This window comes from Arthrobacter sp. NPDC058130 (assembly GCF_042884475.1).
Classification (GTDB): domain Bacteria; phylum Actinomycetota; class Actinomycetes; order Actinomycetales; family Micrococcaceae; genus Arthrobacter.
Genome location: NZ_JBHVTV010000011.1, coordinates 1 through 57,038, shown reverse-complemented (window position 1 = coordinate 57,038; position 57,038 = coordinate 1). Strand labels below are relative to the sequence as shown.

At 64.0% G+C, this 57,038-nt stretch carries 49 protein-coding genes and 3 pseudogenes; 24 read left to right on the top strand and 28 right to left on the bottom strand.

All coding sequences use genetic code 11. The annotated features are described in order from the left end of the window. The first annotated feature begins 14 nt into the window (after positions 1–14). Positions 15–653 carry a 4-hydroxythreonine-4-phosphate dehydrogenase PdxA gene (locus ACFVTM_RS17195; RefSeq protein WP_390204918.1) on the top strand — a complete coding sequence of 213 codons (639 nt, stop codon included), beginning with the start codon at positions 15–17 and terminating at the stop codon, positions 651–653. A gap of 249 nt (positions 654–902) precedes the next feature. Here the strand turns inward: ACFVTM_RS17195 and ACFVTM_RS17190 are convergent, their stop codons facing one another. From ACFVTM_RS17190 to ACFVTM_RS17160, 7 genes are all read right to left on the bottom strand, one after another. Continuing rightward, a complete protein-coding gene (locus ACFVTM_RS17190; protein ID WP_390204917.1) occupies positions 903–1,352 on the bottom strand; it encodes a Panacea domain-containing protein in 450 nt (149 codons plus the stop codon). A 342-nt stretch (positions 1,353–1,694) separates the two neighbouring features. Then, positions 1,695–3,392: an alpha-amylase family glycosyl hydrolase gene (locus tag ACFVTM_RS17185; RefSeq protein WP_390204916.1), complete on the bottom strand. Its 1,698-nt coding sequence runs from the start codon at positions 3,390–3,392 to the stop codon at positions 1,695–1,697. Next, positions 3,389–4,339 carry a carbohydrate ABC transporter permease gene (locus ACFVTM_RS17180; protein WP_390204915.1) on the bottom strand — a complete coding sequence of 317 codons (951 nt, stop codon included), beginning with the start codon at positions 4,337–4,339 and terminating at the stop codon, positions 3,389–3,391. The genes ACFVTM_RS17185 and ACFVTM_RS17180 overlap by 4 nt, the downstream gene beginning before the upstream one ends. Further along, positions 4,336–5,418, bottom strand: coding sequence for a carbohydrate ABC transporter permease (locus tag ACFVTM_RS17175; RefSeq protein WP_390204914.1), 1,083 nt, complete (start codon positions 5,416–5,418; stop codon positions 4,336–4,338). Before ACFVTM_RS17175 ends, ACFVTM_RS17180 begins: the two co-directional genes overlap by 4 nt. 82 nt (positions 5,419–5,500) lie before the next feature. Beyond that, positions 5,501–6,823, bottom strand: a complete 1,323-nt coding sequence (locus tag ACFVTM_RS17170) for an ABC transporter substrate-binding protein (RefSeq protein WP_390204913.1) — start codon at positions 6,821–6,823, stop codon at positions 5,501–5,503. Between the two features lie 136 nt (positions 6,824–6,959). Continuing rightward, positions 6,960–8,009, bottom strand: a complete 1,050-nt coding sequence (locus ACFVTM_RS17165; RefSeq protein WP_390204912.1) for a substrate-binding domain-containing protein — start codon at positions 8,007–8,009, stop codon at positions 6,960–6,962. Between the two features lie 261 nt (positions 8,010–8,270). Continuing rightward, positions 8,271–8,984, bottom strand: coding sequence for a response regulator (locus tag ACFVTM_RS17160; protein WP_390204910.1), 714 nt, complete (start codon positions 8,982–8,984; stop codon positions 8,271–8,273). A gap of 757 nt (positions 8,985–9,741) precedes the next feature. Here ACFVTM_RS17160 and ACFVTM_RS17155 point away from each other — a divergent pair. Further along, on the top strand, positions 9,742–12,861 hold the full coding sequence (locus ACFVTM_RS17155; protein ID WP_390205088.1) for a DUF3427 domain-containing protein: 3,120 nt from the start codon (positions 9,742–9,744) through the stop codon (positions 12,859–12,861). Positions 12,862–13,031: 170 nt separating this feature from the next. Here the strand turns inward: ACFVTM_RS17155 and ACFVTM_RS17150 are convergent, their stop codons facing one another. Then, a complete protein-coding gene (locus ACFVTM_RS17150) occupies positions 13,032–13,550 on the bottom strand; it encodes a hypothetical protein (protein WP_390204908.1) in 519 nt (172 codons plus the stop codon). 1,205 nt (positions 13,551–14,755) lie between these two features. Between ACFVTM_RS17150 and ACFVTM_RS17145 the strand changes: the two genes are divergently transcribed. The 5 genes from ACFVTM_RS17145 (at position 14,756) to ACFVTM_RS17125 (ending at position 24,358) form a co-directional block, all read left to right on the top strand. Further along, positions 14,756–16,033 carry a hypothetical protein gene (locus tag ACFVTM_RS17145; protein ID WP_390204907.1) on the top strand — a complete coding sequence of 426 codons (1,278 nt, stop codon included), beginning with the start codon at positions 14,756–14,758 and terminating at the stop codon, positions 16,031–16,033. After that, positions 16,033–17,325, top strand: coding sequence for a hypothetical protein (locus tag ACFVTM_RS17140; RefSeq protein ID WP_390204905.1), 1,293 nt, complete (start codon positions 16,033–16,035; stop codon positions 17,323–17,325). Before ACFVTM_RS17145 ends, ACFVTM_RS17140 begins: the two co-directional genes overlap by 1 nt. A 1,085-nt stretch (positions 17,326–18,410) precedes the next feature. Then, entirely contained in the window at positions 18,411–21,437 is a 3,027-nt protein-coding gene (locus ACFVTM_RS17135) for a class I SAM-dependent DNA methyltransferase (RefSeq protein WP_390204903.1), read from the top strand. A 354-nt stretch (positions 21,438–21,791) separates the two neighbouring features. Continuing rightward, positions 21,792–23,852, top strand: a complete 2,061-nt coding sequence (locus ACFVTM_RS17130) for a hypothetical protein (RefSeq protein WP_390204901.1) — start codon at positions 21,792–21,794, stop codon at positions 23,850–23,852. Positions 23,853–23,956: 104 nt separating this feature from the next. Continuing rightward, positions 23,957–24,358, top strand: a complete 402-nt coding sequence (locus ACFVTM_RS17125; protein ID WP_390204899.1) for a hypothetical protein — start codon at positions 23,957–23,959, stop codon at positions 24,356–24,358. A gap of 214 nt (positions 24,359–24,572) precedes the next feature. Here the strand turns inward: ACFVTM_RS17125 and ACFVTM_RS17120 are convergent, their stop codons facing one another. From ACFVTM_RS17120 to ACFVTM_RS17110, 3 genes and pseudogenes are all read right to left on the bottom strand, one after another. Next, the gene (locus tag ACFVTM_RS17120) at positions 24,573–24,662 is read right to left on the bottom strand and encodes a helix-turn-helix domain-containing protein (RefSeq protein ID WP_390204897.1); all 90 of its coding nucleotides are present in this window, start codon (positions 24,660–24,662) and stop codon (positions 24,573–24,575) included. Positions 24,663–24,798: 136 nt separating this feature from the next. Beyond that, positions 24,799–25,007, bottom strand: a pseudogene (locus tag ACFVTM_RS17115) (recombinase family protein); the annotation flags it as partial. 91 nt (positions 25,008–25,098) lie between these two features. Next, positions 25,099–25,152: pseudogene (locus tag ACFVTM_RS17110) on the bottom strand (hypothetical protein); the annotation flags it as partial. A 131-nt stretch (positions 25,153–25,283) separates the two neighbouring features. Between ACFVTM_RS17110 and ACFVTM_RS17105 the strand changes: the two are divergent. Continuing rightward, entirely contained in the window at positions 25,284–25,493 is a 210-nt protein-coding gene (locus ACFVTM_RS17105) for a hypothetical protein (protein WP_390204895.1), read from the top strand. A gap of 387 nt (positions 25,494–25,880) precedes the next feature. On the opposite strand, the gene ACFVTM_RS17100 is transcribed toward ACFVTM_RS17105, so the two are convergent. The 3 genes and pseudogenes from ACFVTM_RS17100 to ACFVTM_RS17090 form a co-directional block, all read right to left on the bottom strand. Continuing rightward, positions 25,881–26,546, bottom strand: a complete 666-nt coding sequence (locus tag ACFVTM_RS17100; protein WP_390204894.1) for a helicase associated domain-containing protein — start codon at positions 26,544–26,546, stop codon at positions 25,881–25,883. A gap of 310 nt (positions 26,547–26,856) precedes the next feature. After that, positions 26,857–27,846 (bottom strand): MFS transporter, encoded by a 990-nt coding sequence (locus ACFVTM_RS17095; RefSeq protein WP_390204892.1) that lies wholly within the window; start codon positions 27,844–27,846, stop codon positions 26,857–26,859. A 32-nt stretch (positions 27,847–27,878) separates the two neighbouring features. Further along, a pseudogene (locus ACFVTM_RS17090) lies at positions 27,879–28,836 on the bottom strand (aldo/keto reductase). Here ACFVTM_RS17090 and ACFVTM_RS17085 point away from each other — a divergent pair. After that, the gene (locus tag ACFVTM_RS17085) at positions 28,823–29,050 is read left to right on the top strand and encodes a hypothetical protein (protein WP_390204890.1); all 228 of its coding nucleotides are present in this window, start codon (positions 28,823–28,825) and stop codon (positions 29,048–29,050) included. The pseudogene ACFVTM_RS17090 and the gene ACFVTM_RS17085 sit on opposite strands and share 14 nt — an antisense overlap. A gap of 84 nt (positions 29,051–29,134) precedes the next feature. Here the strand turns inward: ACFVTM_RS17085 and ACFVTM_RS17080 are convergent, their stop codons facing one another. Together ACFVTM_RS17080 and ACFVTM_RS17075 are read right to left on the bottom strand one after the other, a co-directional pair. Beyond that, on the bottom strand, positions 29,135–29,629 hold the full coding sequence (locus ACFVTM_RS17080) for a GNAT family N-acetyltransferase (RefSeq protein WP_390204888.1): 495 nt from the start codon (positions 29,627–29,629) through the stop codon (positions 29,135–29,137). Then, on the bottom strand, positions 29,626–30,498 hold the full coding sequence (locus tag ACFVTM_RS17075; RefSeq protein ID WP_390204886.1) for a ribokinase: 873 nt from the start codon (positions 30,496–30,498) through the stop codon (positions 29,626–29,628). The genes ACFVTM_RS17080 and ACFVTM_RS17075 overlap by 4 nt, the downstream gene beginning before the upstream one ends. 140 nt (positions 30,499–30,638) lie before the next feature. On the opposite strand from ACFVTM_RS17075, the gene ACFVTM_RS17070 reads away from it, so the two are divergent. Genes ACFVTM_RS17070 through ACFVTM_RS17060 form a run of 3 tightly spaced genes read left to right on the top strand, consistent with a single transcriptional unit; the run spans position 30,639 to position 33,741 of the window. Continuing rightward, on the top strand, positions 30,639–32,075 hold the full coding sequence (locus tag ACFVTM_RS17070) for an MFS transporter (RefSeq protein WP_390204885.1): 1,437 nt from the start codon (positions 30,639–30,641) through the stop codon (positions 32,073–32,075). Positions 32,076–32,114: 39 nt separating this feature from the next. Then, on the top strand, positions 32,115–33,113 hold the full coding sequence (locus ACFVTM_RS17065; RefSeq protein WP_390204883.1) for a nucleoside hydrolase: 999 nt from the start codon (positions 32,115–32,117) through the stop codon (positions 33,111–33,113). After that, on the top strand, positions 33,103–33,741 hold the full coding sequence (locus tag ACFVTM_RS17060) for a DinB family protein (protein ID WP_390204881.1): 639 nt from the start codon (positions 33,103–33,105) through the stop codon (positions 33,739–33,741). The genes ACFVTM_RS17065 and ACFVTM_RS17060 overlap by 11 nt, the downstream gene beginning before the upstream one ends. Before the next feature lie 113 nt (positions 33,742–33,854). Here ACFVTM_RS17060 and ACFVTM_RS17055 read toward each other — a convergent pair whose 3' ends face one another. Beyond that, on the bottom strand, positions 33,855–34,418 hold the full coding sequence (locus tag ACFVTM_RS17055; RefSeq protein WP_390204880.1) for a dihydrofolate reductase family protein: 564 nt from the start codon (positions 34,416–34,418) through the stop codon (positions 33,855–33,857). Positions 34,419–34,648: 230 nt separating this feature from the next. Between ACFVTM_RS17055 and ACFVTM_RS17050 the strand changes: the two genes are divergently transcribed. Then, the gene (locus ACFVTM_RS17050; protein ID WP_390204878.1) at positions 34,649–34,921 is read left to right on the top strand and encodes a DNA gyrase subunit A; all 273 of its coding nucleotides are present in this window, start codon (positions 34,649–34,651) and stop codon (positions 34,919–34,921) included. A gap of 87 nt (positions 34,922–35,008) precedes the next feature. On the opposite strand, the gene ACFVTM_RS17045 is transcribed toward ACFVTM_RS17050, so the two are convergent. Beyond that, complete coding sequence (locus ACFVTM_RS17045; RefSeq protein WP_390204877.1) at positions 35,009–35,797, bottom strand: GntR family transcriptional regulator; 789 nt, start codon at positions 35,795–35,797, stop codon at positions 35,009–35,011. A 493-nt stretch (positions 35,798–36,290) separates the two neighbouring features. Here ACFVTM_RS17045 and ACFVTM_RS17040 point away from each other — a divergent pair, with 493 nt between their 5' ends. Further along, the gene (locus ACFVTM_RS17040; protein WP_390205086.1) at positions 36,291–38,171 is read left to right on the top strand and encodes a PKD domain-containing protein; all 1,881 of its coding nucleotides are present in this window, start codon (positions 36,291–36,293) and stop codon (positions 38,169–38,171) included. Positions 38,172–38,274: 103 nt separating this feature from the next. Then, a complete protein-coding gene (locus ACFVTM_RS17035; RefSeq protein ID WP_390204876.1) occupies positions 38,275–39,099 on the top strand; it encodes a hypothetical protein in 825 nt (274 codons plus the stop codon). A gap of 22 nt (positions 39,100–39,121) precedes the next feature. Here ACFVTM_RS17035 and ACFVTM_RS17030 read toward each other — a convergent pair whose 3' ends face one another. After that, entirely contained in the window at positions 39,122–40,420 is a 1,299-nt protein-coding gene (locus ACFVTM_RS17030) for a flavin-containing monooxygenase (RefSeq protein WP_390204875.1), read from the bottom strand. 210 nt (positions 40,421–40,630) lie between these two features. Between ACFVTM_RS17030 and ACFVTM_RS17025 the strand changes: the two genes are divergently transcribed. The 3 genes from ACFVTM_RS17025 (at position 40,631) to ACFVTM_RS17015 (ending at position 44,337) form a co-directional block, all read left to right on the top strand. Further along, positions 40,631–41,995 carry a hypothetical protein gene (locus ACFVTM_RS17025; RefSeq protein ID WP_390204873.1) on the top strand — a complete coding sequence of 455 codons (1,365 nt, stop codon included), beginning with the start codon at positions 40,631–40,633 and terminating at the stop codon, positions 41,993–41,995. Positions 41,996–42,278: 283 nt separating this feature from the next. Beyond that, positions 42,279–43,016, top strand: coding sequence for a hypothetical protein (locus ACFVTM_RS17020; protein WP_390204871.1), 738 nt, complete (start codon positions 42,279–42,281; stop codon positions 43,014–43,016). Positions 43,017–43,488: 472 nt separating this feature from the next. Beyond that, complete coding sequence (locus ACFVTM_RS17015; RefSeq protein ID WP_390204869.1) at positions 43,489–44,337, top strand: esterase/lipase family protein; 849 nt, start codon at positions 43,489–43,491, stop codon at positions 44,335–44,337. 57 nt (positions 44,338–44,394) lie between these two features. Here ACFVTM_RS17015 and ACFVTM_RS17010 read toward each other — a convergent pair whose 3' ends face one another. Both ACFVTM_RS17010 and ACFVTM_RS17005 read right to left on the bottom strand, forming a co-directional pair. Next, positions 44,395–44,781, bottom strand: coding sequence for a TfoX/Sxy family protein (locus ACFVTM_RS17010; RefSeq protein ID WP_390204867.1), 387 nt, complete (start codon positions 44,779–44,781; stop codon positions 44,395–44,397). 180 nt (positions 44,782–44,961) lie between these two features. Continuing rightward, positions 44,962–45,351, bottom strand: coding sequence for a hypothetical protein (locus tag ACFVTM_RS17005; protein ID WP_390204865.1), 390 nt, complete (start codon positions 45,349–45,351; stop codon positions 44,962–44,964). A 453-nt stretch (positions 45,352–45,804) separates the two neighbouring features. On the opposite strand from ACFVTM_RS17005, the gene ACFVTM_RS17000 reads away from it, so the two are divergent. Both ACFVTM_RS17000 and ACFVTM_RS16995 read left to right on the top strand, forming a co-directional pair. After that, positions 45,805–46,008, top strand: coding sequence for a cold-shock protein (locus ACFVTM_RS17000; protein WP_056738746.1), 204 nt, complete (start codon positions 45,805–45,807; stop codon positions 46,006–46,008). Positions 46,009–46,162: 154 nt separating this feature from the next. Then, positions 46,163–47,791 (top strand): alkaline phosphatase D family protein, encoded by a 1,629-nt coding sequence (locus ACFVTM_RS16995; RefSeq protein WP_390204864.1) that lies wholly within the window; start codon positions 46,163–46,165, stop codon positions 47,789–47,791. Between the two features lie 58 nt (positions 47,792–47,849). Here the strand turns inward: ACFVTM_RS16995 and ACFVTM_RS16990 are convergent, their stop codons facing one another. Together ACFVTM_RS16990 and ACFVTM_RS16985 are read right to left on the bottom strand one after the other, a co-directional pair. Continuing rightward, positions 47,850–48,032: a PspC domain-containing protein gene (locus ACFVTM_RS16990; protein ID WP_390204863.1), complete on the bottom strand. Its 183-nt coding sequence runs from the start codon at positions 48,030–48,032 to the stop codon at positions 47,850–47,852. An 89-nt stretch (positions 48,033–48,121) separates the two neighbouring features. Beyond that, positions 48,122–49,957, bottom strand: a complete 1,836-nt coding sequence (locus tag ACFVTM_RS16985; protein ID WP_390204862.1) for a BTAD domain-containing putative transcriptional regulator — start codon at positions 49,955–49,957, stop codon at positions 48,122–48,124. A gap of 321 nt (positions 49,958–50,278) precedes the next feature. Between ACFVTM_RS16985 and ACFVTM_RS16980 the strand changes: the two genes are divergently transcribed. After that, the gene (locus ACFVTM_RS16980) at positions 50,279–50,455 is read left to right on the top strand and encodes a hypothetical protein (protein WP_390204860.1); all 177 of its coding nucleotides are present in this window, start codon (positions 50,279–50,281) and stop codon (positions 50,453–50,455) included. A gap of 112 nt (positions 50,456–50,567) precedes the next feature. Here ACFVTM_RS16980 and ACFVTM_RS16975 read toward each other — a convergent pair whose 3' ends face one another. Then, positions 50,568–51,722: an epoxide hydrolase family protein gene (locus ACFVTM_RS16975; protein ID WP_390204858.1), complete on the bottom strand. Its 1,155-nt coding sequence runs from the start codon at positions 51,720–51,722 to the stop codon at positions 50,568–50,570. A gap of 62 nt (positions 51,723–51,784) precedes the next feature. Between ACFVTM_RS16975 and ACFVTM_RS16970 the strand changes: the two genes are divergently transcribed. After that, positions 51,785–52,780, top strand: coding sequence for a helix-turn-helix transcriptional regulator (locus tag ACFVTM_RS16970; RefSeq protein WP_390204856.1), 996 nt, complete (start codon positions 51,785–51,787; stop codon positions 52,778–52,780). Positions 52,781–53,072: 292 nt separating this feature from the next. Next, positions 53,073–53,540: a hypothetical protein gene (locus ACFVTM_RS16965; RefSeq protein ID WP_390204854.1), complete on the top strand. Its 468-nt coding sequence runs from the start codon at positions 53,073–53,075 to the stop codon at positions 53,538–53,540. Between the two features lie 34 nt (positions 53,541–53,574). On the opposite strand, the gene ACFVTM_RS16960 is transcribed toward ACFVTM_RS16965, so the two are convergent. The 4 genes from ACFVTM_RS16960 to ACFVTM_RS16945 form a co-directional block, all read right to left on the bottom strand. Then, positions 53,575–53,880 carry a DUF1905 domain-containing protein gene (locus ACFVTM_RS16960; protein ID WP_390204852.1) on the bottom strand — a complete coding sequence of 102 codons (306 nt, stop codon included), beginning with the start codon at positions 53,878–53,880 and terminating at the stop codon, positions 53,575–53,577. A 65-nt stretch (positions 53,881–53,945) separates the two neighbouring features. Next, positions 53,946–54,335 carry a type II toxin-antitoxin system VapC family toxin gene (locus tag ACFVTM_RS16955; RefSeq protein WP_390204850.1) on the bottom strand — a complete coding sequence of 130 codons (390 nt, stop codon included), beginning with the start codon at positions 54,333–54,335 and terminating at the stop codon, positions 53,946–53,948. Positions 54,336–54,343: 8 nt separating this feature from the next. Further along, positions 54,344–54,610, bottom strand: coding sequence for a type II toxin-antitoxin system Phd/YefM family antitoxin (locus tag ACFVTM_RS16950; protein ID WP_390204849.1), 267 nt, complete (start codon positions 54,608–54,610; stop codon positions 54,344–54,346). Between the two features lie 141 nt (positions 54,611–54,751). Continuing rightward, the gene (locus ACFVTM_RS16945; protein ID WP_390204847.1) at positions 54,752–55,099 is read right to left on the bottom strand and encodes a DUF6176 family protein; all 348 of its coding nucleotides are present in this window, start codon (positions 55,097–55,099) and stop codon (positions 54,752–54,754) included. 185 nt (positions 55,100–55,284) lie between these two features. On the opposite strand from ACFVTM_RS16945, the gene ACFVTM_RS16940 reads away from it, so the two are divergent. Beyond that, positions 55,285–56,559, top strand: a complete 1,275-nt coding sequence (locus tag ACFVTM_RS16940) for a plasmid pRiA4b ORF-3 family protein (protein ID WP_390204845.1) — start codon at positions 55,285–55,287, stop codon at positions 56,557–56,559. Positions 56,560–57,038 lie beyond the last annotated feature (479 nt).

Here is a 57,038-nt window from a genome sequence, read left to right as displayed (position 1 = left end):
GCGGGCACAGCGCCATGCAGCGCGCCGGCGTCGACAATCCCGAGATCGGCGTCTGCGCCATCAACCCGCACGCGGGGGAGAATGGCCTCTTTGGCCACGGCGAGGAAGCCGAAAAGATCACCCCGGCCATCGAAAAAGTGCAGGCCGACGGCATCGATGCCCGCGGCCCGCTCCCGGCGGACACGGCGTTCTTCCTGGCCGGCCGCGGCGACTACGACCTCATCGTGGCGATGTACCACGACCAGGGCCACGGCCCCGTCAAGGTGCTGGGCATCGAGGCTGGCGTCAACATCACCGTGGATCTGCCCGTGATCCGCACCTCCGTGGACCACGGCACGGCCTTCGACATCGCGGGCAAGGGCATAGTGGACGTGCGCAGCATGATCGAGGCCATGCGCCAGGCCGCGGAGATGTCCCCGAGCCCGGTGCTGCACAGGTATGAAACGATCCTTAAGTCCGTTCCTCCTGCTCCAGCGAAGCGGCCCGAATGCTCAGTGCCCGTAAACGTCTTTGAAGTCCTTTGCGACCCACAAGATGTGAAAAGTGTCCTGTATTCGAACGCCTCCCACTGGCAGTTTCCCGTGGTACCGGAAGAACATGAATCTCTCCTCGGTATCAAATTTTACCGGGACAGGAACGTTGATCTGTCCTAGCGGTATGAACTCCGTGCCCAAGGCGTGCCGTCCGCTGCTCTTGATGGTAGCCCAGTCGATTTTTGCGAGCCGGTGAAGCGTCAGCACGAGAGCGATCTGCTGATCCTTGCTCAGGTCATCCGGGCAGTTTCCACTCTGGGTGTACCTGAAACAGAATTTAGGATGTTCTTTGTCGTAGTTGACGGATTCGACCACGGGGACGGTCGCGCTGGTACCGGCAGGGCGAGTGCCCTTAGTTTTCGCCATTTGCTAGGAAGCGCGGGCTGCGAAGTACTTTGCGATATCGGTGACCGGAATAACCTTGCGGTTCTCGTTCTCCCGGAATTTTTCTTTCCAGGGGTTTTCGTCGTGGGTCATGTTCCGAAGCTTCGCCGCAGTAAAACCACCGTAGCTGTTCCAGATGGTCGCTAAGTAATTGTGCTGTTCATCCGTGAAGGTGTCCCAATTGAACTGCGGGTTCTTCGACATTACGGGGCTGCTGCCGGAGTCCTTGTACATCCCGTAGACCGTGGCAACGACAGGCCCGTGCGACCACGCCTCAATCTGTTCCGAAAAGAGGGGCGTGCCATATTTGCCGAGGTGATGGCCCTGCGCGTAATAGAGAAGCTTTTGGAGCTTCATATTGGTCAGATCCGAGGACTCCTCGTCAGAAGCCGCCCAGTTGATGAACCATTCGGCTACGTCCTTAGCCTTCAGCATGAGTCCCCTCCAATCCCGTACGATGCCGACCTTGCATCCCACCGCTACTAGGTTAGCGCGTCGTTGCCTACCGAGATTTCCATCGGTCGGCTCATCTTACTGCCTCCGTATGACAGAGCACTGATTCTGCGGGTTCACCTACTTGCGGTTGCCGCTGATTCGGACCAGTGCACAAGGGCCGTCGTGCGGCGACAGCCGAACACGTCCGGTCAGTTCCATGTGACAGAGGAAAAAGACGACAAACGCCTGGTCGAGATCAGCGGTAAATACAAGCGCCCCCACGTCTCCGAAGGAAACGTGTACAGCACTTCATGTGGAAAATCGCTCAGTGGCGCAGTACCCTCAGCCCCGGAGCACCCAGGCGGCGTTGTTCGGTTGCAGCCAGCCGTCCTCGGCCAGCGGTGCGGCGCTGAGCAGCACCGTTCCGGCGGGAAGCTTCACCGGTTCAGTGCCCATGGCGACGGCGACCAGGAAGTGCTCGTTACGTTCGCAGATGAGGAGGTTTCCGGCCTCGACACGCCAGCTGCAGCCGTCATCCGCGGTGAAGACCTCGTTCTTCCACAACTGCCGGCGAAGCTCCAGCGCCGCTTTGGTCAGAATCAGGGCCGACTGCGGATCCTGCTCCTGCAGCTCGACGGCGTGCGTGCCCCAGCCCCCCGGGACCGGCAGCCACGGATCCGCAGCGGGTTCACCGAGCGAGAATCCGTGGTTCAGCGCCGCGTCCTCGGTCCAGGGCAGCGGGACGCGGGCGCCGTCGCGGCAGACGCCGCCGCGGGCCCACATCGGATCCACCCGGGCCTCCACCGGGACGTCGACCTCGGGCAGGCCGAGCTCCTGGCCCTGATAAAGGTACGCGGCGCCGGGCAGTCCCAGCAGGGCCACGAGCGCGGCCCGGGCCCGGACGCTGCCGAGCTCGCCGCCGCCGAACCGGGTGACGGAGCGGACGATGTCGTGGTTTTCCAGCGCCCACGTCGGCGCGGCGCCGTGGAGCTGCCGGGCGGCTTCGAGCTCGTTCCCGACGGCGGCCCACGCCTCAGCGTCCCAGCCGAGCTTCACGAACGCGAAGGCGAAGGCCTGCTGCATCTCGTCGGCCCGCGTGTAGCGGGCGGCCCGGGCGGGCTCCAGGTTGACCTCACCGACCAGCAGCCGGTGCGGCTCATACTTCTCGGCCAGGGTGCGCCAGCGGCGGTAGACCTCGTGGACGTCCTCCTGATCCGAGACCTGCGGGTTGGATCGCAGCCCGTCCACCACCCCGCCCGTGGAGGGCGAGTCCGGCAGCCCCTCAGCCTTGAAGAGGGCGTGCGCGACGTCGATGCGCAGCCCGTCCACGCCCTTGTCGAACCAGAAGCGGAGCACGCCGTCGAAGTAATCGCCGACGGCGGGGTTGCGCCAGTTCCAGTCCGGCTGCCCGGCCGAGAACAGGTGCAGGTACCAGTCGAGATCCGTTTCGGATCCGGGGTTGGCGCGGCTCCACGCCCGACCGCCGAACACGCTCTGCCAGTTGTTCGGCGGGACATCGTTGGCTGACTCACCGGCTGAACCGCCGGAGGGGGTGCCAGCCGCAGAGCCGGCGCCGCCGTCGTCGGACATGCCCACCGGACCGGGCACAAAGTGGAACATGTCCCGCTCCGGCGAGCCGGGGCCGGCCGCGAGGGCCGCCTGGAACAGCGGGTGCTCTGAGGAGCAGTGGTTGGGGACGACGTCGAGCAGGACCCGCAGGCCCAGTGCGTGCGCCTTGGAAAGCAGCGATTCGAACTCTTCCATAGTGCCGAACAGCGGGTCCACGCCGCAGTAGTCGGTGACGTCGTAGCCCTGGTCCACCTGCGGGGAGGGCTGGAAGGGGGTCATCCAGATGCCGTCCACGCCGAGCGCGGCGATGTACGGCAGCCGGGCGATGAGGCCGGCGAGGTCGCCCACGCCGTCGCCGTCGCCGTCGGCGAAGGAGCGCGGGTAGACCTCGTAGATCACGGCGGACTGCCACCACTCGGGGGCCGGCGCGAGAGCGGTCTCCTCGACAGGGCCCACAGGACACGCGCTCATTTGCTGGCCCCGGCGGTGAGGCCTTCGACGATCCGCCGCTGGAAGATCAGCACCATAATGACCAACGGTACGGTGACGATCACGCCGGCGGCCATCTGTTCGCCGAAGGGCGCCTGGAATTCGGTGGCGCCGGTGAACTTGGAGATCGCGACGGTGGCGGTCTGGACCTTGGGGTCGTTGATCATGGACAGCGCGATGATGAATTCGTTCCAGCTGTGGATGAAGGTCAGGATCGCGGTGGTGAACACGCCCGGCGCGGCCAGCGGCAGCAGCACCTTGCGGAACGCCTGCCACTTGGTGCAGCCGTCGATCATGGCGGCTTCCTCGAGGTCGAACGGCAGGGCCTTCATGAACGTGGTGAGGTTCCAGACCGCCAGCGGGATCGCGAAGGACAGGCTGGGCACGATCATGGCCTGGTAAGTGTTGATCCAGCCCAGGTCCGTGAAGAGCTTCAGCAGCGGCACCACCACGGAGATGCCGGGGAACATCGACGTCGCGATGATGACGCCCAGGATCAGCGACTTGAAGCGGAAGTTCAGCCGCGAGATCGCGTAGGCGGCGAACACGCCCAGTAGCAGGGCGAACGCCGTGGTGGTGCCGGCCACGATGAGGGAGTTGAGCAGGGCCTGGCCGAACATGGTGGAGCCGTCGAACACCTTGACGTAGTTCTCGATCGAGAACGGCGCCGGCAGCAGGGTGTTGTCGAAAATGTCGGCGGTGCGGCGCAGGCTGGAGACGAGCATCCAGTAGAACGGCGCCAGGCAGTAGGCGAAGATCAGCGCCAAGCCCAGGTACACCGAGTAGGAGCGCCAGGTGCGCTGTGCTTTCGGCTTGCCTGTGTTCGGCTTGCCGTGTACGACGGCGGTGCTTGCGTCGGGCGTGCCGGCGCCGGATGCGCCTGGGGCGCCGGAGTCGTTGGCGGCGTTGCGGAGGTCGGAGATGGTCATCGGGTGGCCTCGGCCTTCTTCTGTTCGGCGGTTGCCTGGTCAGCGTTCGCCGGCGTGCGGGTTGCCTTGGTGCGGGACTTCCTGGAGATCAGCTTCAGTTCCTTGGCGCCGGTGACGTCGGCGCCGAGCACCTTCACGAACACGATCGCGACGATCGCTACGTACAGGAAAAGCACCACCGCGAACGCGGAGGCCGAGCCGTAGCGGAGCTGGTTGGATTCATCCCACGCGAGCATGGACAGGGTTTCCACGGATTCCTTGCCGGGCCCGATCAGCACGAACGGGAGGTCGAACATGCGCAGCGCGTCGAGCATGCGGAACAGCACGGCGACCAGCAGGGTGGGCTTGACCAGCGGGAGGGTGATGGAGCCGAGCTGGCGCCACCAGCCGGCGCCGTCGATCTTGGCAGCTTCGTAGACTTCGCCGGGGATGACCTGCATGCCGGCGAGGACCAGCAGGCCGATGAACGGGGCGGTCTTCCAGACCTCGGCGATGATGATGGCCGCGCGTGAGGCGTTGCCCTCGGCGGTCCAGAGGATTTCGCTGCCGAGCAGGGTGTTGGCGATGCCGTCGGACTGGAAGATCCAGCGCCACAGCAGGCCGGAGACGGCGGTGGGCACGGCCCAGGGGACCAGGATGCTGGCGCGCAGGAAGGACCGGCCGCGGAAGGCGCGGTTCATGGCCAGGGCCAGGCAGAGGCCCAGGACGGTTTCGAGGAACACGGTGGTGATGGTGAAGAACGTGGTGTTGCCGAGGGCGTTGAGGAAGCGCCGGCCGGATTCGCCGACGAACATGTCCGCGTAGTTGGCCAGGCCCACGAAGGCGTCCACCTCGGAGACGAAGCCGTTGGCGTCCAGACCGGATTCGGCGCGGAACAGGGACTGGTGCACCGCGGAGAGCAGCGGGTACACGATCACCAGGGCCAGGACCAGGAGGGTGGGGGAGAGCAGGAGTGCGGCCATGCGGCTTTCGCCGGCGGTGCGGGTGCCGCGGCGGCCGCGTTTGCGCGGGCTGGCTGGGCTGGCTGTTTGGGGCGTGCCGGGCTGCGCACCGGCGGGCGGGGCGGTCGTCGTCGTCATTCTGGGAACCTCACTGGGATTGCAACTGCCTGGCCGGCCGGGATGAACCGGCCGGCCCAGCAGCAGCTCGAATAGTTCGGAATTACTTGGCGGACAGTTCGGTGAGCTTGGCCTGCATGTCGTTCAGGGCCGTGTCCGTGTCCTTCTTGCCGGTGATGGCCGCGTAGGCCTCTTCCTGGATGGCCTTGGTGGTGGCGCCGTACTGGACCACCTTGGGGCGGGGCTGGGCGTTGTTCAGCGAGGTCAGCAGGGTGGGGAAGAACGGGCGCTTGGCCACGACGGCGGGGTCCGCGAAGAGGGAGGCGTACACCGGGGCGCGGGAGGACAGGGCCAGGCGCTTCTGCGCCTGCTCCTGACTGGTGAAGAATTTGACGAACTCCAGGGCCGTGGCCTTGTTCGGGGTGAATGGGGAGATGGCGAGGCTGCGGCCTCCGAGGGTGGAGACGCCGCGGCCGTCGGTGCCGGGGATGGAGGTGATGCCGAACTTGCCTGCCACCTTGCTGGAGCCGTCCGTGGCGCTCAGAGAGGCGTGCAGGAAGGGCCAGTTGCGCATGAAGACCAGCTTGCCGTCCTGGAACGCGCGGCGGCCCTGCTCCTCGAGGTAGGTGATGGCGTCGGAGGGGAAGAGCCCGTCCTTGAAGCCGTCCACCAGCAGGTTCAGGCCCTTTTTGGCCTCGGCGGTGTTGACGGTGGGCTTGCCCTCGGCGTCCACCACGGTGCCGCCGGCGGAGGCCACGGCCTCGGAGAAGTTGACCGTGAGGGCCTCGTTCTTGTCGAACTGGCCGGCGTAGCAGGACATGCCCGCCGCTTCCGGGAGCGCCAGAATGGCCTTGCAGGCGGTCTTCATCTCCTCCCAGGTCTTGGGCGGGGCGGCGATGCCGGCGGCCTTGAGCAGGTCCGAGCGGAAGTAGAACAGCGCGCCGTCGGTGTAGTACGGGGCGCCCACCAGGGAGTCCCGGTACGTCGCGGCGTTGACGGTGGCCGGAATCATCTTGTCCGTGGGGATCGCGTCCGCGGGCAGCGGCAGGATCCACTTGTTGGCGGCGAACTCGGAGGTCCAGACGACGTCCAGGTTCAGCACGCTGAAGGTGTCCGACTTGATCTGGGCGTTCTGGATGAGCTGCTGGCGCTGCTGGTCCGCGGAGTCCGGCAGTTCGATGAACGTGACCTTCTCGTCCGGGTGGGCGGCGTTCCATTCCTCGATGCTCTTGTTCGCTGCACCGGAGGCGTCGCGGTTGGAGACGTAGTTGATGGGGCCCTTGCCCTCGAAGGACGCGGCGGCGGCCTTCGGGGCGCTCTTCGCGTCCGTGGCGGTCCCGCCGCAGCCGGTGAGGGCGACGGCGGCGACGGTCAGGGATGCGGTGGTGGCGAGAAGAGTCTGCCAGGTGCGGCGGCGCTGCCTCATGTGTTGCTCCTTGTTATGTGGGTGGTGCGAGTCGGTTTGTGCGTGTTTGGTGCATGCGGAATCGCGGCGGGTCGCTTGGTGGCGCGGGGGAGCGCCGGCTGCCGCCGTGGGTGGTGGTTGTCTTTTGAGGTGTTGGTTAGCTGACCAGGACCGGTTCGCCGGCCTGTTCGCCGGGCGGGGCCGGGTTAGCCGGTGTTGGACTGGGCGGTGTTGAGCTGACCGGCGCGGTGGAGCCGCGCTCGATCAGCCGGTGCGGCATGATCTTTGGCCCCAGGTCGCGGGAGCGGAGCAGCTTCTTCACGGCCATCCGTCCCATCTCCTCGAGCGGCTGGGCCATAGTGCTCAGCGGCGGGTTCACGTGCAGGGACGTGGAGGTGTTGTCGAAGCCCAAGACGGAGACGTGCTCCGGCACCCGGAGCCCGCGCCGCTGCAGTTCATTGACGACGGCGGCACCCATCTCGTCGCTCACGGCGAAGATCGCGGTGAGGCCGGGATCCTGCTGCAGCAGCTCGTCGACGCCGGCGGCGCCGCTTTCGTAGAAGAAGGTCCCGGTGGCGGTGACCGGCGTGCACTTGGCCTCGGTCATCGCGCGCAGGTAGCCGCGCTTGCGGGGCTGGCCGACGTAGATTGACGCCGGGTCGCCGGTCAGGAGGCCGATGCGCCGGTGGCCGAGCCGCAGCAGGTGACGGGTCGCGTCATAGGCTGCCTGCTCGTCGTCGATGGCCACGCTGGGGGAGCCGGACTTGTCGCTGATGGCGACGGAGATGATCGGGACGTTGGGCCCCAGCAGCTGCCTCGTCTCCGGCGTGATCACCGCGGAGATGAGGATGACGCCGGCGGCCCGGTACGTTCGCAGGGTCCGCAGGTAGCCGGCGATGTAGGCGGACTTGGCGCCGGTGCGGCCCAGCATCACGGCGTACCCACGTTCCTGGGCTTCCTCCTCCACGCCCTGCATTACCTGGGAGGCCAAGGCGTCGGACACCATGGGGGCGAGGAGCCCGATCACGGACGTTTGCCGGGTCTTCAGGCCCCGGGCGAGGTAGTCCGTTTCGTAGCTGAGGCTCCTGACCGCAGTCTCGACACGTTCCCGGGTTTCGTCGGAGTAGCCGACGAGCCCGTTGACAACCCGGGAGACGGTGGCCGGGGAGACGCCGGCGTGCTTGGCGACATCGCGGATGGTGACCACTGTTCCTCCTCCCTGAGGGTGCCTGCTGGGTTGCGTAAGCCGTAATGACGACCGTCACGCAAACGGTTTACGTAAACGGTTTCGTTCGGTGCAGGTTCAACAGTAAGGGGTGGGTGCGGGATCGCGTTGCGTTTCGTAAACGGTGGGCCGCAGCGGACTCGATGGCATTCCCAAATGTGCCCAGCCCGGCATCCCTGCACGAACGATTGGTGCCTATAGCTGACGAGGCAAAATGCGAAGGGCCGGCAAAGGGAGATGCGATCAGCGGCGTCCTGTTGCCCATGGCACTCGTCGAGCGCCGAGCGCTGCGGTGGCCAGGAGGATCAACTCCTGCGGAGAATTTGTACAACCGATTGCGCCGTGACTCTGAGCTTCTGTGACGTGCTCGGGATCGCGGGAACCAGCATAAATAACGAGGGGTGTCAGATCTCCGGCCTGACGCAAGCCGTCCAACAACGTGTATCCGGCTCGGGAGTCCCCGGGGCGACCCATATCGGAAATGACCAGGTCGTAGGAACGCTCTCGAAGCTGGCGTTGTGCGTCAGGTGTGTCGAGAGAGGTTTCGATGTGGATCCCAAGAGCCTCGAGCGCCCGGCGTTCGTAGAAGTTGTTGTCCGGGCGGTCATCAACCCAAAGTAGACGAGAGCCGTGGAGACGTTCGAAAGCTGAAACGTCGGGTACTGCATGCTCCACATCATCGGCGATGTCCTGCGCGTCGACTGTGGCCCCCCTCTGGTCACTAGCTGCCTTGTCATTCACAGCGGCGACCAGGTTGGCGGCAAGTTGGACCTTTACTTTCTGGAATGAAGCTTCTACACCTCCCGCTTTAAAAGTCACTTCGTCCGATTCGGTGAACTTCCGCATTACAGCTGGCCCGAACCTGAAAACAACAATGCCAATCAGCGTTGGCCATAGGAGGGCGTTAAGTAGGCCACCAATTGCAGAAATGAGCCCATTCACTTGATCTGCGTTCATTGATTCACTCCTGACAACAATCCGTGCGGACTCGATCGAAAGGGCCCCTGACCAAAATTCCCTCGTTCACGTGCTTGAAAGTCGATCCCGTATGACGTCGCGGTTTCTACTGTATGCCGCGGCACCGTCTCTGTCGGCCGCCGCAATGCGGATGACAGGCGGGAGTCCCATGGCAGGCGCTGCCAGATCTCGGAGAGCATCGTAGTAGGCGCGCTGTCGCTGGCGACCGCCTACTCCGAAGGCTGCCGCAGTCTTGGTGCGGAAATAGGCATCGGCTTCCCCAGACAGGTGCTGGCAAAGTCGACGATATGTCTCCGCGTCATAGCCCAAGGCCACGTGGCTTGGGTAAAAACTGAAAGTTTGGAGGCGGAAGCTTGTGAAGTGCTGTGGCTCGTCGATCTCAATGTTCGTTCCCGTCTCCGGGTGGATAAAGTCTCCGGGCATAGCAGTTGGGCGCTTCGCTGCCTGCTCGGCTGCGTTGCCCCCAAGAGCCAGGAATACGTCGTGGAGCGGGCGCACCACGGAATCAGCCTGAGGTGGGAGCCCGAAATGTCCCCGCTGATTTATCCAAGGCTTCGTGTAGCGCAGGAGGTCCAACCCGTCGTCTCTTGCCGAATTCCAAAACGCGCTTTCGCAGTCCCCTACAGCCATGCGGAAGACTATACATCTTGGAAAGCGGTGCTATTCGTCATTTGTCCCTCCAACGAAATACCCTGGCGCAGTGACTGATTTCATTGGGGGAGGGGTAGCCAAGGAGCTGCCCGAGGGATTGTATGAGCTTCTCAGGACGGACGCGCTCGGTAGCCTACTAGATAACGAACCGGGACTGCGACCGGTCTTCGACCGCGTCGAGGACGACGTTGCTCCGGACGTCCTGTCAAGGCACGTCGCAGCCGCCGTGCGTCAAGCGCTCACTGCTGCCAAGCCAGATGAACGGGTCGAACTGGCCAACCGCCTTCTTGGCGAACTGAACCACACCGACACTATCTCTTCCGGCCCGCTGCAGCTTCACTCGCTCCACCGAGCGGAGGGGCTTAAGCGAAGGCAGATCCGCCGACCCAAGACAAAACTCAGCGACTCTGCCCTCCTGACCAACAGCAAAGACGATCCAAATCTGGCTGCGGAGCTACGTACTGAGATTGAGTCCGCCGACACCGTTGACCTGCTCTGCGCCTTCGTCAGATGGACCGGGCTTCGCCTTCTCGAACCCGCCCTCGAGCACCTTCGGGACCGCGGCGTAAAGCTCCGCGTCATCACAACCACGTACATGGGTGCCACCGAGCGCCGGGCCATCGATGAACTGGTCCAGAGGTATGGCGCTGATGTGAAGATCAGCTACGAAACCCACTCCACCCGTCTCCATGCCAAGGCGTGGCTGTTCCGGCGCAACTCCGGCTTCCACACTGCCTACGTGGGCAGCTCCAATCTCAGCAGTGCGGCCCTCCTCGACGGCCTGGAATGGAACGTCCGGCTCAGCTCGGTCGCGACGCCGGCCCTCCTGCAGAAGTTTGAAGTCACTTTCGACAGCTACTGGGAACAGCGAGCTTTCCAGAGCTATGACCCGGACCGCGATGGCGAAAGACTAGATGGCGCCCTCGCGCGTAACGGCGGGAAACTCACCACGGCTCCTAACCAAAACACTAGACTCGAGGTCCAGCCCTTCCTGCACCAGGTCGAGATGCTCGAGGATCTAGAAGCGGAACGGGACAAGGGGCATCACCGCAATCTGCTTGTCGCCGCTACCGGCACGGGCAAGACCGTCATCGCGGCCCTGGACTACAAGCGCCTCTGCGAAGAGGCCGGCCGTCAACTTACTCTCCTGTTCGTGGCGCACCGACAGGAGATCCTCAGGCAATCCCTCCGCTCGTACCGTGATGTATTGCAGACGGGCTCCTTCGGTGAGCTGTTCGTCGGCGAGAACAAGCCCAAGGCCTGGAAGCACGTCTTTGCCAGTGTCCAGTCCCTTGCAGCGCTGGGGACGGACAAAATCAAGCCGGACGACTTCGACGTCGTCGTCATTGATGAGTTCCACCACGCCGAGGCGCCCACCTACCGCAGACTCCTTGATCACCTCCGTCCGCTGGAACTCCTTGGACTGACAGCCACGCCGGAACGCGGCGACGGCGTCGACGTTGCCAAGCAGTTTTTCGATGGGCGACGGGCGAGCGAACTCCGGTTGTGGGACGCGCTGGATGCGGACCTGCTGGTGCCCTTCCACTACTTCGGCGTCTCGGACGACGTCGATCTCAGCCGTTTGGAGTGGAAGCGTGGCAGCTACGACGTCGCCCAGCTCGATGCGCTCTACACCGGCAACGAGGCACGTGCCGGCAAGGTGATCCGGGAACTGCGTGACAAAGTCACCAGCACGGCGGACATGCGTGCCATCGGCTTTTGCGTCTCGGTTCAGCATGCCGTCTACATGGCCGAGGTTTTTAATCGCGCCCGCATCGCCTCGGTGGCGGTGTCCGGCAAGACCGACGACAGCGAACGCGCCCTCGCACTGCAGCAGCTGCGGGACCGCACGATCAACTGCATCTTCGCCGTCGACCTGTTCAACGAGGGTCTTGATCTGCCCGAAGTGGACACCATCCTGCTGCTCCGGCCTACGCAGAGCGCCACGATTTTCCTGCAGCAGCTCGGCCGCGGCCTACGCAGGGCCGACGAAAAGTCCGTGCTGACCGTGTTGGACTTCATCGGCCAGCAGCGTCGCGAGTTCCGCTTCGATCTGCGGTACCGCGCCTTGACCGGCTACGGCCGTAGGGAACTCGAGAAGGCTGTCGAGGACGAGTTCCCCTTCCTGCCCTCCGGCTCGCAGATCGTGCTGGACAGGGTGGCGCAGCAGGTGGTCCTAGACAACATCAAGGCGCAGCTGAGGTTCAACCGATCCCAGCTGGTGCGGGATATTGCCTCCTACGGGGAAACGGAGCTGGAGACGTACCTCGAGAAGTCGGGGACCGAGCTAAAGGGCATTTACCGCTCGACAAAGGATTCCTGGACTGGCTACCTCCGGCTAGCGGGTTTGATCGAAGGGTTTTCGCCGGCCGAGTCTGTCATTCGGGGAAGGATTCACGAACTCTACGACGACGCGGAAAAGAAACTTCTGGCCAGGATGGTCCGGCTGATCCATGTCGATGATCCCGAGCGGGCCGAGGCGTACTCCCTGCTTGTCGCCCCGGAGGCGCCCCGCTACGAGGAGCTCGGTGGGCGGGAACAGACGTTCGCCCGCATGCTGTTCTACACGCTCTGGGACGACGGCGGCGGGTTCAAGTCGTACGACGCCGGCCTGGACTATCTACGCGGTTACCAGCTTGTCTGCAGCGAGATCCGCCAGCTCGTGAAGCTCGGCGTTGCCGCCTCCAGGCATGCCGCGAAAGGCCTCGGCGCCGGACTGCAGCACGTCCCGCTACTCTCGCACGCCACCTATAGGCGCGAAGAGATCCTGGCCGCACTGCAATACGGATCTCTGGAATTGGGGAAGAATGTCCAGCACCGAGAGGGCGTCGCCTGGTGCCAGGCCACTTCAACGGATGCGTTCTTCGTTACCCTGAATAAGGACGACAAAAACCACACGGCGACCACGATGTACAAGGACTACGCGATTAGTCCGGAGCTCTTCCACTGGGAGTCGCAGAACACCACGTCGCCGAGCAGCCCAACGGGCGAACGGTACCTGGACCGAACCTCGCACGGTTCGAAGGTCCTGATCTTCACCCGGGACACGTCCGAGGACGAGACCGGGCTAACTGTTCCATACACTTGCCTCGGCCAGGTGGACTATGTGCAGCACACGGGGGAGAAGCCTATCGCGATCACTTGGAGACTACACCGGGCCATGCCTGCCGACGTCTTTGCGACGGCAGCCGCTGTGGCGCAATAGGTCCGGCATATAACCTAAAGCGTGGTTCCCTGCCAGCAGGTAGCTCCGGTTCGTACGCCCGTATGGATGAATATCGCAGCTTGGTGCAGGATTGGCGTGCGGGCGGGTGCCGCGCCCGGTTCCACATCAGTGAGCTAACACGCGGCCGAAGTTAACTGCACTTGCTTCAACTATTCGCAGCCTAGGCCGTCGCCATTGCGGTCCAAGCCGTAGATGTCGCTTCCGACGACAGTGACGGGCCCACGTACGTATGCTGGACCGTTGCCGCTTCCACCTGCGCAATCCACATCCGAAGCAATGGGTACGCACGCACCTGAATAGTTGGGATCGCATCCAGAGGGAGCCGCAGGGGGCGCCGGGCGAACAGGGGTTTTTGCTTGCGCTGCGGCTGCGGCTGCGGCTGCGGCAGCCGCGGCCTGCTGGCGTGCGGCTTCGGTGGCTGCTGCCTGCTGGCGTGCGGCTTCGGTGGCTGCTGCCTGCTGGCGTGCGGCTTCGGTGGCGGCGGCCTGTTCCTGTGCAGCCTTCGCTTCTTGGGCGGCTTTGTCAGATGCAGCCTTGTCGGCGGCGGCCTTAAGCGCTAGCGCGGCGACCGCTTGAGCGTCCTTGACTCGCTTTGATGCGGACTGTTCCATCCACAGCAGCTTTCCATCTTCGGCCTTCGTGCAAATAAAAGTTGTCTGCTGGTGCATTTCACTCGAATTTTCGGAAGAACAGGAAACAGTTGCTGGCGCAGTAGCTGTCGCCGACGGCGTTGGAGTTTCTGCGGCCGGCGTTGATGCTGACGGAATGGACTGTGAAGACGCAGCTTGACCTCCGCATGCCGTAAGTGCCAGGAGAGCAACGCTGGCTACGGCCCCGATCTGTACTACGCGACCGGATGACGAACGTCGTTTGTTGTCAGCAGTCGGGACCGCCATGATTCGGCCCGAAAGTCCAGCATAGCTGCGCCCAACACGTGTATTCATTTATTCCCCCCGCAATGAGACCTTCACGAAACTTCCTCACGGACATTAGCATTGGCTGCGAGCGCAAAGTAGAGTTGTCGGCCTAACAATATTTGTCATCTGTCCTGTCAAATTATCGTCAGCTTTGGTGAGCATCCGATCCAGGGTGCCTGCAATCCAGCCAGATCCAGTTCCCGAAAGCCACTTGCATCCACTAATTACCGACGGTCGAGGACCACAGCTGCGGGTCATATCGGTAATGGATGACCGAGCACCTAGGAATATTTGGACTGCATGACGAATCCCTTTAGCTATGCTCGAGGGCGTCGCCTTTATCTAGTAGGTGCGTTTGACTGCTATCCAGCCGTTACGCGGTGATGCCGAGCAATGTCAGAAGTTCCGTGGCCTCGTCGCTTCGAAGGCCTCGGAGCGTGGAGACTTCTCCGCCGAGTAGCGGGGCCACGGTGAGAATCTTGTCGCCTTCACTGGGTCTTGGCCGAAAGAATCCCCGGGGCTTCGGCTTCCGCAGACTCCGATTCTCAGGCGAGCCGCCATTTGCCCATCACGCCGCGAATTTTAGACTCCTCGGCGGAGCTCTTCAGGCTCTGCGCGTGGCCAATAGGCTGGCCACGCGGCGACCAACGTGCTCAGTTGTTCCCGGCCCTTCAGGCGACCCGCGCGAGGCCTAAGGATGTCCTCGCGTGGGGAAGGTTGAACCCCGAAGCACGATGGATTCTTCTAGGTGCGCCGTCGGACTGTTGCGAATCTGGTTGGAGGGAAGCGCTCGGTAGCGCCAGCCTTCGCGTCTCTTCCTGTAGGTCTTGCTCCGCCAGGGCCCGCGCAAGTACTAACCGCGTCCTCCGTTGGCAGAACGAGAGTGCCTCTGACTGCTGTAGCTTAGACCGGGGCAGCGAAGTCCCATCCAGTTTAAAAATACGGGGGTAGAAGGCGTGGACGGCATCAATCTAGGGCTCCGCTGTCAGGACGTGCACTCGGGGGTTCGCAACGTGGACCCCAATTCCCCGCTCCTCAGTCCCTTGAACGACACCCGTATCATCGGTATGGCTGCAACGGTTGCGGGCCTTATACGTGGGCGAGATGTTATTCAGGACGGGCAAGCGCTGATGACGGTCGCGGCCGCCCAACTAGACGTCAGCATGCTGTCCTTTGATTCCGTGATCCGTGTACTTGAAGACGTAGATTTTGTCCAAGGCGTACAGCGGACCGGCGGAAAAATCACGTCGTTTACGGAGAATGTCCCATTTTACGAAAACCTTTACGAACGGCTGGGTGAGTCGTGGAAGGAGCGCCAGCCAACCGAGATTGAGCAGCAGCTATTGACGGTCGTCGATGGACTCTCCGGGGCACCTGTGGCGGTAGAGGACATAGAGAACAAGTACGGGCTAGACCGGGCTGACCTGACCCACGTCATGGAGGTAGCTAAAGGCGGCGGACTAATCCAAGTCCTGAGCACTACTGACGGGGACATCGCCTACTCGCCATTTTTCGGATTTGAGAATCCGGAAGTCTTGACCGAGCTTGTCAACGACCACGGAAGCGGGCAACTGAGCGACGAGTTCGATGCTGTTCGAAGGCACCAGGGTCTCGCAATCTCAAAGGAACAGTACCCACTGATATCCGATGCCATTGCTCGAGGGCTTGTGATGGCGCCAGCAGTGCAGCTTCCGGGCGGGAATACCCAAGCCTTTGCCGCACTGCCGTACGTGCCGGACAAGAGGCTTCTCACAACCCACAAGGCCGTTCTTGACAAGGCCTTGACTGTGCTTGCTTGTCTACGTTGTGCTGAGTTCGACGGAGGCCACAACAACTTGTCGCAGAGCGCCCTCGTGTCTGTGATCAACAAATTGTTGGACAAGAACCGAGGTTTCCTCGCCCCGCACAGTTCCCACGAAAGACAGTACAACCTCATGTATCGTGCGGGACTTATAGTTTTCGACCCGGATTCAAAGCCGGGAGGCAACTGGAAAGTGCCGCGTTTTGTCGACACTGAGGATAACCGGGCTGCATTGATTTTAGCTAGAGACCTGATCACACATGGTGAGGGCGTTCAGACGCGAGTGAGCGATCAGGACGCTCGAAGTGCGTTGGATGCCGGCAATGCCTACGTAGCTCCTATGCAGACCATGTACCGCAGCAGGCAGAGCGCCATCCAGGATCCGAAGCACTTCTCGCAAATATTCGAAGCAGCGATGGGACGGTTCGTATAGTGTCGGAGCTTGATCTCGGACTAAAGGTAGGGACGCGGCGCCTTTTTTGGGACATGGGCCTGTCGACGCGTCTGGACGTGGAGCTGAGAGGGCACAAGGCAGCGAGCCAACGCGGAGGTGCTCAGTCTTTCACCGATCTCGACGTCCTTGGCATCTCGGTTTCGCCCGATGTCCGCATAACCACCCTGATAGCCGACTGTAAGACGAGCAAACGCGACAGCACGTCGCGCATGTTTTGGGTCAAGGGTGTCGCTGAGTTCTTTGGGGCAGACCATGCATATTTGGTCCGAGAACACGAGGTGACTGACGCTGCGAGACAGCTATCAGCCAGACTCGGCATTGGCATACTCACTAGTCCAGAACTCGCGAGGTTGCAGGCGATTCACGATCCCGGTCCCAGTGCTGAAACACCAGGCCTCGACGTCCTTTTTGATCGACGGGCCGTGGCTAGTCACCTGAGCGCGTTCAACGGGTTGAATAGCAAACTTGCCCATCTGCTTGAGTTCTCCCAGTTCGATTACTGGGTGAACGAGCCCCACAGAAACCCGACTCAGCTTGTCGCCCACCTCGCAAAGGCAAGCAAGCTTCTGAACCCTTCAGATCCTGCGCACCGCGCTGTCTTCCTGGATCTCTGCTGGCTTTACCAGTTAAGCCTGACCCGTGTCACTGGATACGTGCGCGGCGGGTTTCTTGGCGACCCCGACAGGGCGGTTCAGGAGTACATCTTTGGGGGGGCTGCAGGGCTGGACGAGAAGCGCGTTACAGCTGCCCTGCTAAACCATGCACGTCCAGCAGGGACGCCGGAGAGGGGGCATCTCCCTGCTTATTTTCGGCCGATGCTCGAATTGATCACCCGACTTCTGAAGCGTCCGCAGCATCTTCAAACCTCCCTTCGGTACGTAGAAGTGGCTACCGCATTCGCGACGGCCGGGAACGCAGAGGCCATACCCGTAGCACTCAGGCCCGGAGTCTTTGACCCTATCGCCGCAAAGCTCGCGGCAGATGTTTGCGGTTTCCTCACAAGCGTTTGTGATCTCGACCCCAGATTTCGAGGTCATGCTCGTCGAGTGCTGCTGGGGGAGGAACAGTCCACTTCTCCTCCAGCGGCCGGCGCTGCCAACAGCACGCCACCGGGTCTTCTTGATTCCCTTGCAAAGCGGACGCCACCATCTGCCGCTCATTCGAACACCAGCCTCCCACAGTTGTCGCTTTTGGATCTAGAAGACTGGGAGCCCGATGATAGCTACGAAGGACATTCCAGCGGAGACCTAGCCAATGATTCGGAGGGGTGACCCGGGTCTGCTGATGATGACCCAGGTCCGTTACGGAGGCCGAAGCCGAAAGTCAGCTGACTCCGAGGCTGTGGCGCGCCTCTGCAGGTGCGGCAGGAATCTTTCGTGACCCTCCGTAAACGCCGCCATCGGCTTACAGCGTGACGCCGTGGCCTTCTCCCTCGTAATGAGAAGGTCGCCAGTTCGATTCTGGCAGGAAGCTCGGAGAGAACCCCCAGAAATCATCGATTTCTGGGGGTTCATTGCTGGCTCTTGACAAAGCTGTCTTCCTGAGCATTCCCTCTATTTCTGACCAATTCCCATGGTCTTCGTCACCTTTTCGTCACGTCTGATCGAGGTCACCTAGTGATGATGCGGCCTGCGAACCGACATAGCCGTGGCCGCGTGCAACCCTAGCTCCACTTCAAATTCCCGTGGACGCTAATGCCGATGTCCCCCAACCGCCGGACCCGCATGGCGTGGCGTAATGTGCCAGCGAGCCGGCAGTGCACGTGCGCCAAGTGGTCGGCCAAGCTCAGTTGGTTGGCCTCTGACAAGATCCAGATACACTGGTCCACGACTTGTCAAGCAAACGGCGCCCTGGTGCGTGGAAGGTGGGCACCTCGGTGAACGAGTGGGGATTCGGCGGGGAAATTAAGTCGTGGTGGGACGCCTTGATATCCCAGAACCCCTCGTGGGGACTGTCTCGTTGCAGCATTGAGGAGTCATCCGACGGGAGCGCCAAACGGTCCGACGTCGTACTCTACGACGACTCGAGCCAGGCCCTCCTCGCCTTAGAGCTGCGCTTGCCGGACCACCCCAATCCGTCTCCGCACGCAATCGATAATATTGACAACGCACTTATGAAGGCTTTGCGGCTTGGGGCGCGGTGGTCGGCGACCACGGATGGTCGCGACTTCGTCCTCCTGGATAACCGGAAGGACGGCCCGACGGCAACCCGCGGGGTCCCAGTCCCGCCCATTCGCATACCTGCAACCCGCGAATCTCTGGACGTCGCCAGCACACGGGACCGTATCAGGCAAGCATGGGAAGAGCTTCTTGCGACACTCGCTCCCGTACTGACGGGGTCGACCCAGGCAGCCGCTGTGCCTGCCGACGAGTTCTTTGTGGAATCGCTGCGGGCGTCGCTGGTCCGCCCCGTAGTCGACATTCGCGATGCGATATCGACGAGGATCGAAGCCGACACTGAGTTCAGGCAGAGTCTCATAAAGTGGATGGTGGACGAGCAGGGTTGGCCTCACGATCGAGACCGCTTTGACGAAGAGATCGCCAGGGTAGCTCAAGTGGCTACCTATGTCTTTGCGACGCGGCTCCTCTTCTACACAGCGCTGAGGCGTGCTCAACCTGCTTTGCCCGCATTGTCTCTTCCGGCCGACGGCCACCCGTCCATCTCCCAGGCTGTTGTTCGGAGTACGTTCGACACAGCTCGTGAGGTCACGGGCGACTACGAGACCGTCTTCTCCTTTGACGACATTTGCCGGTACGCCCTGATAAGCAACCTTGCCTGCAAGGGTTGGATAAAAGTCATAGACCTTTTGGATCACTTCCGTTTGGAAGAGATCGGCTATGACGTGCTTGGAAAGCTCTTCGAGCGGCTAATCGACCCTCACGAACGATACGAGTGGGGCCAGCACTACACAAACCCAGACGTTGTGGATCTGATGCTGTCGTTGGCTGTTCCGGACGGCCGCGGGGTCGTCCTAGACCCCGCCTGTGGCGGTGGGACGTTCTTAGTGCGTACTTATGCTAGAAAGAAGCTCTTTCACCCGGGGCAAAGTCATGCCCAGCGGCTTCGAGAGATAGCAGGAAGCGATATCTCGGCCTTTGCGGCCAGCGTGGCGACAATCGGACTTGCCTCCCAGAATCTCGAGTCGGGTGCCAACTACCCTCAGGTCCGGGAAGCTTCCTTCTTCCGCCTCGCTCCGGGTAAGGAGTTTATTAGCCTCCCCGACGGCGCGGGAGGCCGCGAACTGCGAACGCTGGATCAGATCGACGCAGTCGTATGCAATCCTCCGTACATCAGGTACGACATGATCGGTGAAGCCCGTCGGTTTGAAGCGGATGCTGTCTACAAAGATGGGCACAGAGGCTTACCTCCACTGAGGAACAGGTTCAACTACCACCTGTACTTTTGGTTCCACTCTGCCAACTTCCTGGCCCCGGGGGGAAGGATGCTGTTCATCACGTCTGGCGAATGGCTCGACTCCGACTATGGCGGACAGCTACAGGAATGGCTGCTCAACAAGTTCTCCATAGAAGCAGTAGTGGAGTCGATGGCCGAGCAGTGGTTCAGCGAAGCTCGTGTCGGAACTGTGGTACTTAGCCTTCGAAAGCTCCACAAGGATGAGGACCGTCGGCAACTCAAGACTCGCTTCGTGACGCTGCGGGCCCCGTTGCGAGAGCTTTTCGGGCATTCAGCGATAGAAAACACTCGGGAGCATTTCGAATGCGTAGACGCACTTCGGGATCGAATACTGGGCCTGGAAGGTAGCGGTGAATCGTCAGAGTTGGACCATGCCGTAATCCGGCAGGAGGAGCTACGTGCACTGGGCATGGATGCAGACGGCCGTTACAGCCAGGTCACATGGCGTTCCCGGTTCTTGAGAGCACCAAAGCTCGCGTTGAGGTTGGCAGAGCGCTCGGACTTCGTTCCTGTCGGTGACATTGGTAAGGTCCGGCTGGGGCTGAAGACCGGCGCGGATTCCTTCTTCTTCATGCAGGTATTGAAGGGAGGAACGGCCGCCAATCCCCTTGTTGGGGGAATGACGGGGTGGTCTGGTCGCATCAATAGGGACGATCTGCTGCCAGCGCTCCAGAACCCGCGCGATCTTGATATCCCTGACGGAAGACGATTCCGCCCAAAGACTGCGAACGTCCAGAACAGATACCTGTACCCCCGTGAACACAGCCGCGGCGCAGGATTGCGCGCATACATTCGCCATGGCGAGAATCAGAGGGTTCACGAAAAGGCGCTCGTTCGACAAAACGCCACCACTGGCGCCTGGTACAGACAAACGAGGGAGATCGTCAGATCTCGGTGGGTCCTGCCGTATAACTCCGCATACGACTACTTCGCTGTCGACAATGAGGCGGGCGCAGTCCTCAACGGGCGATTTGTGGGCGTTGACGGGTTCGAGGGAACGGACGTTGACCTTCTAGGCGCGGTGCTCAACTCGACGTTCGCGATAATGACTCGGCTGTTAGTTGGAACATCTACAGGCAACGAGGGGGCCTTTGACCTGGGGCCGCCTGCGGTTCGGCTGATCATGGTTCCTGATCCGCGACGAATGACAGATCCCACCAAGAACGAAGAAGTGCGGACCGCACTTGACGCAATCCGATCCACGGATCGTGTCCCGCCTGCACCGAGTTCAACTGGAGCCGTGGACCCGGCGCGCCGGCGGCTTGACTACGCAATTCTCGTTGCGCTCGGAATCTCCCCTGGCGATGCAGCAGTCCTGCTCGACGAGGTTTACGAATCTTATGGTCGTTGGAGGGCTGCCGTTGAGGCTGTCGAGGACCAAGTCCAAGCCAACCGGCGAGCTCTCGGGAAAAGAGGTGGGCAGCGGTCGGTCGATCCCGCCTCTCGCGCCGCGCGTGACGTTCTCGCTGAAATTGCGGACAGCTACTCCGCAGGATTCTTGGAGCTGGTTCAAAGCCCGATCGAATTAATTGATGCAGTGGCGCCTCCCGAGGACGATCAACAGGCCCTGCTTCCGCTGACTGTCGTGAAAACAACTGACGGGGAAATCCTCGATTTGGCTCACACCTCGAGAGTTTCCCTCCTACGCCTGTTTCGAACGCTACGCTGGGCCGGTCCTGTGCCGTTGCCTTTGGATGGGAGCAGATGTCTGCGATTCATCGAGAATTTTCACGTTGTCGCTGGTGCCGTATTCGAAGACGCCAAGAGGCGAGCACGCTATTACCTAGGCGAGGACTTGTCTGAGAGCGTGGCCGTTGCAGTGCAGGCGTCCTGGGTCTCCCAGGAACTTGCGAAGCTCAGGTCACCAGAAGACATGGGACCAGTTGACTTTAGCCCTGCGCAAATGACTTCGTCGCCCTCTCTGTTCGACACGGATGGGCTGGTGCCGCCCGCCCCTATTCCTTCCTGAATGGCCTCACACTGGGCTCCGCACAACCGTCTTCCTTGTCCTGCAGCGCCACCGGTTCATCCTGCTTGGATCTGCCCACAACACAAGTCAGGCCACTACGGCGTCTAGGCTGCTCCGCGCCATATGGACCCTCGGACTACAGGTCCCGACGCTCATTGAGGTGATCATCGCGGAGCCGCTAGACGACAGCGGCGCCGCTGTTGGCCACCCCATCCGCACAAGCGATCGGACGATATTTGCCGTCTGCGATTTGAGGCCGCCACGTCAACCCAGCAAGACCGGCACTTGTTGTCTGTCTCTCTGGCTATAGTTGGTTCACACACCGGACGGCGTCAGACGGCAATAGCCTTCTAAGTGCCAACGAACATTGGGGAAACATTGACACAGGAAGCCACGACGAGCGCCGCACAGGATGCTTTGTTTAGCGAGGAGGACTTTTTGGAGTTTTCTCCGTTTGACCCTCTGGAATTCAAAACTACGCAGGCCAGTGACGCTGCCTTCGGCGCCCTAAAGCGGGAGATCTCCAACATATTGAGTTCCTACGTCGGCTGGTACGACCCGTTCTGTGAGCTGATCCAGAACGCGCTAGATGCGGTAGAGGCTCGAATGGCTCTCGAGAAAGACACTGGTACTGACCAGGGATACCAGCCCGCCGTGCGCGTTATTGTGGATATCGACTCCAACTCGTTGACCGTGACGGACAACGGCATTGGTCTTGACCAGGAGAAGTTCCAGCAATTCCTCGCGCCAAACTTCTCGTTCAAGACGGAGAGCGGAAACACCCGCGGTCACAAGGGCGTAGGCGCCACCTACGTTGCCTATGGCTTCAATTACATGCGCGTGTCAACTCGCACACCTGGCTTCCAGGCCTCCGGCCGCATTCGCAGCGCCCGGACTTGGCTGACAAAATCGGGGTCCGGCGGCAATCCGAGGGTTGAACCCGATGCTTCAAAGTACAACGACCCTTCCTTTGCTGAAGTTGATCGCGGCGTGTCGATCACAGTCAGGTTTGATGACGACACACACCCGAAGAAGCTTGATTGGCTTGGCGCCCAGGACGCCAAAACATGGGCCAAGATTCTGGCCGTCAAGACTGGCCTGGGTTCCGTCGTCGAGGACGAGGCGCTCAATGTAACGATCGAAGTCATCCGTAAGGGTGAGACCACTACGCATACGAGCCAGGGTACGAAGTACCTGTGGTTGCACGACTCCGCGCCGAAGACGGCGAGGCTGCGTGATATCAACAAGACGGCCGACGATCTCTACAAGAAGCACGGTGCCGTGAGGAAGCTTCCGGACAAGTTTCGGAACCTTGATTTCATATACGAGTCATGGACTTCCAGCGAGATTTCCGAGCTCGTCGCAAGTAGCTTGGATGAGGATGACTTGGACGTCATTACCAAATTCGCGCCAACGGTCAGCATGGAGTATGGCTACACCGCAAAACTCTGGAATCAGTTCAACGCTTCTCTGAACGTCCGAAGCGGTTACAAAGTGTTGACCAGCGGCATCCAGCTCGCTGCCAACAATATGCCGCAGGGCGAAACCGTACAGGTCCCGCTCACAAGCAACATTGGACGCCAGAATCAGGTCCATTTTCTTTTCCACTTCGAGAACTACACCCCCGATCTGGGGCGTAAGGGATTTCATCGGGAACTTACCGATTTTGCAAAGGTCGTAGCCGCGTCGATCACCCAGAACCACGTCTCGAAGCGTAGGGACTCCCTCAAAGCCAACACTGGTGTGTCGCCGGACCTTATGCGAGAGATGAAGATCGACGAGTGGAAGAAAGAGATGTTGGCGCACGAGGTGAAGGACCCGCTCAGCTTGTCCAGCGAACACTTCTTTCGACCGACAGAACGTGTTTCCATAACGTCGGTGCCGACCCGAGAACAGGATGTCATTGCGCTGTTCCACCAGCTCATAGCTGGAGGTGTCATACGTGGTATGCGCATCATGTCAACCAATGAGCGCTTCACCTACGATGGCCTGTTCAAGATCGTCTTCGATCTTGCACCGGAAATCTATGTGTACGATCCCGTTACAAATCCGTTGGGCGTTCCCAAGGAAACGGCTGAATTCTTTGCCGGGAAGACTCTCGCCCCAAACATCTTGGAGTACAAGTATTCGCTCGACGGACTCATCGAGGACTTTGACAACCAGGATAAGAACATCAACGACATCAACCTTGCGATCGCGTGGGATACGGGCAGCGCCTACAAAGAGCGCTACGGCATCACGTCGCTCCTGATTCCAGAGAACGCCGACCAGCGTCAGTATCACGGAGTGACCCATACGCTCTACGACATCGAGACCGGAAACAAGCACTGCGAACTGGTCATACTTAGCGAACTGATTGACTACCTGAACGACCCGGAAAAGACAGCAGAGCTACAGCGGGCCAAATACGAGTAGGCATTCGACCGGGGCCTCGGGGATAGGTTTACGGCGGCAATCGTATGCCCGAGGCCCGGCGGGGTAACTCTGCACATCCGCCGCATATGAACCTGGAGTGAGCCATGACTGAAGAACTACGGCTTCCCATAAACCCCGAAGGTACGGTCGGAGTGGGTGTTATCGACGGCGCTTACGGAGAAGCTTCCTCCACTGAGGAGATTAGGCAAGAGGTACAGTCCTACCTTTCTAGATCGGGCCTGCATACCAGCCCCATGTCATTCAAGGGCACGGGCAGCGCCGCAGGAGACTTCCTCTGGGCTGTGGGAACCGGGCTTGCTACCGATGTTCTTATTCACATATGGATGAGGACAAAGGCTTTCATAGCGACCTGGCGGGGGCGGAAGGAGGAGCGAATGCTTCGCGCGCATCGGAAGGACTGCACGTTCAGCTTGGAGACAGAAGAGGAAGCTCACGCGATTCGGTTGAGCTACTTCTCTTGTTGCCAGGCCTGCACGACCATATAGCCCAGGTCTATCCGAACCGCACGTACTCGTTCGTCATATTTTCAGCTACACCGTCCGATAAGTTCATCCAGGTGGTCTTGAGAGACTATGACTCGCTACAACGGACTGTGCGTCAAATGGCGAGAATCATTCACAGAACACCTGAGAGTGAGTACATGGCCCTTCATCTACAAGATGGGCCGTTCGGGTCTAGGCGTGTGACATACAACGTCGTCTAGGCGTGACTGTCAGATCCTTTGGCCAGGTAACGATACAACGTGGCGACGGAGACCCCAAGGGCGTCGGCGATCTCTTTTGGGCTCATGACTGTCGCCGGCGGCGTGCAGTTGCTTCGCCCGGGTGACCTTCCCGCTGTCCAGCAGCTTGGGCCTCCCCCCGTTGCGGCCGCGTGCACACGCCGCCGCAAGTCCGATGTTCGTGCGTTCCCGGAGTAGGTCACGTTCGCATTCAGCAAACGCCCCATAGATACCAGCATGAGCTTTGCCTGGGCGCCGTTGCCGTCGGTGCCAAGCATGGGGTTATCCAGCACGCGGACCCCCACACCGTGCTCCGCCAACTCCAGGAACAACTGGACCAGATTGCCGAGGGACCGCCCCAAGCGGTCCAGCTTGGCGACCACCAGCGTGTCGCCTTCCCGTAGGGAGGCCAAGCACTTGGTGAGCCCCGGGGCGCCCCGGCTTCGCCCCGTTCACGCCATGATCCCGGAACAGGTGGCGGGGGTCAGCCCTGACCCCCGCCGCTACCAGCGCGTCGAGTTGCCCATCGGCGTTCTGATCTGCCGTCGAGACTCGCATATAACCGACCAGCGCCATTCCCATCCCCATTCTCACCTGGTCGTAGTGTCGTCACAAAGCATGCGCACTTCTTTGCTGAGGGCTTCAGTAGGCACCTGAGCGAGCGCCCGTCCGTCTTTGACCTTGAGGTTTTGCTGGACGATCAGACCAACTGGAAAGTGCTCAACAGTATTGAGATCCACACTGAGATCATGAATGAAGTGAGGTACGTGGCCTACAGCAACAACCCTGGCTTCTGGCAGGACGATTGGGAATTGGCGCGCCAAGAACACCGTGAAAAGCTCGCCGTGAACAGAGCAACGCTCGCCGCGCGACGCGATGCCAAAGGCAACGATTCATAGTCCTTGCCGCGAAGGCCTAGGGGCGGGGGTGGGCCCCCGATGGGTTCCCCAACGTCCCCGCTCCGAGCTTCAGGCGCACATCCAGTGGATTACGTGCCCTCGCAGATGCTCACACAGACGTTTCGAGTTGACTAACCCGCAGCTCTACGGCATCCCGTTCCAGTCACAAGTGCGCAGGGTGGAACAATCGTTGTCCTGTTCTTCGACGACCCGAAATGGAACGAGCGGCCGGGCCGGCAGCGTTCCATTTCATGTGCTTCCTGCGAGAAATCAAACGTGGCCATCAAGGGCCGGTCTTCACCATCGACCTAAGACAGTGCGGCGGTATCGAGTAAAGCGCACGTTCACCGTCGACCAGGTGGCAGGGCAATCGCTCGCTTCGATAGATCAGCCGCGATCCGAAGCGGGCGGGCGGCCTCTGGTTCTCCCTCCCTGCCATCCGGGAACGGCGTCGTCCAGGAGTTTGAGTTTCGCAGGGGCGAGTTCGCCGCGGCGGCGTTTGTACCGCTGGGTGTGGATCCACACTCCGAGGGTGTGTTCACGGTCCGAGTCGGTTTTCCGGTGCCGTGGCCAGTCGTTGCCTTCTTCTCGGAAGTCCACGAGCTGGGCAAGGCGGCGGTGCCAGCGGGCTTCATCCTCAACTTCCTTGCGGTTTTCCAGCCACCCCGGCACCCGGGAGAGACCGGAGCTGTAGGCCGGGTCCAGGGTGCCTGCGGCTGCTTCGCGCCGGCGCTCGGACAGCCACCGCGCCATGGACCTTTCGCCCCGGTCGCCAGAACGGCCTTCAGGCAGCCGAGCTTCGGCCAAGACCCAGGAGAGGATCTCGTCCATTCGGGCGAGATCCGTAGGCGAGGGGTGCCGAATGCGCGCGGCGGCGGAGACGGCCTGGTGCTCGGCCTCGAGCCCCGGGTCTTGGCGGCGGGCGATTGCCAGGTGGTATCCGACAACGGCAGCAGGTACGCGCACGAGGGCAGCGATGCGTTGCCGGCTCAGTCCCAGCCGGTACATCAGCACCCATTCAGCGTCAGGAGCGCGTCGCAATCGCCTGTCCATAATGGACTCCATCCTGCCACGGTCCTCCCAAGGGTGGTCGCAAAGCCGCCGGTCGAAAGCCATGATTATCGAGCAATGGAAGAAGATTTGATGCGATTTTGTCGACGGGCCCGCGAGCGGGGGACTTGCCAATCACGTTTCAGATCGAAGCGGTATTGATGCCGGAATTGCGAAAGCAAAAGGGACGCTCCCGATTTCAGCAGTCAAGTTTCCTTCGGTCTGGGGCAGCGAGCGGCGGCCCTGGCCCGCAGCGGTCCTTTGGCTACGTTGGGCCTTAAGAGGGGTTCCGGGCGGCGACCAGCGTCGCGAGCTAGACGAGGACGGCGAGGGCGGCGTAGCCGGCGGTGATGGCGGGGAGGCTCAGGCCCCGGCTGGCCTGTCCGGCGATGAGGCTGGGGACTGCCGACCCGGTGTAGGAGATGGCGTAGATGACCGCGAGCAGGCCGGCGCGCTCGCGGGGGAGCGCCTCGTGCAGGAGGGTGTTCATGCTGCCGGAGGTGGCGAGGCCCATCCCGGCGCGCCGTGCGGCCGCCGGCGTAAAGCGTCCGGCGATGGAGGGGCCGAACGAGGTGAAGTAGCCGCCGAACGCCCAGGTTGCCACAAAGATCCCGGAGGCGAGCGGCAGGTAGGGGCGGGCCGCCGTCGGGACGCCGAGCCGCGGGATCAGCGAGGACCAGGCGCCGGGCGTGCGGGCGACGGTCTCGGGGCGGGTGGCGAGGGCGGCCGCGCAGCCGAGGAGGAGCACGGCGAACACGCAGTGGGTGAGGACGCGCGGGGCGGGCGCGAACTCGACGAGGAGTCCGGAGAGGAAGACGCCGAGGGGGAGTCCGACGGTGGCGGCCGCAGTTGTGACGGCCGCGACCAGCCACCGTGGGCGCCGGGGTGCGGTGTCCACGATGTAGGCGCCGATGGCGCTGGAGGCGAGGCCGGCGGCAAGCCCCTGGAGGGACCGGCCGAGCAGGAGGGGCAGGAAGCTGTGGACCCACAGCAGCGTGAGGCAGCCGGCGGCGGCGAGCAGGAGCGCGGCGATCGAGACGGGGCGGCGCCCGCAATGGTTGGAGAGCCGGCCGAGGACGAGCAGGGCGAACACGGCGCAGGCGAAGTAGGCGACGGCGACCAGCGAGAACTGGTCATTCGTCAGGCCGTCGGCACGCCGGTAGGTGTCGTAGAGGGGGATCGCGGCGGCGCCGGCGGCGAACACGGAGACGAACGAGACGGTGGCCGCGACGAAGCCCCGCTCCTGGGCGGGGGCGGTAGAGGGGGCGGCGGCACGGGCGGGGCGGGGCTGTGTTTGGGTCATGGGCTTTCTGGATTGGGACGGGTCTGCTGGTGTCAGCGGTTGACATAGCCCAGATGTTGGTCGTTGTAGCGCTCGCCCTGCACGCCGATCCGCCGCGCGAGCGCGTCGAGGTCGGCGACGTCGTCCGCCGAGAGGGCGACCGATGTGGCGCCGGCGTTCTCCTCGATCCTGGCCGTGCTGCGGGTGCCCGGGATGGGCACGATCCACGGCTGCTGCGCGAGCAGCCACGCCAGCGCGATCTGCGCGGGCGTGGTGCCCTTGCTGCGGGCGAGGCCGGCGACGTGCTCGACGAGCGCGGCGTTTGCGGACCGGTTCTCCTCGGTGAAGCGGGGGATCGTGGCGCGGACGTCGCCGTCGGCGAAGGTGGTGGCCGTGCTGACAGTGCCGGTGAGGAAGCCCTTGCCGAGCGGGCTGAACGGCACGAACCCGATGCCCAGCTCGGCAAGCGTCGGAAGCACCTCGGCCTCGGGGTCGCGGGTCCACAGCGAGTATTCGCTCTGGAGGGCAGTCACCGGCTGCACCGCGTGCGCCCCGCCGGATGGTCCCGGCCGATGCCTCCGAGAGCCCGAAGTGCCGGACCTTGCCTTCCGTGATCAGCTCCCCGACGGTGCCGGCGACGTCCTCGATGGGAACGCCGGGATCGACGCGGTGCTGGTAGAACAGGTTGATGACGTCAGTGCGCAGACGCTTCAGCGAGGCGTCGGCGACGCGGCGGATCTGCTCGGGCCGGCTGTCCAGGCCCACGCTCTTGCCGCCCTCGATGCGCCAGCCGAACTTGGTGGCGACCTGCACCTGGCCGCGGATCGGTTCCAGTGCCTCACCCACCAGCTCCTCGTTCACGTACGGCCCGTACACCTCGGCCGTGTCGAAGAAGGTCACCCCGAGGTCGACGGCGGAGCGGATCACGGACGAAGCCGGCTGCGGTATCCGTCCCGCAGCCTCAGGCTGACCGCTGCTCTCAAGAGCATCTGCCAGAATGGCCGGCCTCATCGAGATGCCGCCGCCTGAACCACCTGAGCTGGAGCCGGACAAGATCCGGGCCCTGATCAACTACGCGGACAAGATGGCCACATTCATGGAGGCTGAGACGGAACTGGCCCGTGAACTTGGCAGAGCAGCTCCGGAGAACGACCTGAGCGAACTTATCGAAGGCTGGAAGTTCACCGCGCAGGGCCTGCGGGACAGCTACGGCGCGCGGTGCTGAGACTGGACCCGTCATGGTCCCTTCCGGCGTTCCTTGGCGGACGGGTCACGCTTGCGAACGCGTTCAGCCAACTACTCCTACGGCCTACACCTCCAGCCGGAACACCCACAAGAGCACATCCTCGCCGGGCACGTACCAGTCGCGGGCCGGAACCCTCCGGAAGCCCAGGGATTCGTAGAGGCCATGGGCCCGTTCCATGAACGTCGCACTCGTGATACTGATCGCCGTGATGTCCGGCAACGACCGCGCATGGTCAATGACCCGGCGGACAACGGCACGCCCCACCCCGTTGCCCTGGACAGCCGGATCAACAGCGAGCATCCGGAACTCCAACTCATTCTCGCGGGCGATCTCGCTGTAGGGCTGCCCCGCGAAGGTCGGCGTCACCGCCGCGACCACCGCGCCCGCGGCGTCGGCCACCCACACCTCGGCATGCTCCGCCCTGTGTTCCACGTTCTCCAGCACGCTCATGTACGGGTGCCCGGCGGTGAAATGACCGGCGCGGAGGTACGCGTCCCGGGTGATTCTCAAGACCTCGGGATAATCGGCCGGCCCGGCAGGCCTGAAATCCAGGTTCACCGGCAAGCAACCTCAACGTCAGTGGCCCGGGCAATGTACTCCTCCAACGAAGCCAGCGCCGGCTGGGACGAAGGATCACCCACCGCATCCGCGCCCACAGCATTCGCCACCGCCAGTGCGCGGCCGTAAGGAAGCCCCGCCCGGATCGCCAGGACCAGGGCCGCGCAAAACGCGTCACCGGCACCGACAGTGTTCGCCACCGGCACGGATAAGGCCGGAGCCTCCGCCACCCGCCGCCCGCGCTCCAGGATCGCCGACCCGTCCTTGCCGTACGTCACCGCCACCAGCTTCGCGTCGGCCAGGGCCGGAATCAGCTGGTACTCGCTCTCATTGACGATCACCAGGTCGCACCGTTCCAGCAGCTCCGCCGGCAGGTCCATCGCGGGCGCGGCATTCAGGACGAAGAAACCTCTCGAGCGCCGGGCCGCTTCCAGCACCACGGGCAGGCCCACCTCAAGCTGGCACAGCACCGTTTCGTCCGGACCAAACGAAACGCCCTCCAGCGAGAACCCGGCGTTCGCGCCCGGGCACACCACAATCTGGTTCTCGCCGTCGCGGTCCACCACGATCAACGCGGTGCCGGTCGCGCCGCCGTCGAGCACTGCCACATCCGCGGTGTCCACTCCCGCGCCGGAAAGGGACTCGACCATCAGGCGGCCCTGGGCGTCGCTGCCCACCGCGCCGATCATCCGGGCGCTCCCGCCCAGCCGGGCCGCGGCAACGGCCTGGTTGGCGCCCTTGCCGCCCGGCTGCTGCTGCAGAACACCGCCGCCGATGGTCTCGCCGGCGGTGGGAAGCCGGTCCGTGGTGGCGATGATGTCGAGGTTGATGCTGCCGACGACGGTGACGGCAGGAAGTCGTGTGCTCATGAAAAGTCCTATCGGGTCGAGCCGGGGTCGGCTGGATTAGGAAATAGTGTACGGCATAGTTGTACTTGCGTGTCATACGTGGTTGTATAACAACTCACATCCTAAAGGCAGGACCCGCCTGCAGAACAAAGGAGTTTGATGTGAACACCCCAGCAACAGTCGCCACGTCGCCGCCAGCCGCCGTCGGAAGCCAAACCGGCGAGGACGCAACAAAACTCGGCGGCCGCCGCGCCGCCCCCCTGATCTCCACCCTGCTGCTCGGCGTGCTGTCCTTCCAGCTCAACGCAAGCATGGTCACCCCGGCGCTGCCGCAGATCGCGGCATCCTTCGGCCAGGGCCCCGACAGCGCAGCCCCCGTCCAGTCCATGTTCTTCCTCGCCGGCGCCATCGCCGGGCCCGTCATCGGACGCTGGAGCGACTTCATCGGACGCCGCGCCGCCCTGCTCCTGGTCCTCGGCATCATGGGCGCGGGAACCATCCTCTGCATCGCCGCCCCCACCCTGCCGCTCCTCATCACGGGCAGGTTCCTGCAGGGCGTCTCCAGCGCGGTCTTCGCGCTGGCCTACATCGTCCTGAGCGAAAACCTGCAGGCCCGCGTCTTCGGCACCTCCGTGGGCATCATCGCCGCCATCAACGGGGGAGTGGGCGGCGCGGACGGCTACGTCGGCGGCCTCATGGCCGAAACGCTCGGCTTCCGGTCCATCTTCGTCGTCGTCCTCGTCCTGACGGCCATCGCCGCCGCCTGTATCATCAAAACCGTCCCGAAGGGCCGCCCCCAGGGCGTCCGCGGCGCGATGGACTGGTGGGGCGCCGGATCGCTCTCCCTGTTCCTGGTCTTCATCACCTACTTCGTCTCCGACGGCTCGGCCGCCGGCTGGACCGCACCCAGCACCCTGGCGCTGCTCGCCGGCACCATCGCGTCCTTCGCCGCCTTCTGGATGATCGAGAAGAAGCGGAGCCACCCGCTCATCGCCGTCCACCACCTGCGCTCCCGCCAGGTCTGGCCCGTCATCGCCACCACCGTCCTGACCCTCGCCGGCATCTTCGCCATCATCAACTTCACCGTGGTGCTGCTCAGCCAGGACATCCACCACGGCTTCGGGCTCAGCGCCTCCCTGTCGGCGCTGCTGTTCCTGACCCCCGCCGCACTGATCGGCGTCTTCGCCGCACCCGTGGCCGGCTGGCTCGCCGACCGGCGCGGCTGGATCAAGACCCTCCGGGCGGGAACCGGGCTGAGCCTGGCCTGCGCTGTGGTGGCCGCCGCGTTTTCCGACAACCAGACCGCCGTCCTGATCGCCGTCGCGGCCCTCGGCATCTTCTACAACGGCTTCTTCCTCACCGCCATCAACGGACTCTCCGTCCTGCTCTCGCCCAAGGAAGCACCCGCGGCCCTGCCCGGCATCAACGGCGCCTCCTTCGGCATCGGCGCGAGCCTCGGCGTGGTGCTCGTGGCACCGTTCGCCGCCCAGGCCACCTCCGCCGGCTACGCCACCGCCCTCTGGATCTCGGTGGCCATCACCGCGGCGGCCTTCATCGTCAGCCTCTTCGTCGCCGCCCCCAAGGGCGAAAAACTCTGATCCTCCTTACCTCCACCTACTGAAAGAAGAACCACTCCCATGACCAGTTTCCCGTTTTACCTCGACTGCGACACCGGCATCGATGACGCCCTCGCCCTGGCCTACCTGCTCGCCTCCCCGCAAGCGGACCTCCGGGGGATCGGCACCGTCAGCGGCAACGTCAGTGCCGCCGTCGGCGCCCGCAACACCCTGGACCTGCTCCAGCTCGCCGGGCACGCGCACGTCCCCGTCGCCCTCGGCGCGCACGACCCCCAGGCCGGCACTTTCCACGGCGGAGCGCCGTGGGTGCACGGCGCCAACGGGATCGGCGAGGTCACGCTGACGACGGCGGCTGCCGGACTCGCGCCGGAAACCGCGGCGGAGATGCTGGTCCGGCTGGCCCACGAACACCCCGGCCAGCTGCGGATCCTGGCCATCGGGCCGCTCACCAACATCGCCGAAGCGCTGCGTCTGGACCCGGGATTGCCCGCGCTGGTGCAGGGCATCACCATCATGGGCGGCGCGGCGTTCGCGCCCGGGAACATCACCGCCGTGGCCGAGGCCAACATCGCCAACGACCCCGAGGCCGCCGCGGACGTGTTCGCCGCCGACTGGGACGTGACCCTGGTGCCCCTGGACGTCACCATGTCCAACGTGCTCGAGGAAAGCCACCGGCAGGAACTGCTCGCCTCTGCTGGTGCTGTGCCGCAGGCGCTGGGGGAGATGCTGGGCTACTACTTCCGGTTCTACGAGAGCCAGTTCGGCCGGGCCTGCTCGGCGATGCACGACCCCCTCGCCGCGGCCCTCGCGGTGGGCGGCGTCAGCGCGGCGGTGGCCCCGGTGGTGACGGTCGACGTCGACACCACTCTTGGGCCGGGACGCGGGCAGACCATCTGCGACCTCCGCGGCCGTTACATGGACTACCCCGAGCAGCCCGGCGCCCGCTGCCGGGTGGTGCTTTCGCTCGAGGGTGATTTCGCACCGCACCTGGTGGAGGTGCTGCTGTCGGATTCTGAAGGTACCGTGCGTAGGCGCCTGACGGCATCTCGTGGGGTATAGGCTACGTGCCATGATGACCAACCAGCGCCTCAAGCCACTGCTCGAGCAGTACGACTGGGCGACGGAACGACTTCTCACTCGCCTCGCCGGGCCCACCAGCAACTCGGGTGATGACAGCGACGTCGACGTACCGGTACTGACGGACGCCGAGTACCTCTGGGAACCGGTCGCCGCGTGCTGGTCGGTACGGAGGCGCGCCGATGGGCCCGGACCGGGCGCCATCAAGCTCATCGGCGCGGGTGAGTGGGGGCGGGACGGCGCCCCCGAAAGTCCGTGGCCTCCGCCCCTCACGACGATCGCCTGGCGGCTTGACCACATCTCCGAGACGCTGTTGGGCCGATCCAACCACCTCGGGGGCGACCGAACGTTCGATCGAGCGACGTACGAATCACGACCAGATGCAGCCGGCGCTATCGAGAGGTTCCGTCAGGCCGCAGCCGACTGGCGCCGGGTGCTACTCAGTGTCGATGAGTCCGACTATGACCGGATCGGGCTAAGCAGCTACCCGTACGGCAGCGATGCCGAGGAGACGTTTCCGTCGATCGTGTGGTGGGAGAACCAGGAGATCCTGCACCACGGAGCCGAGATCGCGCTGCTCCGCGACCTCTACGTTCACCACGCTCAGTAGCGACGAGCGCGCACCGCGGACAGCTCAGCTGGCGGAGTCTCTACGTAGCCGGCAATCCATGAATGTGTCCCCCGTGGCGGATGGACCTCCCCGACCGCGCAGAGGGATCGCGCTCAGCGCCGCGTCTCGTACCTGGCCAGGGTCACGCCGCCGGGAAACGTCCGCGTCTCCACCAGGTTCAGGTTTACCCAGCTGTCCAGGGCAGTGAAGAACGGCCTGCCGCCGCCTACCATGACCGGATGGGTGGCCAGCATGTACTCGTCGATCAGCCCGGCCCGCATTGCCGCCGCGGCGAGCGTTGCGCCACCGATGCTCATCGGACCGCCGTCCTCGGCCTTGAGCCGGGTGATCTCGGCGATCGCGTCGCCGGTGACCAAGCGGGTGTTCCAGTCGACCTTGTCGATCGTCGAGGAGAACACCACCTTCGGCGTGTCCCGCCAGTTCCGCGCGAATTCGATCTCCGCCGGGGTGGCGTTGGGATGCTGGTCGCCAGTGGGCCAGTAGGAGCTCATGGTCTCCCACAGCTTGCGCCCGTACAGCGTCAGGCCGCTCGCCCGCTCCTGGTCGAGCCACCACTGGAAGAGTTCCTCGCTCGGCCCGCCCCAGCCGATGTCATCGCCGGGCGCGGCGATGTAGCCGTCCAGGGTCAGGTTCATGCCGTAGATCAGTTTCCGCATGGCGCCTGCCTTCCGTAAGTCGGTCTTCAGCTTGTAGACCAGCACGGCGCGGCGCGGTAACCCCTGCTGTCCCGCACATGATCAGCAGCATTCTGTCCCTCAAAGCGCAACCATAGCGGCAATGATCTGGATGCCATAGCCTTCGGTCCTCGTTTCAACGGAGCTGTCTGGTGAAGGATCCCCAACTGGACGCAATGCCCCAATGACTTCCGTCGTGCAAGAATCGCCGCATGGATGAGGATGAGCGGCAGACGCGGCAAGAATTGATGATCCTCGATGCCCTGGTACAGGCGATGGGTCGGCGTGACGAGGTCTTCCAGATAATTGAGGATTCAGAGGACGCGGACGAAGCAAGGCGTCGGGTGGGTCAGCTGTTGGATGTGGGTGAGTTGGGCAGCCGGGCAGTCCTCGACATGCAAGTTAGAAGACTCACCCGGGATCAGCGTCGGGCCCTCGCTTCCCGTGCAGAAGAACTTAGATCAAAGTTGCCGGATGGCCGCTGAGGACTTCGCGTTCTCCGCCGATTACTGGGGCTTACGACACTGGCGGGCCATTCTTGTCAATGCCAAACCCGGCGCAGGGTCCTGTGCCTAGAACTGCAGCGACTGCATGACGGAGAGGTGCCCGGCGCGTGCCGCGATCAGGCACTTGGCCAGGTAGAAGGGCCGGTTGGCGTGTTTGACGTACTGAGTCAGGACGAGCACCGGATCCGGGGCCCGCAGGTCGAGCAGCTTGGCACGGCTGGGCCCCACCTGGCTGAGGCTGATCTGGCATTCGCCGGGACCCAAAACCCGGCCGAAGCGGGAGTTGAGCGCCGCGAGCAGCGTGGTGCCGCCGTCGTCGTCGATCTCCAGCGGCGCCGGCGCAGCGGAACCGCTGCCCAGGCTGACCGGGAGGGCCGAGATGTTTTCCTGCAGGTGGGCGATGGCTTCGCCGTCGCGGATCAGGACCGACTCCCAGAGCCAGCAGTCGGCGCCGGGCTCCACGCCGACGCCCGGGGCCACGAACTCTGAAGCGGGCTGCCGCTGCCGTTGGATGCGTTTGATCTCGATGTGTTGCCCGGGGCCGCCAAGGACTTCCTCGAAGGGGCGGATCCGCTCGATGCCGATGCGGGGGAGGGTGTCCGCGACGAACCGGCCCACGCCGCGGCGGGCCCGGATCAGGCCGTCCTCCTCGAGCAGCATCAGGGCCTCGCGGACCACGGTGCGGCTGACCTTCATGTCCGCGCCGAGCTCCGTTTCGGTGGGGAGCATGGAGCCGGGCGTCAGCAGGTTGTTGCGGATGGCCTCGGCGATCCGGGAGTACACGGCAACCCGGAGGGGCGAGCCGGGCTGGGCCTCCACCGGCTGGGACAGGAACCGGACGGCGTCCTCGTGCACGTTATGCCTCGCTTGCGTTTGTTCGGGGATCCCAGCGTACCGCGGGGTGTGACGCGTTTGTTGGACAAGGGGGTCTCGTGGCGACCCGCTGTGCCTTAGCCAGCACCGTGCATTCGTGCCGGGTGTTCCTGCCGAGTATCGCCACTTCCGCGCACGTAGCAATGAGACCGGGGCAGGCAAGTCGGCGAAATACATAGGTAGCCCGTACTCGGGCGTCCGAAAGGGCCCCCTGCCTATGGTTCATCCAGCGCACAAGCGCTGGGTGGAGCATCAAGCGGGATAAGTCGCTGATGTGCCGCCCAGCAGGCTATTAGCGGTGCCGTTCACAGCAAGTCCTGAGGGGGGCAGCATGAGCGTTGAAAACACTGATCCGTGCAAGGGCTCTGCACGATCTCGCGCGGTATCGCGTATCGCCTCGTTTCGGCATCTCGTCTCAGTGACGATAACGAGCGCCGCCCTAATATTGGGGGGCTCCGTGACGCTGAGTCCCGTGATGAACCATCTTCTGCCCGGCGGAACCGCGGCTGCCGAAGCCGCCGTCGTACCCGCCGCTCCGGGGGAACTGCACGTCACAGCGGCCGGCGACTATTCCGGCTCAACCGCAGCCGCCGGTGTTCTCTCACGAATCGGCCAGCTCAAACCTGACCTGCACCTGGCCCTGGGCGACCTTTCCTACGGTGTCACCGGGGCAGAGCAGGCCTGGTGCGATTTCGTCACATCCCGCACCGGCGCCGGCTTTCCGTTCCAGCTGGTCTCGGGCAACCACGAAAGCAATGGGCAGAACGGAAACATCAATGATTTTGCCGCCTGCCTGCCGAACCAGCTTCCCGGGGCGGTGGGAACCTACGCCCGGCAATACTACGTCGATGTCCCGCAACAGAATCCACTGGCACGTTTTGTCTTCATCACTCCGGGAATTCCGTTTACTGCCGGAACCCCCGACTATTCTGTCGGCAGCCCGGGCTATAACTGGACAGCGGCCGCAATCGACGGAGCCCGGTCCGCGTCCATTCCCTGGGTTGTGGTGGCCATGCACGTGCCGTGTATCTCGACCGGCGAATACGGCTGCGTTGCCGGCGCCGACATCACCAACCTGCTTCTGAGCAAGAAGGTGGACCTTGTCCTGAACGGCCATGAACATGAGTATCAGCGCAGCAAGCAGCTTTCAGTAGCGGCCGGATGCACGGGGCTTCAGCCCGGCATCTACAACTCATCTTGCGTGCGTGACGGGGACAATTCCCTGGCCAAGGGAGGGGGCTCCGTCTTTACCACGGTCGGGACCGGCGGCGTGGCCCTGCGCGACGTCAATACTGCCGATCCGGAAGCACCCTACTTCGCCGCCTATTCCGGCCTCAACCTCAACCCCAGTCACGGACTGCTGGACTTGAAGTTCACTGCCACCAGCCTGAACGCCGGATTTGTCGCCACCGACGGCGCGTTCACGGATGCCTTCAGCATCACTTCGGCCGGGACCAACGCGCCTCCAACCGCGACCTTCACCTCGTCCTGCACCACTCTGACGTGCGCATTCGACGCTTCGGCCTCCACGGATCCCGACGGCACCATCGCAAGCTATGCCTGGGACTTCGGCGACGGCGCCAGCGGCACCGGTCCCACGCCGTCGCACGCCTACGCCACCCCCGGCAGCTACACCGTCACCCTGACTGTCACTGACAACGGCGGTGCCACGGGCGCGGCAACCCGGACCGTCACAGCCACGGCCGGCGCCGGCCCGTTTGCCCAGGACACATTCAGCAGGACGGTCAGCAACGGCCTCGGCGCCGCGGACACGGGCGGCCCCTGGTCCGTGACCGGCAGCGCGAGCAACTATTCCGTGGCCAGCGGTACGGGACGGCTGCGTATCCCGGCCGCGGGTTCCGGCAATAACGCCTACCTGGGATCTGTCAGTTCCTCAAACACTGACGTCTACCTCGAGCTTGCCACCGACAAACCCGCCACCGGTTCGGGCCTGTATGTCTCGGCGGTTGGCCGAAGGATTGCGGGATCCGGAGACTACCGTGCCAAGGCCCGGGTGGCCTCCACGGGGGCTGTGGGCCTGTCGCTGGTCAGAACTACGGCCAGCGGCGCCGAAACCGCCATGCAGAGTGACATCACGATCGGCGGCCTGAACTATGCCGTTGGCGATCGCCTGGCCGTCCGCCTGCAGGTCACGGGCACCGGGACCACCACAGTCCGTGCCAAAATCTGGAAAGTGGGGACGGCCGAACCGGCGGCCTGGCAGCGCTCCGTGACGGACACGACGGCGGCACTGCAGGCGCCGGGCGGGGTCGGGCTGACGACATATCTTTCCACCAGTGCCAACAACGCCCCGATCACTGTGCTGCTGGACAACGTGCGGGCGGCGGCGCCGTAAGCGGGCCAACGCGGTGGTGCGGCCGGTACCGCCCGGCGTCGATCACGAGGGCCTTCCCAAAGTGCGGGACAATGGAAGTCCCGAACCACGAAAGCCGACCCCCTTGATCAGTCTCCAGCACGATGCCGACAGCTCCATGCCGCTTCACTCGACTGACGCCATGGGTCTGAGCGGGGCCGGCAGCGCCGGCCAGCTCGATCCGCTGCTGTATCCGTGGGACCCGCCCGTGGCCTCGGGGGTCATGGACGGCAATGACTTCCGGCCCCTGGAGCCTTCAGCCGGACTGGATGAAGCCCTCGCTCAGGCCAGCGCGGCACCGCTGGAAGCCCGGTCCCTGGTGGTCTCCATCGGGTCGAATTCAAGCGCCGACGTGATGCGGCGGAAATTCGCCAGCTACCACCAGCCTGTCAGCGCGGTTCTGCCGCTCGTCCGGGGGCAGCTCCACAACGTCGCCGTTGGCCACTCCGCCCACGTGAGCAAGGCCGGCTACATCGCCGCGGCCCCGTATCCGCTGCTGGGGGAGTGCACACCGGTCTGGCTTTCATGGCTGGACGATGTCCAGCTGATGGCCCTCGACGAAACAGAGCCCAACTACCGGCGGATCCAGCTCGACGGCGAAGCCTGCCCGCTCGTGACGGACTGCGCGGACCGTCCGGAGGAGTTTTCGCTGTTCACCTCGTGCTGGGGCGTGCTGACCGACGGCGACGGCGGGAAGCTTCCCTTCCTGGACCAGCCGGCCCTGTTCGGGCTCCTCGCCGGCAGCGGCACCGGGGACCTCCTGGAGGAGGGGAAGTCCGTGTTCGACGGTCCGCCGGAGCTTGTTGCCGAGCAGCTCGGGATCCCGTCGGTCCAGGCCTGGGCCAGGGACTGGTTCAGCTCCGCTGGGCTCGCCGCGCCAGTGAACTTCGACGGGCCTTGCGTGCCGTAGCCGCCGGTCTGGATCGTCGCCTTCACCGGGCGGCGATGTTTTGTGCATTGTTCTCCGCGATGTGCTGGGCAATGTATTCGGCATCGCGGCCCACGCCCGCCACAATGGACGAGCCGTGCCCGGTCAGCCACGGCAGCCCGACGGCGTACAGGCCCGGGTGTTCGGTGACGCCGCGGTGGTGCCGGGGGTAGTTCCATTCGTCCAGCACCGGGATGTCCAGGATGCTGAAGTCCAGCCCGTAGCCCGTGGCCCAGAGGACCGAGGTGACGTTGGCGGCTTCGAGGTTCAGCCGCGCCGGCTCCGAGGGGAGCCAGTCGTCCTTCCGCGGCGACTCCGGCTCCGGCGCCGACATGCCGGTGGCGGCAATATAGCTGTCGAACATCGGCCTCATCCTTTGGTAGAAGGCAGCCTCCACCAGGTCCAGGCGTTCCGGAAGGTCATCACTGAAGACGAGGTCGCCGTCGTCGGCTGCTTCCAAATGGCCGTGCAGCCGGACCCCGTGCCGGCCGAGGTCCCGCAGGTGGATGTCGTGGCCGCCGTCGGCGCCGGACACCAGCGGGTTGCAGGCGAACCGCGCCGCGGGGGAGGGCAGCTGCCCCACGGTGAGGCCGTTCAGTCCGTAGTCGGGGCCGAATTGTGCAAGCTGCATCATCCAATAGAGGAGATCCTGGCCGCGGTACCGGCGCGGCGCTTCCGGGCACGTGGACACCGCCAGGTGAATTTCGCGGCCGGCGGCGAGCAGTTCCTCGGCGATCTGGCCGCCGGACTGGCCGGTGCCAACGATCAGCACGGCACCCTCAGGCAGCTGGCCCGGGTTGCGGTAGCTGTCGGTGTGAAGTTGCAGGATGCGGCTGGGCAGCTGCGCCGCCAGTGTGGGGATTTTCGGCTTCTGGTAGCCGCCGGTGGCGAGCACCACGTTCCGGGCCCGCCAGCTGCCCTGGGTGGTGGCCACGCTGAAGCCGCCGCCCTCCGCGGGCTCGATACGTGTGACGTCTACGCTCGTCCGGACAGGAGCGCCGATAGTCTGCGCATAGTGCCGGAAATGGCCGATGAGGTCATCCCGCAGCATGAATGCTTCCGGGTCGGGGCCCTCATACGGCATGCCGGGCAGCGCGAGCGAGAAGTTCGGCGTGTTCAGGCAAAACGCGTCCCACCGGTCCTGCCACGCCCCGCCCAGCGTGTCGCGCCGTTCCAGCAACTGATGTTCGACGCCGTGTTGGGTGAGCCAGTAGCTCGTCGCCAGCCCAGCCTGCCCGGCCCCGACGATGAGGGTGTTGACACTTTGCGGTGCCGTATGTGGGGCGGCCGTCGGAGTCTCCATGGTTCTTCTCCCGGACCCAAGGTGCAGGGCTGGCTTTGTTGGCAGGATATGCCCGCAGGACCGCCGCGTACAGGTGCCCGACGACGGCGTGAAGCCCACTGCCGGCAGCGCCCTGGCTTAGGCCCCTTGGGGCTAGAGCGAATCTGTTTCGTGCTGGGTAGTACGCAGCGACCTTTCTTAATTGTCAGGGCCTCCGCATATCAATGGTTCATGACTCAAGTAGGTGCCGTCAGCCCCACGGTTCAGTTCGGTCCAGCGATCTTCTGTATCGCGACGTTGGCTTTGTTTGGATATGGCGTCAGGAAGGAAATGCAACGTGTCCGTGATCGATCTCAACCCTGGACCCGGAGACTCAACGCAATAAGCCAGGTTCTTCTAGGCCTTGTACTTTGCACTCTATTTGCGACCCCAATGATCTGCACGATGTTTCCGGACAGTGCTTCTTGGGCGAGCACGACGGCAGTATTATTCATCCTTTGCATCATTGCCCCCTTCCTCTTCACCGTAGACGTGATGGTGAAGTTCGCAAAGGCGTTCGACCATTCCGAACTCGTCGGCACTAAATTGAAATTGCTCCTGGCGCTTGCGATGTCCTCGCGACTCTCCGAAGTCAAGCGAGCAAGTGTGGTGCTCAAACAAAGGCTGCTTCCGGATGGGTTTCGCGACCTCCACCCATCGAAACTGATGAAGCCTTTGTTCAAAAGTGAATACCGGGCCCTCGGCATGTTTTATCTTTGCGCGGGCGGTTTGGGCGTCATGAGTCTTTTGACGGTTCTTGTAACAGGACAAGGTGCTCCTACCCAGATTTTCCGTACCTGGGCCGTTTTTTGGGTTCTCATGGTTGCGTTGTCCATGACTCTTCCGTTCACGCTGGCATGGGTAGCACTGAAGTATGCTGCCGCGACTGGAGCGATTCAGTGCAGGATCACGGTGCGGTCGTCGCTGTCGATCGTGGCCAACTGGGTTTCAATAGGCGGTGTCATCGGGTTGCTGAGTGGATCTCTTTCGTTATTGCCGCTTCGGTTCATGGCTGGAAGGGGATTGGGGCAGGAGCCGGTTTCCCTGTCCATCCTTGCTGACCTGTCGTTGGCTGGAGCTGTAGGGGGCTTCATTGCGGCGCACTTCGGCGCAATCTTCGCCTGCACGACCTCGATGAAGAACCGCCTAGCTTCACTGAGCCTGCCCGTCTTGGCGATCGCAGCCTTCACCACCCCCGCTTCGTTACTAGGGATGAACCCAGCAGCCAATGCCGACTATTCGTTGGCCGTGATCCGTAAATCGGTAATCCAACCCACAGATCTGCGCGACCTCGATCATCTAGCACAGGCAGATTGGAAGACCGTACTCACCCTCAGCGAGGAAGGCATGAGGGGGGCCTTCCCAGGCCCGGCGTCGTTCGCGGTTGCCGTGGTCGCTGTGGCCTTAGTTGTAGCCTTGCTAATGCTGGGGCGGCATGTCCGCTCTTCGCTGAGTACAGCTGAAAGAGAAAACAGACACAGAACGCCGCAGGGTCATCTGGCCGGAGGAGACAAACTCACGGAGGAGCATTTTGTACCTTCGGAAGAGAATGCATGACAGTGTTCACCCACGACTGGCTGAGCGAAAAGGAGCACGGGATGGACTGAACATTGTCCATGCCAAGCGTCAGGGTGATATGGACGCTGGCTTCCGCCGTCGTTGTTCCCGGCCGAGGCGCTACGGCCGCCAGCACCGCCGCGGAGGCGTGACCAGGGCTGCTGGTGTTCGTCAAGGGTGTTCTGGTTCAGTGCGGACCGCTACCTTTTTCCTGTGGCCATGGGCAAGCAACGGTGCTCTGACCCCCTACAGGAATTTCTACTCAGAAGGAGTGGGGACGGTCATGAATCGACGGACCAAAATCTTCTTTGGCGTGGTCGTCCTGTTGCTGGTTGTTGGCGGGGCGACATTATTTGTCCTCGACAACACAAAAAGGAGTGTGGCCGCGGAGTACAACCCGCAGGTCAACCCCGCCGATTTCACCACTGAAATCACCAACAAATACTTCGCCCTCCCTGTCGGCAAGAAACTGACCTACGAGACCAGGCAGCAAGGAAAAGTCACCGAGAGGGTCGAGATCGAAATCCTGCCAGAGACCAAGACCATAGAGGGTGTTGAGACAGTGGTCTATCTGGATAAGGAGTACAAGAACGGGCAGCTCGTCGAGGAAACCCGGGATTACCTGGCGCAACACAAAAACGGCGACGTCTGGTACTTCGGCGAGGACGTGGACAACTACTCGAATGGAACGTTGGTAAACCACTCCGGCAGCTTTCTCCATGGAAAAGACGGGGCAAAAGCCGGCATCTGGATGAAGGCCGAGCAGAGCGTCGGCGATTCCTACAAGCAGGAGTTCTACGCGGGTCACGCGGAAGACATGCGGGACACCGTAGCTACTGGCGAGACCGTCGAAACCAAGTCAGGCACGTACACCGACTGCGTCAAGGTCTACGACTGGACGCCGCTTGAAAAGGACGCCCGGGAGTACAAGTATCACTGCCCCCAGATCGCTGGGCTGGCCCTCACCGAGGACCTGGAAACCGGCAGCCGGTCAGAAATCGTGAATGTTGTCCTGCCTTAGTTTTCCAGCTTGTTGGGCCGGGGCTTAGAAGCCTTTGGTGCCTTCGGCGGCAACAATCGTCAGAACTGCCACGAAAAGCCGGGGGAGGGCGGCCGCGGCCAGAACCGCCGACGAAAAGCTACACGCAGAGCCTCGCAGTTCCAGTAGATGCGTCTCAGTTGGCGAACGACCTGGCCAGCGCCGCCGGCTTCCCGTCAAATGAACGTTTGTGCAGGCGCGGTTGTCGGTTTTCCCAGGCAGCCCTCCTGCGAAAAGAATCTACCGACCAGTAGCTTTGGTCCCGGAGGAGCGCCATTTCAGGGCGGACAGGGTTCGCCCCTCGGAATCGATTTCCGTGCACATCCGTGCAAATTCGTAGCCGCAGCGGGGCGCCGGCTGCCTACCGTTGAGTAACCGGGCAGCCCTGACTGATTCGCAGCACAGGGATTACTGCTGGCCCGCAGCCCGCTGACACACGAACAAAGAGGTTTCTATGTCACTGCTCACCAAAGTCCTGTCCACCGCAGTTACTGCCATCCTGGCCGGTTCCCTGGCCGTTGCTCCCGCCCATGCGGGAACTGTTGAGCTTTCCCCGCCGGGCGCCAATGACTGGTCCTGCAAACCAAGCGCTGAGCATCCATATCCGGTCATCCTGGTGCCTGGGACCTTTGAGAGCATGGACAAGAACTGGTCCACGCTCTCGCCATACCTCAAGAGCGCCGGGTACTGCGTCTTCGCCCTCAACTACGGCGAGACCAACGGCGTGTACGCCACCGCGCCGGTCGCGGACTCGGCGCAGCAGCTCGCGCCGTTCGTGGATAAGGTGCGTTCCGCCACCGGCGCCAAGAAGGTGGATCTCGTGGGCCACAGTCAGGGCGGCATGATGCCCCGCTACTACATGGGCTTTCTCGGCGGCGCCAAGAATGTCCGTCAGCTCATCGGGATCGCACCCTCCAACCACGGCACCGAAGGTGTGATCGTCCCGCAGCCGGGTGCTGTCCCGGACCCCAACTACACCGGCGTGGGCTGTGCCGCCTGCGCAGACCAGCAGGCGGGGTCGGCTTTCATGCAGAAGCTCAACTCCATCGGCGATACGGTTGCGGGACCCTCCTATACCGTCATCTCCACGGTCCACGACGAAGTGGTGATTCCCTACAACAGCCAGTTCCTCAGCGGACCGGCGCGGCAGGTCACCAACATCAACATCCAGGACAAGTGCCCAGCCGACGCCTTCGAACACGACCAGACGCCCAACGACCCCGTGGTGCACCAGATTGTGGCCCACGCACTTGGCACGGTGTCCGGGCCTGCTGATCCGGCGTACCAGCCCATATGCGTCTAGAGGTGCGTTCGGCGATGAGGCATTTGGGCAGGTAGAAGGGCCCGTTCGCATGTTTGACTAGGCGGTCGCCTTCGGAGTCTTGGGGGATTTCGGAGACTTCGGCGGCAGCCCGGCCACATGCTCGAATGCTTTCTCCACCCACGCCTTGGCCCGCGCCTCATCGCCGGCGCCCTCGGCGTTCCAGACTTCCGGCAATCCGGTGTAGCCGCCCATGGGGCGCTCCGGCGGCCCGAACGGAACGGTCCGCTCGGTGCTTTCCAGCAGCTCCTTGTCCGCATCGGATAGCTTCACGCCGATGGTGGGGCCGAACAGGCCGGCGAACATGTTCCCGTGCACGAATGCCCCCAGGTTTCCGAACATCGGCTTGACGACCACCTCGGGATGGTCGGGTAGCACCGAGCGGAAGTGCTCCTTGTCGGCGTCGGACGCTTTCGGCATTTCCATGGGTCTTCCTCCGGTAACAGGTCGCGTGCCGGTCCTCCTGCAGGATATGCCCGCGGCCGTGCACGGTACAGGCGGTGTGCCCGACGGCGGTCGGAGCGGGTGCCGCCTCTACCCTTCGGCGGCTTCCGCTAGCGCTAAGCACAGGTTCTGAACCACCGGTGGAACACGTTGCCCGCACGGTCAACCGGCGCGGCCGCGCTTCTTTGTAGATCCCCGGCTCGGCGAGGCAAGCCTGGCCCTTGCCAGTTGCTTGGCTTCCTTGAAGTCGCGGTCCCAGGCGTTCTTTTCCTGCACGACGTTCCCCCTGTAGGTCTCGGTCCACTTGGGCTCGATTACCGGGCCGGCGGCTTCGATCTGCTGACGGGAAGGTGTGGCCTTGGGCTCAAGCCTAACCACGGCGGGCAGGTCGTACCTCGCCCTCAGCGGCGGCCACTCCGGTTCCGCCGGCAGTGGCTGCTTCGACCGCCTCCGGTTATACCTGGCGACGGCCACGATGGGGAGAATTATGCAGGCCACGAACACGCCGAGCCAGAGCATCAGGAAGATTACAATCCCAACCACCATTCCCATGGCCAACATTAACTTCAAAACGGTCCATTGAGGAAGGGTTTGGCATCCCCTGGCGGACCCGTCCCCGCCGTGCACGGCGATGACGGATCCCCGGACGCAGCGCCACCAATCTGGAACGCGCCTTCGCGCTCGCTGGCATGGAGCGTCACCGGCGCGGCACGCGGGAACTGACAACCCGGGTCAATGACTTCCTGAAGGCTGATCAGATGCTGATCAACACGATAGGTAGTCAGTGGCCTTTCGGGTTGGCACATGTACGCCCGTCCGTCTGTGGTAAGCGGGCCCAAAAATCTCCTGTATGGTTGAACCTGTTGTTGTGTTTATGCAGTTCGTAGTTCAGGCAGTACGCGCGGTCGAAAGTCCGCGTTCTTCTGAAGCAGCGGTTTTGAGCACCCCACACAGGAGGACCCGAAAGTCGGGACAGTTCCTCCACCTTCACGAAGGACAAAAATAATGGCTACTGGTACCGTCAAATGGTTTAACGCTGAAAAGGGCTTCGGCTTCATTTCCCCCGATGACTCCTCGCAGGACGTTTTCGCGCACTACTCCGCGATCAACTCCTCCGGCTTCCGCTCCCTCGAAGAGAACCAGAAGGTCTCCTTCGAAACCGAGCAGGGCCCCAAGGGTCCCCAGGCTACCAACATCCAGGCTCTCTAATTTCCTAGAGACCCGGGACCGTTAGGTTTCGAGCAGGGCCCGTCTTCGGACGGGCCCTGCTTTTTTGTTTAAGTCCACAGATCATCTCGTTGCCATCGGACTGTGTTAACGCCCCTGTCCCCGCCGGTTCACCCGGGCCGTCAAAGCTGGCCGCATGACATCTTTCACCCGCCGCAATGTCCTCAAAGGTGCCCTCGCTGCCACGGCCGCAGCCGCCGTCGTGCCCGGAACCCCCGCAACAGCAAGCGCCCGGCCCGCCGCCATCCCGCTGGTCCGCAACCGCCTGACCCTTCCGTCCGGCATCGCCACCGGCGACGTCACCAGCGGCTCCGGCGTGCTGTGGTCCCGCGCGTCGGGCCCGGGACGGCTGGTGGCGAGCCTGCTGGCGGTCGACGACGGCGGGTCTCCGCTCCGCGGCGGCCGCGCCTTCCAGCGGGATTTGCGGGGGAGCACCGCCAGCGAAGCGACCGACTTCACCGCCCGGATCGACGCCGACCACCTGCCCGCCGGAACCCGCTTCGCCGTCAGCATGTACTTCGAGGACGCTGAGGGCAACGCCGGCGAAACAGCGCAGGGTTCCTTCAGCACCGCCCCCGACAGGGGCCTTCTGAGCAGCGGACGCCAGTCCCGCGGCCAGAGCTTCGTCTGGTCTGGCGACACGGCCGGCCAGGGCTGGGGCATCAACGAGGACATCGGCGGCATGCGCGGCTATGCGGCCATGCACGCCACCCGGCCGGACTTCTTCATCCACTCCGGCGACACCATCTACTCCGACGGGCCCATTACCGCCCAGGTCACCGAGCCGGACGGGCAGATCTGGCGCAACCTGGTCACCGAGGAGGTGGCCAAGGTGGCCGAAACGCTCAACGAGTACCGCGGCCGGCACCGCTACAACCTGATGGACAAGAACGTCCGCGCGCTCTACGCCGAGGTGCCCGTGATTGCGCAATGGGACGACCACGAAACCCACAACAACTGGTACCCGGGCCAGATCCTCACCGACAGCCGCTACACCGAACGCCGCGTGGACGTCCTCGCCGCCCGCGGCCGCCAGGCCTGGCAGGAATACCAGCCCATCGCCGGCCTCGGCGGCCGCTTCACCGCACGCAGCACCGGCTTCGAACCCGCCCGCATCTACCGCAAGATCGCCCGCGGACCGCAGCTGGACATCTTCTGCCTGGACATGCGCAGCTTCAAGGACCCCAATACGGACGGCAAGGAACCGCAGCTGACGCACATCCTCGGCCAGGAGCAGGCCGACTGGCTGATCAAGGAGGTCAGCCAGTCCAAGGCCACCTGGAAAGTCATCGCCAACGACCTGCCGCTCGGCGTGATCGTCCCGGACGGGCCCGTCAACCAGGAATCGCTGTCCAACCGCGACGCCGGCGCCCCCTTGGGCAAGGAACTCGAGATCGCCGGGGTGCTTTCCGCGTTCAAGCGCAACCGGGTTAAAAACGTGGTCTGGCTCACCGCCGACGTGCACTACTGCGCCGCCCACCATTACGCACCAGAGCGGGCGGCCTTCACCGACTTCGACCCCTTCTGGGAATTCGTGGCCGGGCCCATCAACGCCGGCAGCTTCGGTCCCAACGCCATGGACGGCACCTTCGGACCCGAGGTCGCCTTCTTCAAGGCCGGCGCCTACGCCAACGAATCCCCGCGCAGCGGCGAAAGCCAGTACTTCGGCCACGTGGACCTGGGCCAGGACGACCTCTTCACCGTGAGCCTCCGCAACGCCAACGGCGCAGTGCTTTGGAGCAAGGAGCTGCAGCCGGAGCGCTGACGCGTTTTTTGGTCCGGTGCCCGGTGCGGTCCTGCCCGGTGCTGAAGTCGTGCCCGGGCTAATCGCCCTGGGGGATGATGATCCACAGCGCGACATAGACGAACTCGCCCACGCCGAAAAGGCCGAAGAACATGAACCCGAGGCGGACGAAAGCCCGCGGGACCTCGAACCGGTCGGCCAGGGCCGCACACACGCCGGCGACGACTTTGCCACGCCGGGGACGAACCAGGGTTGCTGCCATTTCGTCACCCTAGCACCGGGTGTGCGTCCCGTCAGCAGGAATCTTCGCCTTAACGTCGCGGCGCCACAGCCCCGCGCCGTAGCCCGACGTCATAGCTGCCCGCGCCGCGCCAGGTACGTGTTGAGGGCCGGGTTGTCGATGTCCTTGGCCAGCCACGGGATGGTCTCCGCGGCCGCGGCGTCGCCCAGGACCGCCCGGTGCGAGTGCGCCCGGACCAGCAGTTCGCGCAGGGCGCCGCGGCTGGCCATGGTGCCCAGCCGGTCGGCGTAGTCCCCGGCGGCGGGGGAGCCGGCGTCGATCGCCACCTCGGCGGCGGTGTCCAGCAGCCGCGCCCGGTACCAGAGATACCAGGGGGTGGTGTCGAGGCCCCGCTTGAGCCACGACTCGGCCGCGTCCTGATCGTTCAGCGCCATGCTGAGCCGGGCCTTGGCCCCGGCGGCCAGAGTCAGGTAGCAGTGGTCGCCGCCGACGTCGGCCATCACCCACGAGCGGTCGATCAGCGGAGCGGCGTCCTCCAGCCGGCCGGCGGCGAGAAACGTCTCGCCGCGGAGCCCGGCGACAAAGGGCTCGAACGCCGTCCAGTGCTCGGCCGCGATCAGTTCCTGGGCCCGGTCCAGGCACTCGGCCGCCGGCTCCAGATCCCCGCGCAGCAGATGCACCCGGCCGGCCAGGGCCTCGCTGAACGCCAGCAGACGGCGGCCTCCCACGGCGGTGGCGAGGCGGACCGATTCGGCCAGGGCCGCCAGCGCCTCGCTGTAGTGCGCGGTGTCCGAGGCCGCCATGCCCTGGATGGCCAGAATCCTGGACCGTTCGTCGTCGAACCCGTCCGCCGCCCGGGCCGCCTGCTCCAGCCATCCCGCCGCACGGTCCGGAATGCCGCGCTGCACGGACAGGTACCCCAGCTCCCGGTACGCTGCCGCCGCCACCCGCGAGGCCGGCCGCCCCGGGTTATGCGATTCCGACTGCAGCGACTCCGGGTCCAATCCTTCCGATTTGAGGGCCCGGTGCAGGAGGTCGGCGACCTCGGCGCCGCGGCCGCCGGCCTGATGGATCAACGCCCCGGACAGCGTCACCAGGGATTCGGCGAGCAGATGGTGATCGCCGGTCCGCTGCGCGATTTCAGCCGCGAGGCGCAGCTGCTCCAGCCCGCGGTCCACCGAGCCTGCCGAGAGCGACGCCTCCGCGGCATCAAGATAGGACCGCACCGCTGCTGAGCTGGCAGGCAGGCCGGGCTCGGCCGGAGGCGACGCGTCCGACAGCGCCCGGCGCACCTCCCCGGGCACGCCGAGCCCAAGTTCCCGGCGGTAGAGCTCGCGGCACTTGTCGGCCTGTTCCCGCGCCCGCCGGTACTCGCCCAGGGACACCAGGGCCTTGATCAGCACGGCGTGGCAGTCGGCGTTGAAGGGGTCCAGGTGCAGCGCGCGGGTGGCGAGGTCGACGGCGTCGTCCGCCCTTCCGGCCGCCAGCGCGGCGAGCGATGCCTCATAGAGCAGCGTCAGGATGGAGTTCTCGAGCCGGTGCCGCTGGTCCTCCAGCCACGATTCGAACGCCGGGCATTCTTCGAAATCGAGGCCCTCCAGGAGGTCGCCGTCGAAGGTGCGCGGGTCGGCGCCGCCGGCGGGCTGCAGGGCCGCCAGCACGTCGCAGTTCCAATCGGCCGGCAGCACCAGCCGCAGCGGGTCGCCGCCGACCGATTCCGCCCCGAGGGTCCGCCGCAGCTCGGAGAGGTTCCAGCGCAGGGCACCGAGGGGGTCCTCGGCGTCGGGGAACAGGAGGGCCGCCGTCCGGGCCCGGCCGGTGCCGCCCGGTTGAAGCGCGAGGTAGGCCAGCACAGCCCACGCCTTGCGGCCCCGGGGCTGCCGGAGTGCGGTGCCAGCGGACTCGATCCGGGGCGGACCGAGGAGCCGAATCCAAGTCTCGGCCATATGAGTCATGCTACGCCGACGACGGGCGCGCGGGAGGGGGTGATGGTGGGCGTCAGCGTGAGGGAATGACGGGTGCGATCCGAGCCGAAGCGGGGCAGGAAACTGGCCGGGAAACTGGTCGGAAGCCGGGCAGAAAACCGCTCACACGGTGGCTCACACGGTGGGCGCGGAAACTGGACATGTCCCCACAAAAGGACCGGAAACCCGACCCGCACCCGCAACTCTAAACCCGCACCGATCACCCCGGAATCCGGCCCGAACAACCAGTTCCATCATCCGCCCCAACAACCAGCTCCATCACTCGCCCGAGGTGCTTCTCACATGGAATTTGCCGCCATCCTGCTCGCCGGACTCCTGGTCTACGCAGTCGTCGCCACCTTCGTCGCGGTCTTCCGCGACGGCCGGGGCCACACCCCGCCCGTTCGGTCAACGCGCCCATGGAAGGCCGGCAACCTCCCCAGCGAACCGTACGCAACCCTGCGGACCCTCCAGGGCTGACCCGACGCCCGAAACCGCACGACAGTAACCACGCGGGTCTGACCCCCGCCTCCAGTACCGGAGGCGGAGGTCAGGCCCGACGTCGGCGTGGCCCCCAAGTGTCCGCAGTGGGTCAGCGCACCTTGCTGAAGAACTCCCGGATGTCTTCGACGAGCAGGTCGGGGGCCTCCATGGCGGCGAAGTGGCCGCCGCGGCTGAATTCGGACCAGTGGACCAGAGTGTGTTCGGGCTCGAGGGTGCGCCGGATGGACACGTCCATGGGGAACACCGCGACCCCGGTCGGCACTGTGGAACGTGCACTCGCGCCCCAGGCTCCGGCGTGCGCGGTCTCGTAGTAGCTGTTGGCCGAGGACCCGGCGGTGCCGGTCAGCCAGTAGAGCATCACGTTGGTGAGCAACAGATCCCGGTCCACCGCGTCCTCGGGCAGTTCGGCGGCCGGATCGGTCCACTCCTTGAACTTCTCCACGATCCAGGCCAACTGCCCCACCGGGGAGTCGTGCAGCCCGTGCGCCAGGGTCTGCGGCCGGGTGATTTGGATCATCATGTAGCCGGACTGCTCGGTCTTCAGGTACTGCAGGTGATCCAGCCGCCCCCGCTCGGCCTCGGTCAGCTCTCCCGCCTCGTCCGGGGTGACCTCGGTGAACGCGGAGAGCCCGTTCGCGTGCACGCCGACCACCTTGTCCGGGTTGAGCCGGCCGAGCCCCGGAGAGATGACCGCGCCGGTGTCCCCGCCCTGCGCGCCGTAGCGGCTGTAGCCGAGTCGGTTCATCAGCTCAGCGAAGGCCCTGGTCACCCGGTTGGTGTCCCAGCCAGCCTCGCCCGTGGGTCCGGAGAATCCGCTGCCGGGGATCGACGGGATCACAAGGTGGAACGCGTCCGCCGGGTCTCCGCCATGTGCCCTGGGGTCGGTCAGCGGGCCGATGACATTCAGAAACTCCACGATCGAGCCGGGCCAGCCGTGGGTCAGGATCAGCGGCAGCGCGTCCGGCTCGGGTGAGAGGACGTGCAGGAAGTGGATGTTCTGCCCGTCGATCTCGGTGGTGAACTGCGGGTACTTGTTCAGTTCCTGCTCGTAGGCGCGCCAGTCGTAGCCGTCGCGCCAGTACTCGGCCAGCTCCTTGAGGTAGCCCGCCGGCACCCCGCGGCTCCAGCCGACGTCGGGCAGGTCCGCGGCCCACCGGGTTCTGGCGAGGCGGTCCCGCAGGTCGTCCAGGTCAGCCTGGGGAATGTCGATGGTGAAGGGTCGGATCTCTCTGTTGTTCTCCATGCAAATAACTCTAGGAACCAGTTAGGTCAGCTTCGGTCCTAGGCTATGGCAAACTTCAAATCATGTGGGAAACCTCGGCACGGCTGCTGCGACTGCTCTCCCTCCTGCAAACCCGACGCGACTGGTCCGGCACCGAATTGGCCGAGCGACTGGAGATCACCCCACGTACCGTGCGCCGCGATATCGACCGGCTTCGCGGCCTGGGCTACCCCGTGCTGGCCACCGCGGGCACCGCCGGTTACCGGCTGGGTGCTGGCGCGGACCTGCCGCCGCTGCTGCTCGACGACGACGAAGCCGTCGCGGTCGCGATGGGCCTGCGCACGGCCGCTGGCGGTTCGATCACCGGCATCGAGGAGACCTCTGTGCGGGCGCTGGCCAAGCTCGAACAGGTACTTCCGTCCCGGCTGCGCCACCGGATCAACGCCCTGCAGTCGATGGTGGTGCCGATGGCCAGCTCCGGCCCCACCGTCGACCCGAGCACCCTCACCGCCATCGCCGCCGCCTGCCGCGACTCGCTGCGCCTTCGCTTCGACTACCGCACCCACGACGGAACCAGCAGCATCCGCACCACCGAGCCGCACCGGGTGGTGCATGCAGGCCGGCGCTGGTACCTCATCGGCTGGGACGTCGACCGCCAGGACTGGCGCACCTACCGCGTGGACCGCCTCGATCCGCGCACGCCCACCGGCCCCCGGTTCACGCCCCGCACCCCGCCTGACCCGGATATCAGCGGCTATACCTCGCGGGAGATCTCCACGTCGGCCTACCGCTACCAGGCCAGGTTCACCCTGTATGTCAGCGCCGAGACCGCGGCGGAGCGGATTGCCCCCACCACCGGAGCGCTGGAGCCGATCGACGAGCACAGCTGCACCCTGCGGGCCGGGTCCAACTCGCTGGACGAGCTGGCCATCTACGTGGCAACCAAAGGGTTCGACTTCCAGGTGCACGAACCCCAGGAGCTTGTGGAGCACATCAGGTCGCTGGCAGCCCGGCTCGCCAGCGCGACCGACCTCGGGCGTCAAGGAGATCCCGGTTCAAGCCGTCACACCGGTCCTTGACCAAACTGCCATGTTCACAAGCCCGACGTCGGCAGTCACCACCGGCGGCCGGCGCCAGCGGCCGGTACCGGCTGGGTCGGGAGTGCAGAGGCGGGTCCGTCCAGATTGTCCATATAGACACCCGCAGTGGCTCGGGAGCATCCTAAACGTGTGCGCGTTTCGGGAGGAGCGGCTACGCGGCGGGAGCTTCCGCCTTGGCTGGGGAAAGCCGGGGAAGCGGGGGATCGCTGGCAGCCGGATCCTACTTTCCAGGCGTGCGGACAGGATCGGCGAGGGAACCGGGGACCAGGTCATGGACGAAACATCCGATACGCGGCAGAAGCTATCCAACCGCATCGATGACAAGCAACGGGACCTTCAGTCCTACCTCGGCCGGGAACGACCACGCCGGACCCGGTTGGCCGGCATCAGCATTGTGGGCAGCGCGCTGGCCGCCGCGTTCACGGCCGGTCCCGCCGTCGGGGGCACGGGGTTCACCGAAGCGGTGGCGGCCGTCTTCAACCTGGGCGACGACTCGATCGTGTGGCGCGGGCTGTGCCTGCTGGCGGTGATCTGTTCCGTGGCCGCGGCGCTGGCAACAAATTTCGCCACGTCCCGGTCGGTGGCGGACCGGGTGAGCGCGGCCGAGACCGCCAGCGCCCAGCTGGAGGGGCTGCAGGTCTCGCTGAACTTCGGCCACATCGACATCGACGAGGCCGTCAAGCTCTATCAGCAATATGCCACCCAGGTGGCGTTCGTGGAGGCCACGCCGGCGCGGTGACGGTACCCGGACCGGCTCCGGATCGTCGCCGGGTTCAGCCCGGGAGCTCCAGGTCGAGTTCCACGTCCACCTCGTCCCCGGCGTGGATGCCGGCCGCGGCCCTGATGGCCTTTTTGACGGGCAGCAGGTACGAGTTGCGCCTGCTGTCCGGGAAGAGCGACGTCCCCCACCGCTGCCCGGCAATGCAGGCGCTCACCGTCACCGAACCGAAGCCCTTGCGGAACGGGGCGGCCTGGTCCTTGATCTCCTCCGCCAGGTCCGGCGGCAACGTGATGAAATGCCAGCTGGCTTGCTCGGGGTTGTGCCACAGCTCGGCACGGAACGCGTACGACGTCGTCACCTCCTGAGTATGGCACTTTGCGCCGGGCCGCTCACCGAAGTCCAGGTGCTTGGATTATTGCGCGTTCACGGCCGGACGGCGGGGGGGGAGAGGACGTTGAGGCCGGCGTCGACGGCGGCGGCCAGCAGTTCGGCGTCGTAAGCAATCATGACATCGACCTGGAGCCGGATGGCAGCCGCCAGGTGAATGGCATCGGCGCTGCGCAGCCGACCGGGCAAGGCAGCCGCGTACATCAGGTCCGAGCGCGCCACGTCCACCAGGTTGATTCCACCCAGTACGGAATTTATGAGCCCAGCGGGAAGTCCCCGCCGGTGGGCGGCGCAGTGAAGCTCCGTATACATGAGCATGGAAGCCGCCAGCTGGTCGCCGCGGGACGCTGCGGCCGAGAGGTACGCCGCCAGGGCCGCAGATTCCGGTTCCTCAACCGCCAGTTTGAGGGCCGCGGAGGCGTCCACGTACAGGATCAACGGTCCCCGCGAGCGTCGGCCAGGATTTCCGCCGTCGTGAGCGCTGAACTGACTCGCGGGAGGGCCTGAAAATTAACGGAACCGGGGGAGGCCGGGCGGATCTGTCCTGCCAAAAGCAGCCGCTCAAACGGCGAAGAGGACGGCGGAATGAGAACGGCGGCGACATCCCCATTGTTTGTCACCTCAATGGTTTCACCGCTCTTCACACGCTCAAGAATCTTGCTGCTCTGGTTGCGAAGCTCGCGATGCGGAATTGTTGTCATGCCTGCCTCCGTAGCAATCGTAGCAACGCGTCGGCCGGCCGGGAATAGGCTTGACGTAAGGCCCGGAGAAGCGCAACCCGACAGCGGACCAGCATGCCGACGTCGAGGTCGGTTTGGCCGGTGCCGTGGACCAGCGGCCGATCACCCCGCCTTGTAGTCGAACGTCAGCTGGGCCGGGGGAGGGCCCTGGATCATTTCCGGCGTCAGGCCGTGGAGTTCCACGAGTTGCTCGCGGAACCAGACGTCGAAGGGATCGTCCGACGTCGCGAGGATCCGGAACGCCTCGGCCAGGTCCTCGGCCTCGTGGTACAGGCAGACGAAGTCGCCCTGCGGGGTCTGCATGAGGCTGGCGACCTCCCGGGTCATGCCCATCCGCTCGCGCGAGCGTTTGTGGTCCGCGGCCCGGGTCCCGTTCATCTCTGCGTCCAGCGCTTTCCACGCCTCCAGCTTCCCGGGCAGGATCGGCGCGAACCAGGTTATGCATTCCATGACAGCTGTCCTTCCACGCAACGGTTTCCGCACGGTGGCAATCCCATCGGTGCAGCTGGAAGCATAGTCCTGCGGCCGACGGCGGGACAGAGGCTTCGGGACGCACACCCTTTCCGCATGGCGAGCAGTAGCGAGCCGGCCCAAGCTCCGGGGCCCGCCGCCGCGGCTCTGGCACAATGTCCAGCATGCACACAGCGGGCACGGCCCTCCCCAGCACAGTTCCTGCCTTTGATCTTCGCATCAGCATCCAGGGCACCGAGCCCGAGATTTGGCGGCGACTCCTCCTCCCGGAGACCATCAGCGTCCCGGAATTCCACGAAGCAATCCAGTGCGCTTTCGGGTGGCAGGACCGCCACCTCTATGGCATCCGGTGCCTCGACCGCAATGGCGAGTCCCGCGTGATCGTCGGCCCCGACGAATCGGCTGAGGACATTGACGCGGAGCCGGCCTCCGGCGTCGTCCTCTTTGAACTGATAGACGCCCAGGTGACCGGGCCCGCTCGATTCGAGTACGAATACGACTTCGGCGACACCTGGATACACATGGTGGAAGTAGTGGGGTCCGGACTGGTCACGGAGGGGACCATTACCTGCGTGGAGGGAGCCAACCGCGGCCCTGTGGAGGACTCCGGCGGCCCCGGCGGTTACCGGCGCCTGGTGGAAGTCCTCGCGGATGAGAAACACCCGGAGTTTTACGACGCCGCCGCCTGGTTTTCGACAGTCACCGGTCAGCGGGCTAAGGCGTTCGACGCCGGAGCCTTCGACCTCGAGACCGTCAACCGGAGGCTCGGGCGGCTAAGCCTGCAGCTGTGGCCGCTGCCGCTCACGCCCGCCGAGCGGGACGCCGTGCTCAGACCCATCATGTGGTTCCTGGACAGCTCGGCGGGGGAAGGGCTGGAACTGACGAAGGACGGCTACCTGAAGCCGGCAATGGTCCGGCGCACGCTGGATGAGCTGGGCTGGTACGACGAAATCATGGGCAAGGGCAACCGTGAACTCAACGCCCCGGACGTGTTTAACCTCCGCCTGCACCTGCTGGACTGGAAGCTGCTGCGCAAACGCAACGGCAGGTTGGTGCTCGGGCCGATGGGCAAAATAGGTTTGGCCGACCCGGACGGGCTCTGGGACTACATGGTGAGGACCATCGGGGCCCCGCAGAACGACTCCTTGAAACTCATGACCAGGCTCGCGGCGCACTGGCTGGTCCAGGGATTTGCCCCGTCCTACATGCTGCGCGACCAAGTCATTCTCGCCGCACTGGAAGAGTCCGGTTTCGTCAACCGGTCCGGCGACCCGATCCCGGAATCCTGGGCGTGGGAAATTGACCGCACGGTGCGGGAGTCCCTCGACTGTCTCCAGCTAGCGGTGCCCGGCCCGCGCTGGGCGCTCAGCGAGAAAGAGCTGTCCGACGGCGGCCTGAAGTTCCTTCTGCAGGTACAGGCGCTGCTCGGGGACAGGTAGCTGGCTGTCGGTTCACGCGATGTGACCCACTACATAAAAGTCCGACGCCGGCGGGCCGGCCTTTGGAGGCGATTGGGGCGGCCAGATTCCGCGACGATCCGGGGATTCTGACTCCAGGAAGCGTCTCCGAGGGCCGATTTGTGCGGGGTCCTCCCGGCGTGTAAAGTAATTCGAGTCGCCGCCGCTGATGCGGAAAGAAAGCGACCGACCCCCTGATAAACAGCCTGAAAATGGTTCGCAAATTTGCGTGCTAAATAACGGTGGGGACCTTCTTGGAAGAATGTAAATCGCAGAAATGCGAATTTGCAAACACTCCCAAGATCGGGTAAGTTTGAAAAGTTGCTCCGGAGCGATCCGCGACTGTGAAGTTGTGGTGGTGCCGGGTGTGTCTGTTGTTTGAGAACTCAATAGTGTGCCAAGTTTGTTGATACCAATTTATTGTAATGGATTGGTTGTTTTGCCGGGCCCGCCACCCCGTG

Coding starts and splice junctions, on each gene's coding strand:
- ACFVTM_RS17195 (WP_390204918.1), top strand. CDS start 15: ATGCAGCGCGCCGGCGTCGACAATCCCGAGATCGGCGTCTGCGCCATC.
- ACFVTM_RS17190 (WP_390204917.1), bottom strand. CDS start 1,352: ATGCTGAAGGCTAAGGACGTAGCCGAATGGTTCATCAACTGGGCGGCT.
- ACFVTM_RS17185 (WP_390204916.1), bottom strand. CDS start 3,392: ATGAGCGCGTGTCCTGTGGGCCCTGTCGAGGAGACCGCTCTCGCGCCG.
- ACFVTM_RS17180 (WP_390204915.1), bottom strand. CDS start 4,339: ATGACCATCTCCGACCTCCGCAACGCCGCCAACGACTCCGGCGCCCCA.
- ACFVTM_RS17175 (WP_390204914.1), bottom strand. CDS start 5,418: ATGACGACGACGACCGCCCCGCCCGCCGGTGCGCAGCCCGGCACGCCC.
- ACFVTM_RS17170 (WP_390204913.1), bottom strand. CDS start 6,823: ATGAGGCAGCGCCGCCGCACCTGGCAGACTCTTCTCGCCACCACCGCA.
- ACFVTM_RS17160 (WP_390204910.1), bottom strand. CDS start 8,984: ATGAACGCAGATCAAGTGAATGGGCTCATTTCTGCAATTGGTGGCCTA.
- ACFVTM_RS17150 (WP_390204908.1), bottom strand. CDS start 13,550: ATGCACCAGCAGACAACTTTTATTTGCACGAAGGCCGAAGATGGAAAG.
- ACFVTM_RS17125 (WP_390204899.1), top strand. CDS start 23,957: ATGACTGAAGAACTACGGCTTCCCATAAACCCCGAAGGTACGGTCGGA.
- ACFVTM_RS17120 (WP_390204897.1), bottom strand. CDS start 24,662: ATGAGCCCAAAAGAGATCGCCGACGCCCTTGGGGTCTCCGTCGCCACG.
- ACFVTM_RS17100 (WP_390204894.1), bottom strand. CDS start 26,546: ATGGACAGGCGATTGCGACGCGCTCCTGACGCTGAATGGGTGCTGATG.
- ACFVTM_RS17095 (WP_390204892.1), bottom strand. CDS start 27,846: ATGACCCAAACACAGCCCCGCCCCGCCCGTGCCGCCGCCCCCTCTACC.
- ACFVTM_RS17085 (WP_390204890.1), top strand. CDS start 28,823: ATGGCCGGCCTCATCGAGATGCCGCCGCCTGAACCACCTGAGCTGGAG.
- ACFVTM_RS17075 (WP_390204886.1), bottom strand. CDS start 30,498: ATGAGCACACGACTTCCTGCCGTCACCGTCGTCGGCAGCATCAACCTC.
- ACFVTM_RS17065 (WP_390204883.1), top strand. CDS start 32,115: ATGACCAGTTTCCCGTTTTACCTCGACTGCGACACCGGCATCGATGAC.
- ACFVTM_RS17055 (WP_390204880.1), bottom strand. CDS start 34,418: ATGCGGAAACTGATCTACGGCATGAACCTGACCCTGGACGGCTACATC.
- ACFVTM_RS17050 (WP_390204878.1), top strand. CDS start 34,649: ATGGATGAGGATGAGCGGCAGACGCGGCAAGAATTGATGATCCTCGAT.
- ACFVTM_RS17040 (WP_390205086.1), top strand. CDS start 36,291: ATGAACCATCTTCTGCCCGGCGGAACCGCGGCTGCCGAAGCCGCCGTC.
- ACFVTM_RS17030 (WP_390204875.1), bottom strand. CDS start 40,420: ATGGAGACTCCGACGGCCGCCCCACATACGGCACCGCAAAGTGTCAAC.
- ACFVTM_RS17025 (WP_390204873.1), top strand. CDS start 40,631: ATGACTCAAGTAGGTGCCGTCAGCCCCACGGTTCAGTTCGGTCCAGCG.
- ACFVTM_RS17020 (WP_390204871.1), top strand. CDS start 42,279: ATGAATCGACGGACCAAAATCTTCTTTGGCGTGGTCGTCCTGTTGCTG.
- ACFVTM_RS17015 (WP_390204869.1), top strand. CDS start 43,489: ATGTCACTGCTCACCAAAGTCCTGTCCACCGCAGTTACTGCCATCCTG.
- ACFVTM_RS17010 (WP_390204867.1), bottom strand. CDS start 44,781: ATGGAAATGCCGAAAGCGTCCGACGCCGACAAGGAGCACTTCCGCTCG.
- ACFVTM_RS17005 (WP_390204865.1), bottom strand. CDS start 45,351: ATGGGAATGGTGGTTGGGATTGTAATCTTCCTGATGCTCTGGCTCGGC.
- ACFVTM_RS17000 (WP_056738746.1), top strand. CDS start 45,805: ATGGCTACTGGTACCGTCAAATGGTTTAACGCTGAAAAGGGCTTCGGC.
- ACFVTM_RS16995 (WP_390204864.1), top strand. CDS start 46,163: ATGACATCTTTCACCCGCCGCAATGTCCTCAAAGGTGCCCTCGCTGCC.
- ACFVTM_RS16990 (WP_390204863.1), bottom strand. CDS start 48,032: ATGGCAGCAACCCTGGTTCGTCCCCGGCGTGGCAAAGTCGTCGCCGGC.
- ACFVTM_RS16985 (WP_390204862.1), bottom strand. CDS start 49,957: ATGGCCGAGACTTGGATTCGGCTCCTCGGTCCGCCCCGGATCGAGTCC.
- ACFVTM_RS16980 (WP_390204860.1), top strand. CDS start 50,279: ATGGAATTTGCCGCCATCCTGCTCGCCGGACTCCTGGTCTACGCAGTC.
- ACFVTM_RS16975 (WP_390204858.1), bottom strand. CDS start 51,722: ATGGAGAACAACAGAGAGATCCGACCCTTCACCATCGACATTCCCCAG.
- ACFVTM_RS16970 (WP_390204856.1), top strand. CDS start 51,785: ATGTGGGAAACCTCGGCACGGCTGCTGCGACTGCTCTCCCTCCTGCAA.
- ACFVTM_RS16965 (WP_390204854.1), top strand. CDS start 53,073: ATGGACGAAACATCCGATACGCGGCAGAAGCTATCCAACCGCATCGAT.
- ACFVTM_RS16950 (WP_390204849.1), bottom strand. CDS start 54,610: ATGACAACAATTCCGCATCGCGAGCTTCGCAACCAGAGCAGCAAGATT.
- ACFVTM_RS16945 (WP_390204847.1), bottom strand. CDS start 55,099: ATGGAATGCATAACCTGGTTCGCGCCGATCCTGCCCGGGAAGCTGGAG.
- ACFVTM_RS16940 (WP_390204845.1), top strand. CDS start 55,285: ATGCACACAGCGGGCACGGCCCTCCCCAGCACAGTTCCTGCCTTTGAT.